The 57,671-nt window shown below is 61.1% G+C and carries 50 protein-coding genes and 1 tRNA gene (2 of these 51 only partly in view); 23 read left to right on the top strand and 28 right to left on the bottom strand.

The window, feature by feature from the left end:
* On the top strand, positions 1–1,667 hold the 3' portion of the coding sequence (gene selB / locus QMK54_RS16125; protein WP_320400863.1) for a selenocysteine-specific translation elongation factor. The gene continues 241 nt to the left of window position 1, outside the view; 1,667 of the gene's 1,908 nt are visible here — the last part of the coding sequence; its start codon lies off the left edge, out of view; it ends in the stop codon at positions 1,665–1,667.
* 19 nt (positions 1,668–1,686) lie between these two features.
* Positions 1,687–1,782 (top strand) — tRNA-Sec (locus QMK54_RS16120).
* Positions 1,783–1,962: 180 nt separating this feature from the next.
* Here QMK54_RS16120 and QMK54_RS16115 read toward each other — a convergent pair.
* Entirely contained in the window at positions 1,963–2,733 is a 771-nt protein-coding gene (locus QMK54_RS16115; RefSeq protein WP_320400862.1) for a DUF3313 domain-containing protein, read from the bottom strand.
* A 294-nt stretch (positions 2,734–3,027) separates the two neighbouring features.
* Here QMK54_RS16115 and QMK54_RS16110 point away from each other — a divergent pair, with 294 nt between their 5' ends.
* Positions 3,028–4,053: an NAD-dependent epimerase/dehydratase family protein gene (locus tag QMK54_RS16110; RefSeq protein WP_320400861.1), complete on the top strand. Its 1,026-nt coding sequence runs from the start codon at positions 3,028–3,030 to the stop codon at positions 4,051–4,053.
* A gap of 444 nt (positions 4,054–4,497) precedes the next feature.
* Positions 4,498–5,556, top strand: a complete 1,059-nt coding sequence (locus QMK54_RS16105) for an IS110 family transposase (RefSeq protein WP_320402891.1) — start codon at positions 4,498–4,500, stop codon at positions 5,554–5,556.
* A gap of 185 nt (positions 5,557–5,741) precedes the next feature.
* Here the strand turns inward: QMK54_RS16105 and QMK54_RS16100 are convergent, their stop codons facing one another.
* The 11 genes from QMK54_RS16100 to QMK54_RS16050 form a co-directional block, all read right to left on the bottom strand.
* Positions 5,742–6,353, bottom strand: a complete 612-nt coding sequence (locus QMK54_RS16100; protein WP_320400860.1) for a hypothetical protein — start codon at positions 6,351–6,353, stop codon at positions 5,742–5,744.
* Positions 6,354–6,444: 91 nt separating this feature from the next.
* Complete coding sequence (locus QMK54_RS16095; RefSeq protein ID WP_413787336.1) at positions 6,445–8,802, bottom strand: efflux RND transporter permease subunit; 2,358 nt, start codon at positions 8,800–8,802, stop codon at positions 6,445–6,447.
* Positions 8,799–9,932, bottom strand: a complete 1,134-nt coding sequence (locus tag QMK54_RS16090; RefSeq protein ID WP_320400859.1) for a WD40/YVTN/BNR-like repeat-containing protein — start codon at positions 9,930–9,932, stop codon at positions 8,799–8,801. Before QMK54_RS16090 ends, QMK54_RS16095 begins: the two co-directional genes overlap by 4 nt.
* Before the next feature lie 80 nt (positions 9,933–10,012).
* On the bottom strand, positions 10,013–11,365 hold the full coding sequence (locus QMK54_RS16085) for a DUF1329 domain-containing protein (protein WP_320400858.1): 1,353 nt from the start codon (positions 11,363–11,365) through the stop codon (positions 10,013–10,015).
* Between the two features lie 16 nt (positions 11,366–11,381).
* Complete coding sequence (locus QMK54_RS16080; RefSeq protein ID WP_223588733.1) at positions 11,382–13,253, bottom strand: DUF1302 domain-containing protein; 1,872 nt, start codon at positions 13,251–13,253, stop codon at positions 11,382–11,384.
* 247 nt (positions 13,254–13,500) lie between these two features.
* Positions 13,501–14,991 carry a DUF1254 domain-containing protein gene (locus QMK54_RS16075; protein WP_110662375.1) on the bottom strand — a complete coding sequence of 497 codons (1,491 nt, stop codon included), beginning with the start codon at positions 14,989–14,991 and terminating at the stop codon, positions 13,501–13,503.
* Between the two features lie 460 nt (positions 14,992–15,451).
* Complete coding sequence (locus QMK54_RS16070) at positions 15,452–16,519, bottom strand: alpha/beta hydrolase (protein WP_320400857.1); 1,068 nt, start codon at positions 16,517–16,519, stop codon at positions 15,452–15,454.
* A gap of 164 nt (positions 16,520–16,683) precedes the next feature.
* Positions 16,684–18,042, bottom strand: a complete 1,359-nt coding sequence (locus QMK54_RS16065; RefSeq protein ID WP_223588727.1) for an ATP-binding protein — start codon at positions 18,040–18,042, stop codon at positions 16,684–16,686.
* Complete coding sequence (locus tag QMK54_RS16060; protein WP_223588726.1) at positions 18,018–18,683, bottom strand: response regulator transcription factor; 666 nt, start codon at positions 18,681–18,683, stop codon at positions 18,018–18,020. Before QMK54_RS16060 ends, QMK54_RS16065 begins: the two co-directional genes overlap by 25 nt.
* Before the next feature lie 83 nt (positions 18,684–18,766).
* Positions 18,767–19,204: a hypothetical protein gene (locus tag QMK54_RS16055; RefSeq protein WP_223588725.1), complete on the bottom strand. Its 438-nt coding sequence runs from the start codon at positions 19,202–19,204 to the stop codon at positions 18,767–18,769.
* 28 nt (positions 19,205–19,232) lie between these two features.
* A complete protein-coding gene (locus tag QMK54_RS16050; RefSeq protein ID WP_110659732.1) occupies positions 19,233–19,997 on the bottom strand; it encodes a hypothetical protein in 765 nt (254 codons plus the stop codon).
* A gap of 164 nt (positions 19,998–20,161) precedes the next feature.
* On the opposite strand from QMK54_RS16050, the gene QMK54_RS16045 reads away from it, so the two are divergent.
* Positions 20,162–21,166, top strand: a complete 1,005-nt coding sequence (locus QMK54_RS16045; protein WP_320400856.1) for a helix-turn-helix transcriptional regulator — start codon at positions 20,162–20,164, stop codon at positions 21,164–21,166.
* Here the strand turns inward: QMK54_RS16045 and QMK54_RS16040 are convergent, their stop codons facing one another.
* Entirely contained in the window at positions 21,167–22,033 is an 867-nt protein-coding gene (locus tag QMK54_RS16040; protein WP_110659734.1) for a LysR family transcriptional regulator, read from the bottom strand. It lies immediately after the preceding gene.
* Between the two features lie 118 nt (positions 22,034–22,151).
* On the opposite strand from QMK54_RS16040, the gene QMK54_RS16035 reads away from it, so the two are divergent.
* The 7 genes from QMK54_RS16035 to QMK54_RS16005 all read left to right on the top strand — a co-directional run bounded on the left by QMK54_RS16035 (position 22,152) and on the right by QMK54_RS16005 (position 29,316).
* Positions 22,152–23,387, top strand: a complete 1,236-nt coding sequence (locus QMK54_RS16035; RefSeq protein ID WP_320400855.1) for a cyanate transporter — start codon at positions 22,152–22,154, stop codon at positions 23,385–23,387.
* 85 nt (positions 23,388–23,472) lie between these two features.
* Positions 23,473–24,243, top strand: a complete 771-nt coding sequence (locus tag QMK54_RS16030; RefSeq protein ID WP_110659735.1) for an ABC transporter substrate-binding protein — start codon at positions 23,473–23,475, stop codon at positions 24,241–24,243.
* A 134-nt stretch (positions 24,244–24,377) separates the two neighbouring features.
* Positions 24,378–25,067 (top strand): ABC transporter permease, encoded by a 690-nt coding sequence (locus tag QMK54_RS16025; protein WP_223588714.1) that lies wholly within the window; start codon positions 24,378–24,380, stop codon positions 25,065–25,067.
* Positions 25,064–25,777: an ABC transporter permease gene (locus QMK54_RS16020; RefSeq protein WP_320400854.1), complete on the top strand. Its 714-nt coding sequence runs from the start codon at positions 25,064–25,066 to the stop codon at positions 25,775–25,777. Before QMK54_RS16025 ends, QMK54_RS16020 begins: the two co-directional genes overlap by 4 nt.
* 25 nt (positions 25,778–25,802) lie before the next feature.
* Positions 25,803–26,570, top strand: a complete 768-nt coding sequence (locus QMK54_RS16015; protein WP_320400853.1) for an ABC transporter ATP-binding protein — start codon at positions 25,803–25,805, stop codon at positions 26,568–26,570.
* An 80-nt stretch (positions 26,571–26,650) separates the two neighbouring features.
* Positions 26,651–27,850 (top strand): amidohydrolase family protein, encoded by a 1,200-nt coding sequence (locus QMK54_RS16010; protein ID WP_320400852.1) that lies wholly within the window; start codon positions 26,651–26,653, stop codon positions 27,848–27,850.
* A complete protein-coding gene (locus QMK54_RS16005; RefSeq protein WP_320400851.1) occupies positions 27,847–29,316 on the top strand; it encodes an amidohydrolase family protein in 1,470 nt (489 codons plus the stop codon). The genes QMK54_RS16010 and QMK54_RS16005 overlap by 4 nt, the downstream gene beginning before the upstream one ends.
* Before the next feature lie 513 nt (positions 29,317–29,829).
* On the opposite strand, the gene QMK54_RS16000 is transcribed toward QMK54_RS16005, so the two are convergent.
* From QMK54_RS16000 to QMK54_RS15985, 4 genes are all read right to left on the bottom strand, one after another.
* Positions 29,830–31,002 (bottom strand): helix-turn-helix transcriptional regulator, encoded by a 1,173-nt coding sequence (locus QMK54_RS16000; protein ID WP_320400850.1) that lies wholly within the window; start codon positions 31,000–31,002, stop codon positions 29,830–29,832.
* A gap of 153 nt (positions 31,003–31,155) precedes the next feature.
* The gene (cysN, locus tag QMK54_RS15995) at positions 31,156–33,048 is read right to left on the bottom strand and encodes a sulfate adenylyltransferase subunit CysN (RefSeq protein ID WP_320400849.1); all 1,893 of its coding nucleotides are present in this window, start codon (positions 33,046–33,048) and stop codon (positions 31,156–31,158) included.
* The gene (gene cysD, locus QMK54_RS15990; protein ID WP_277749453.1) at positions 33,048–33,992 is read right to left on the bottom strand and encodes a sulfate adenylyltransferase subunit CysD; all 945 of its coding nucleotides are present in this window, start codon (positions 33,990–33,992) and stop codon (positions 33,048–33,050) included. The genes cysN and cysD overlap by 1 nt, the downstream gene beginning before the upstream one ends.
* 65 nt (positions 33,993–34,057) lie before the next feature.
* Positions 34,058–34,528 carry an SRPBCC domain-containing protein gene (locus tag QMK54_RS15985; protein WP_320400848.1) on the bottom strand — a complete coding sequence of 157 codons (471 nt, stop codon included), beginning with the start codon at positions 34,526–34,528 and terminating at the stop codon, positions 34,058–34,060.
* 209 nt (positions 34,529–34,737) lie between these two features.
* Between QMK54_RS15985 and QMK54_RS15980 the strand changes: the two genes are divergently transcribed.
* From QMK54_RS15980 to QMK54_RS15965, 4 genes are read left to right on the top strand one after another with little or no spacing between them, the layout of a single operon-like run.
* Positions 34,738–35,853, top strand: a complete 1,116-nt coding sequence (locus QMK54_RS15980) for a hypothetical protein (protein WP_320400847.1) — start codon at positions 34,738–34,740, stop codon at positions 35,851–35,853.
* On the top strand, positions 35,850–37,019 hold the full coding sequence (locus tag QMK54_RS15975) for a sulfotransferase (protein ID WP_320400846.1): 1,170 nt from the start codon (positions 35,850–35,852) through the stop codon (positions 37,017–37,019). Before QMK54_RS15980 ends, QMK54_RS15975 begins: the two co-directional genes overlap by 4 nt.
* A gap of 37 nt (positions 37,020–37,056) precedes the next feature.
* Positions 37,057–37,845, top strand: a complete 789-nt coding sequence (locus tag QMK54_RS15970; RefSeq protein WP_223588691.1) for an SDR family oxidoreductase — start codon at positions 37,057–37,059, stop codon at positions 37,843–37,845.
* A gap of 12 nt (positions 37,846–37,857) precedes the next feature.
* Positions 37,858–38,832, top strand: a complete 975-nt coding sequence (locus tag QMK54_RS15965) for a DHH family phosphoesterase (RefSeq protein ID WP_320400845.1) — start codon at positions 37,858–37,860, stop codon at positions 38,830–38,832.
* Positions 38,833–39,067: 235 nt separating this feature from the next.
* Here the strand turns inward: QMK54_RS15965 and QMK54_RS15960 are convergent, their stop codons facing one another.
* The 3 genes from QMK54_RS15960 to QMK54_RS15950 all read right to left on the bottom strand — a co-directional run bounded on the left by QMK54_RS15960 (position 39,068) and on the right by QMK54_RS15950 (position 41,825).
* On the bottom strand, positions 39,068–39,673 hold the full coding sequence (locus QMK54_RS15960) for a class I SAM-dependent DNA methyltransferase (protein WP_223588687.1): 606 nt from the start codon (positions 39,671–39,673) through the stop codon (positions 39,068–39,070).
* A 138-nt stretch (positions 39,674–39,811) separates the two neighbouring features.
* The gene (locus QMK54_RS15955) at positions 39,812–40,444 is read right to left on the bottom strand and encodes a dTMP kinase (protein ID WP_320400844.1); all 633 of its coding nucleotides are present in this window, start codon (positions 40,442–40,444) and stop codon (positions 39,812–39,814) included.
* Between the two features lie 163 nt (positions 40,445–40,607).
* The gene (locus QMK54_RS15950; protein ID WP_320400843.1) at positions 40,608–41,825 is read right to left on the bottom strand and encodes a Xaa-Pro peptidase family protein; all 1,218 of its coding nucleotides are present in this window, start codon (positions 41,823–41,825) and stop codon (positions 40,608–40,610) included.
* Between the two features lie 160 nt (positions 41,826–41,985).
* Here QMK54_RS15950 and QMK54_RS15945 point away from each other — a divergent pair, with 160 nt between their 5' ends.
* From QMK54_RS15945 to QMK54_RS15920, 6 genes are all read left to right on the top strand, one after another.
* Positions 41,986–42,552, top strand: a complete 567-nt coding sequence (locus QMK54_RS15945) for a helix-turn-helix domain-containing protein (RefSeq protein WP_110660713.1) — start codon at positions 41,986–41,988, stop codon at positions 42,550–42,552.
* 265 nt (positions 42,553–42,817) lie between these two features.
* Positions 42,818–44,419 carry an ABC transporter substrate-binding protein gene (locus QMK54_RS15940; RefSeq protein WP_110660714.1) on the top strand — a complete coding sequence of 534 codons (1,602 nt, stop codon included), beginning with the start codon at positions 42,818–42,820 and terminating at the stop codon, positions 44,417–44,419.
* A gap of 207 nt (positions 44,420–44,626) precedes the next feature.
* A complete protein-coding gene (locus QMK54_RS15935; RefSeq protein WP_320400842.1) occupies positions 44,627–45,637 on the top strand; it encodes an ABC transporter permease subunit in 1,011 nt (336 codons plus the stop codon).
* A 10-nt stretch (positions 45,638–45,647) separates the two neighbouring features.
* Positions 45,648–46,559, top strand: a complete 912-nt coding sequence (locus QMK54_RS15930) for an ABC transporter permease subunit (RefSeq protein WP_110659991.1) — start codon at positions 45,648–45,650, stop codon at positions 46,557–46,559.
* Positions 46,560–46,569: 10 nt separating this feature from the next.
* Complete coding sequence (locus QMK54_RS15925; RefSeq protein WP_110659992.1) at positions 46,570–47,538, top strand: ABC transporter ATP-binding protein; 969 nt, start codon at positions 46,570–46,572, stop codon at positions 47,536–47,538.
* Positions 47,538–48,518, top strand: coding sequence for a peptide ABC transporter ATP-binding protein (locus QMK54_RS15920; RefSeq protein WP_110659993.1), 981 nt, complete (start codon positions 47,538–47,540; stop codon positions 48,516–48,518). The genes QMK54_RS15925 and QMK54_RS15920 overlap by 1 nt, the downstream gene beginning before the upstream one ends.
* A gap of 105 nt (positions 48,519–48,623) precedes the next feature.
* On the opposite strand, the gene QMK54_RS15915 is transcribed toward QMK54_RS15920, so the two are convergent.
* The 4 genes from QMK54_RS15915 to QMK54_RS15900 form a co-directional block, all read right to left on the bottom strand.
* The gene (locus QMK54_RS15915; RefSeq protein ID WP_110663352.1) at positions 48,624–49,007 is read right to left on the bottom strand and encodes a VOC family protein; all 384 of its coding nucleotides are present in this window, start codon (positions 49,005–49,007) and stop codon (positions 48,624–48,626) included.
* A 24-nt stretch (positions 49,008–49,031) separates the two neighbouring features.
* Positions 49,032–50,144, bottom strand: coding sequence for an S-(hydroxymethyl)glutathione dehydrogenase/class III alcohol dehydrogenase (locus tag QMK54_RS15910; protein WP_320400841.1), 1,113 nt, complete (start codon positions 50,142–50,144; stop codon positions 49,032–49,034).
* A 110-nt stretch (positions 50,145–50,254) separates the two neighbouring features.
* Positions 50,255–51,223 (bottom strand): ABC transporter substrate-binding protein, encoded by a 969-nt coding sequence (locus QMK54_RS15905; protein ID WP_223595472.1) that lies wholly within the window; start codon positions 51,221–51,223, stop codon positions 50,255–50,257.
* A 125-nt stretch (positions 51,224–51,348) separates the two neighbouring features.
* Positions 51,349–52,188 (bottom strand): hypothetical protein, encoded by an 840-nt coding sequence (locus QMK54_RS15900; protein WP_223595470.1) that lies wholly within the window; start codon positions 52,186–52,188, stop codon positions 51,349–51,351.
* A gap of 109 nt (positions 52,189–52,297) precedes the next feature.
* On the opposite strand from QMK54_RS15900, the gene QMK54_RS15895 reads away from it, so the two are divergent.
* A complete protein-coding gene (locus QMK54_RS15895; RefSeq protein ID WP_110658372.1) occupies positions 52,298–53,209 on the top strand; it encodes a LysR family transcriptional regulator in 912 nt (303 codons plus the stop codon).
* 59 nt (positions 53,210–53,268) lie between these two features.
* On the opposite strand, the gene QMK54_RS15890 is transcribed toward QMK54_RS15895, so the two are convergent.
* The 4 genes in view from QMK54_RS15890 to QMK54_RS15875 are tightly spaced (at most 58 nt apart) and all read right to left on the bottom strand, a layout consistent with a single transcriptional unit that may run on beyond the window.
* On the bottom strand, positions 53,269–54,924 hold the full coding sequence (locus QMK54_RS15890; protein WP_320400840.1) for an arylsulfatase: 1,656 nt from the start codon (positions 54,922–54,924) through the stop codon (positions 53,269–53,271).
* A 58-nt stretch (positions 54,925–54,982) separates the two neighbouring features.
* On the bottom strand, positions 54,983–55,777 hold the full coding sequence (locus tag QMK54_RS15885) for a cyclase family protein (RefSeq protein WP_110658374.1): 795 nt from the start codon (positions 55,775–55,777) through the stop codon (positions 54,983–54,985).
* On the bottom strand, positions 55,755–56,759 hold the full coding sequence (locus QMK54_RS15880; RefSeq protein ID WP_320400839.1) for an NAD-dependent epimerase/dehydratase family protein: 1,005 nt from the start codon (positions 56,757–56,759) through the stop codon (positions 55,755–55,757). The genes QMK54_RS15885 and QMK54_RS15880 overlap by 23 nt, the downstream gene beginning before the upstream one ends.
* 10 nt (positions 56,760–56,769) lie before the next feature.
* Positions 56,770–57,671, bottom strand: partial view of a fumarylacetoacetate hydrolase family protein gene (locus QMK54_RS15875; protein WP_320400838.1) — the 3' portion only. Its footprint extends 82 nt past the window's final position; the window shows 902 of its 984 coding nt (coding positions 83–984); its start codon lies off the right edge, out of view — the gene reads right to left on this strand; its stop codon occupies positions 56,770–56,772.

Here is a 57,671-nt window from a genome sequence, read left to right as displayed (position 1 = left end):
TGGTGGTGGCCGCCGATGACGGGGTGATGCCGCAGACCCGCGAGCACTTGGCGATTGTCGAGTTGCTCGGCATTCCCCGGGCGCTGGTGGCCATCACCAAATGCGACCGGGTCGACGGCGACCGGGTGCAGGCCGTTCGTGAGCAGGTGGGCGCGTTACTGGCACCGGGGCCGTATGCCGATGCGCCGCTGCTGGCGTTGTCGAGCGTGACGGGCGAGGGCGTCGAAACCTTGCGCCAGGCGTTGCTCGACGCACAACGGCAGGTGTCGCAACGCAGCACCGAAGGTGGTTTTCGCCTGGCGATCGATCGGGCCTTCAGCGTGGCCGGGGCCGGTATCGTGGTGACCGGTACGGCGCTGTCCGGCCAGGTCGCGGTGGGCGATACCCTGCTGCTGGGCCCACAAGGCAAACCAGTGCGCATTCGCGGCCTGCATGCGCAAAACCAGGCCGCCGACCGCGCCCGTGCCGGCCAGCGCGTGGCGTTGAACCTGAGTGCCGATCGGCTGGCGCTGGAGCACATCCATCGCGGTCACTGGTTGCTGGCCGAGGGCTTGTATGCGCCCACCCAGCGCCTGGACATCGATATGCAGTTACTCCCTGGCGAATCCCGGGCCTTCGATCACTTTCAACCGGTGCACGTGCACCTCGGCACCCAGGACGTCACCGCTCGAGTGGCCTTGTTGGAGGGCGCCAGCCTGGCCCCCGGCGGGCGGATGTTTGCGCAACTGCTGCTCAATACACCCGTGCATGCGGTGAAGGGCGATCCGCTGATCCTGCGCGACCAGAGTGCCCAACGCACGCTGGGCGGCGGCCGGGTGCTCGATCCGTTTGCCCCGACACGCCAGCGCCGCAGTCCGGAACGGCTGGCGCAACTGGCCGAGCTGGCGAACAGCGCCGGCCTGGAAGAGGTACTGCCGGCCTTGCTGGCCCACAGCGACACCGGGTTCGATCCGCAGCGCCTGGAGCGGCAATTCAACCGCCCGCGCGACCGTTGGGTGTTGCCCGCTGGCGTGCGCTTGATCGACATCCGCCAAGGCGCGGTGCTGTTCAGTACGAGTCGTTGGGAAACCTTGAAGGCCGCAGTGCTGGAACACCTCGCACGCTTTCATCAGCTCGAACCGGATCAAATGGGGCCAGACCGCGATCGCCTGCGCCGATTTGCCGGCAGCACGCTGGAGCGCCCGAGGTTTATCAGCCTGCTCGATGAACTGCTGGCCAGTGGCGCTATTGCCAGCAGAGGGCCGTGGTTGCACCTGCCCGAACATCAGGTGCGCTTGAGCGAAGAAGATCAAGCCTTGTGGCAACGCTTGCAACCGTTGTTCGACCAAGCCGGTTTCGACCCGCCCTGGGTGCGCAACCTCGGGCATGAGGAGGCTACCGCCCGCGCATTGCTGCTCAAAATGGCCCGGCTGGGGCTGCTCCATCAAGTGGTCCGCGATCTGTTTTACACCGACAGCATGATCCACCAATTGGCGGCTATGCTGTTGCAACTGGCGGACGCCAACCCGGTGATCCAGGTGACGGCGTTTCGTGATGCGGTGGGCCTGGGGCGCAAGCGCAGTATTCAGATACTGGAGTACTTTGATCGTATCGGCCTGACCCGGCGTTTTGGCGATCGACGGCAGATTCGCCTGGACAGTGCGTTGGCCCGGCGCAACGAGCCCTGATTCAGGCGCAGGAATTCAAGGAAGGCAATCGCGCCCGGTGGCGCGGCCGGGCTTCAAACCCGGTTGGGGACGGCATCCGTTCCCGGGCAGGTTCGACTCCGGCTGCCTTCCGCCAATCAACCCCCAACTTTCCGAGCCCACCCAATCCCCCTGTAGGAGCGAGCTCTGCTCGCGATGGTCACCCGTTCGCCGCGTATACCCAGGGGGTACGCGTCATCGTTGACGACCATCGTGAGCAAGCTCACTCCTACAGGGATCGCGGGTTCTCAATGCGAGCGCAGTCACGTTGCAGGATTTACTCGGTGGCTACGACGCAATTGGTTGCGCCACGCCGCTCGCAGAGCCGATTACGCAAGCGTTCGGCCCAGTAGCGGCCAGCCTCGTTGACATCGCTCCAGGAGTCGTAGGTGCTGCTCTCGAACAGGCCGATGATCGGTTTGCGGGCACCCACGCGCCGGTCGATCTCGGCGGCGATGACTTCACCGGTTTGTGCATCCGCCAGTTTGCCTTCGATGGTCACTTGCCCGCTGAACGGCGGTTTGCCGGTGGTGTGGGTCATCGTTTGCATGGCCGCGGCCTTGGCACCTGGCAGACCGAGGGGGATGGGAATGTAGGACGCCGCTTTCATCGACGAGTCAGCCGCTTCCGCATCGACAATCGCCACCGAAATTCGCAGGGTGTCCGGCCCCGGTTGATCGACGATCTTGTAGTCCTTGCCCAGTTGGTCGGCCACCAGTTTATGGAAGTTCTGCGATATCGCGGCGGTGTCGCCCGCCGGCGCGTCCTTGAGTTTGGACTTGGGCCCGCCGTACAACTTGATCGGGTCCAGAATCACTTTGTTGTACTGGGCAAAAGCCGTCTTGTCGGCGTATTTCGGGTTGCGATACAGACGCAGCGCTTCGTCCCCCTGGCCATCTTTCATTTTCGGGTAGACGTCCTCCATGAAGCCGGAACCGGTCAGGTTTTCCCCCAGGGTGGTGCTTCTGCCTGGCTGCGAGGTTGACGAACAACCGGCCAATACGATCAGTGCGACACCGAGTGTCAATGTATTCAAGCGTGGTTTCATGCAGTTCTTCCTTAGTCGCATCATGGATTGCCGGGTTGGTTGACACACCAGGTTCAAGGGTAGCCCAGCGGATCGATCAGGCAATGCGTGTGCCGTGGATCTTTGGATGCGAAGCCCAACCTTTGCATAGTCTCGGGCGGTCTTTACTACGCTGGCATGAACTAATGGGAAATTGGCGCGAAATGGACAATCCGCATGGCCAAGGTGCATCAAGCTAGGCATGGATCTGCGTGATCCCTCACTCTAAAAACAGCACTCAGCGCGACGGCCCTGGGCACGTCGCAAGGATCTCGTATGACGAAAGCAAGCATGCCCGTTGGCGCGGGCGGGCAAACACCGGCGGTTCCCCGTTCGGTATTCATCACCGGGGCCAACGGTTTTATCGGCAAGGCACTGCTCAAACGCTACAAGGATCTGGGTGCGCACGTGCGCGGCATGGACCTGTTTGCCGACCCGGCGAACGATGTGGTGGCCGGTGACCTGACCCAACCACAGGCCTGGGCCGAGCACGCCAGGGGGTGCGACCTGTTCATCAACACGGCAGCGGTGGTGTCGCTGGCGGCGCCCTGGAAACTCTACCGCGAGGTCTCGGTGCAGGGAGTGCGCAATTGTCTCAACGTCGCGATTGCCGGCGGTGCCAAGCGTTTCGTGCACATCTCTTCGATTGCGGCGCTGGGCTGGACCTATCCGGACATGGCCGACGAGTCTTGCGATGTGGTGATCGGCGAGCAGTATCGCTATGGCGTGGCCAAGGGCGCGAGCGAGCATGTGGTGCTGGCCAGCCATGCCGCCGGGGAAATCGATTGCACCGTGGTGCGTCCGGGGGATGTGTACGGGCCGGGGTCGCGGGCCTGGCTGATCGAGCCCCTGAAAATGGCCAAGGCCGGCGCACTGATTTTGCCCAATGGCGGCAAGGGTGTCTTCACCCCGGTGTATGTCGATGACCTGCTTGACGGCATCATGCTCGCGGCGGGCCTTGACCAGGGGCGGGGACATATTTTCCACCTCAGCAGCGCCAGCCCGACCACCTGCAAGGCGTTCTTCGCCAATCACTGGCGCTGGGCAGGACGCAGCGGTGCACCGCGCACGCTGCCCCTGCACCTCGCGGCAGCGTTGACCCGCCTGATCTGGCGGGTCAACGGCTTGCTCAAGATCAAGAGCGAAGTCACCCCGGACACGATGTACATGCTCGCCCGCACCGGCGATATCTCCATTGCCAAGGCCCGGCGCTTGCTCGGTTATGAACCGAAGGTGTCCCTGGCAGATGGCTTGCGCCGCTCTGAAGACTGGTTGCGGCTGAGCGGCCAGATCACCCCCTGAAAGGCACCACACCTCCCACAGAGGGGTGTGGTGATCAAGAAAAAAAGGTTCTTCACGCAATCCCGGGAAACACGCACAACCTGTAGGAGCCGGCTTGCCGGCGATGGATTCAAGTGCGCCGCGTTTATCCGGTTTACCTGCGTTATCGTTAGCGTCCATCGCGAGCAGGCTCGCTCCTACAAGGGACCGCGCAGTACCTGTAGGAGTCGGCTTGCCGGCGATGGATTCAAGTGCGCCGCGTTTATCCGGTTTACCCGCGTTATCGTTAGCGTCCATCGCGAGCAGGCTCGCTCCTACAAGGGACCGCGCAGTACCTGTAATTGGATGGACTCGCCCAAGCCGAGGCGTCAATGCGCCACGGTGGCAGTCTAAACAGCCAACGACAGCGAGGGCGAGTCCATGAAAAATCATAGTTCGTTTGATCAATCCGTGTCTTCTTCCGATTTGTCGGCCTGCACAACCTTGGCGGTCGACTTGGCCAAACAGGTCTTTCAGGTCGCCGGTGAAGATATCCTCGGCCAGGTGCGCTACGAGCAGCGGATCAAGTCGCGCGAGGCGTTTTATGATTTTCTCCGACAGTTGCCGGCGCATGTCGTGGTTTTGATGGAGACCGGTCCGGGTGCCCAGGCCTGGGCCCGGCAGCTGCAAGAGCAAGGTAATCCGGTGCGGATTCTTCCAGCCGGTTTGGTGGCCACACATCGCAGCGGGCCTAAAAATGATCGCAACGATGCGCTGGCGATTCTGCGGGCCAATCGCGATGAAAAAATCTGCGCAGTACCGGTCAAAAGTGTTGCGGCGCTGGCAATGCAGGCGTTGCATCGTGCCCGCCAGGGCTATGTGCGTCGACGCACGGCCCTCAGTAATCAGATGCGCGGCCTGCTGCTTGAGCACGGCGTAGCCTTGGCACAGGGCGATGTTGCGATCAGCCAGAAAATCCCGCGGGTGCTGGAAGATGCCACCCAGCCGGTGCCGGGCCTGCTGCGTGAGCTGATCGACGAACTGTTGGCCGAGTGGCGCCATTTGGGCGAGCGCATCAGCGTACTGACGGGACGCCTGGAAGTGGCCGCCAACGCTGACATGACGGCGAAGCGGCTAATGACTGTGCGCGGCATCGGCCCGGTCACTGCCACGGCACTGGTGGCCAAGGAAACCAAGCCTGAGCGATTTCCCAATGCCCGCAAGTTTGCCGCGTACTTTGGCATGGTGCCTGACCAGCACAGCAGCGGGGAGACGGTCCGGTTGGGGGGCATGACCAAGCGAGGTGATGCTTATTTACGCAGCCTGATGATCCAGGGGGCCCATGCGGTGCTGCAACAACTACGACCTGATTCCCAGCAACCCGATGACCGCCGCTTGTTGCACTGGATGAGCCGGTTGGGCCGCAAGGAGGCTGCGATCAGGCTAGCCAACCGCAACCTGCGAATCGTCTGGGTGCTTCTACAGAATGACCAGACTTATCGTCGCCACGCGGGTGATGGCCAGCCAGCGACGATGGGCCACTGAGCGACAGAGTTCTGCCACCGAGGTACTAACCGTCTGACCCTCTGCTGAAAAAAAATTGACCCCAGGTAAGACCGGCGTGGATTGATGCCTAAGCTCCTACTGGCCTTCGAGGCCTGACTGTAATCGGCATACCACGAGCTTTTCCAATTTTGGCCAGAAGCCGAAGACGGCTTCCACGAATAGGCCTAATACATAGATGCAACGGGGCAGCGGTTTTTCAAAAGCGGGTAGACAGTGGGGGCGAGTCCATACATAGGAGCCGGCTTGCCGGCGATGGATTCAAGTGCGCCGCGTTTATCCGGTTTACCCGCGTTATCGTTAGCGTCCATCGCGAGCAGGCTCGCTCCTACAAGGGACCGCGCAAAACCTGTAGGAGCCGGCTTGCCGGCGATGGATTCAAGTGCGCCGCGTTTATCCGGTTTACCTGCGTTATCGTTAGCGTCCATCGCGAGCAGGCTCGCTCCTACAAGGGACCGCGCAGTACCTGTAGGAGCCGGCTTGCCGGCGATGGATTCAAGTGCGCCGCGTTTATCCGGTTTACCTGCGTTATCGTTAACGACCATCGCGAGCAGGCTCGCTCCTACAAGGGACCGCGCAGTACCTGTAGGAGCCGGCTTGCCGGCGATGGATTCAAGTGCGCCGCGTTTATCCGGTTTACCTGCGTTATCGTTAACGACCATCGCGAGCAGGCTCGCTCCTACAAGGGACCGCGCAGTACCTGTAGGAGCCGGCTTGCCGGCGATGGATTCAAGTGCGCCGCGTTTATCCGGTTTACCCGCGTTATCGTTAACGACCATCGCGAGCAGGCTCGCTCCTACAAGGGGCCTCCAAACCAGTGAAGCCAAAAAAATGGGCAACCAATGGCTGCCCTTTTTGCCTTTGCCTAACCTACCGCGTGTGTTTGTTGAACATCAGCATCGACGCCAGTGCCGGCATCAACAGCAGTGCACCGAGCATGTTCCACAGGAACAACAGCACCAGCAGCAGTCCCATGTCGGCCTGGAATTTCAGGACCGAGAACGACCAGGTCGCCACGCCCAGCGCCAGGGTGATGCCGGTGAACGCCACCGAAGTACCGGTGGTCTTCAGCGCTTCAAAGAACGCGGCCTGGAACTTCAACCCCTGATGCAGGAAGCCTTCGATGCGGCTGTACAGGTAGATCCCGTAGTCCACACCGATCCCCACGCCGAGGGCAATCACTGGCAGCGTGGCGATTTTCACCCCCAGGCCCATTTTCGCCATGACCGCTTCGCACAACACCGTGGACAGGTACAACGGCGCCATGAGAGCGAAGGTGACCTTGAGCGAGCGGAACTCCCACAACACCACCAGGCTGATGATCACGAACACCAGGATCAGCATGGTTTTTTCCGATTGCTGGATCGTCATGTTGGTCGCCGCTTCGATCCCCGCGTTGCCGGCGGCTTGCAGTATCTCGAAATCGCCAGTGTCGTAGCGCGCGGTGAAGGCGTTCACGGCGTCGACCACCCGGGACAGGGTTTCAGCCTTATGGTCGGCCAGGTACAGGCTGATCGGCGCGACGCTGCAGTTGGGGTCGACGAACTCGCCCGAGACACTGGAGCGGGCGTTGTTCATCACGAACTGGTCACGGGAAAACTCGGCCCATTTCGGATTGCCCTCGTTGCGCGCCAGGATGTTGAAGCGCATCGCGTTGTACAGCGATTGCACCGACTCCACGCCCGGCACTTCACGCATCTGCTGCTCGAACTGGTTGGCCAGGTCGGCGGCGGCATACCGCGAGCACTGCTCTGCCGGGGTCTTGAACATCACCACGAACACATCCGTGCTGGTGGTGTAGTGGTCGAGCAGGTAGGCGTTGTCCTGGTTGTAGCGCGATTCCGGGCGGAACTCCGGGGCGCCTTTATCCAGGTCGCCGATCTTCAGGTCCTGGCGCGCGTAATAGCCGACCCCGAGTAGCATCAGGCTGACCACGATCAACGCCGTCGCACGCCGTGGCTGGACGATGCCCGCCACCCGGCGAAACACCGGCCATGAGGAGCGGCTGCGCTTGAGTTGCTGGCGCATGCCCCGAGGGCTGACGCCGACATAGGACATCAACACCGGGAGCAGGAACATCTTGGTGAAGATCGCTACGAACACGCCGATGCTCGCAGTGATCGCCAATTGCTGGATAACGCCGATGTCGATCACCAGCAAGGTGATGAAACCCACGGCATCGGCCAGCAAGGCGGTGGTGCCGGGAATGAACAGGGCGCGGAAGGTACGCCGCGATGCTTGCACGGGCGTAGCGCCCTGGCTGATTTCGCTCATCATCAGGTTGATGTTCTGTACCGCGTGGCTGATGCCGATGGCAAAGATCAGGAACGGCACCAGGATCGAATACGGATCCAGGCCAAAGCCCAACAGGCTGAGCAGGCCCAATTGGCAGGCCACCGTCAGCAGGCAGGTCAGCACCGTGACCGCCGTGCTGCGCCAGCACCGGCAATAGCCGTACAACAGCGCGCTGATCAGGCCGACGGTGAGGGCGAAGAACAACAGGATGTCCCTGGCGGCGGCGAGCAGATCGCCGATGATCTGCGCAAAACCGATTACCCGGATCGTCACGCCTTGCCCGGCGAAGTGCTCGCGCACCTGGGTTTCCAGGGCCTGGGTGAGGGCGCCGTAGTCCAGGGGCTTGCCGGTTTGCGGGTCGCGTTCGAGCAACGGCACACGGATGATCGCCGACTGAAAGTCATTGGCGACGAAGCTGCCGATCATGTTGGCGCGCTGGATGTTGCGCCGCACCTGCTCCAGCGAAGCGGCACTGCCGTCGTAGGTGTCGGGGATCACCCGGCCGGCACGCAGGCCTTCGGTGGTCACTTCCGACCACAGGGCGTTGGGCGTCCACAAGGACTTGAGGTTGCTGCGGTCCACGCCAGGAATGTAGAAAACCTTGTCATTGACCTCTCGCAAGGTCTCCAGGAACTCCTTGCTGATGATGTCGCCCCCGGGGTTCTGCACCAGCACTCGCAGCACGTTGCTCTGGGGGCGCAGCACGTCTTCGAACTTCAGGTAATTGGCAATGAACGGATGCCCGGTGGGAATCATCCGGGTGAAGCTGGCATCCGGTCGCAACGACAGCGCTGCAATGGCCAGTACCACCGAGGCGATTGCGAAAAAAGCCAGGACCAACAGGCGATGACCGAACAACAACCGCTCGGTGAAGCCAACGGCGCGTTGCATGGCCCCGATCCTGGTCGGTTCCTGATGGAGTGGGGCGTTCATTGAGCGTGTTCCTTGAAGGGGATCATGGGCAGTACTTGCAGGCCGGCATTGCCGACCAGCAACAGTTGGCCGGCCCGGGTTTCACTGACGTTGAGCAGTGCAGCCTTGTCCGGCGCGCGCCACTCTTCGAAGGTTTTTCCGTCGGCGCTGTACAGCAGCACCCCCGCCTGGCCGGCGAGGACCACGGCGCCCGAAGACAACTGCTTGATGCCATACAGGCTGGCTTTGACCGGCAATCGGCGGGCTGTCCAGCTGGCGCCATGGTCATTGCTGACCAGCAATGTGCCGCCGAAACCGCTGGCCATGATCTGCCCGCCGGACAGTTCAGCCAGGGCGTACAACGAGGCGTCGGTCGGCTGTTGCGTGGGCTGCCAGTGCTCGCCACCGTCGGCGCTGCGATAGAGGCGGCCGCCTTCGCCCGCCACCAGCAGGCTGCCATCGGCCAGGCCTAGGACACTGTTGAGGTGCAGGCGATCCGGGTTATCCAGGCCATTGACGGCCCGCCAGGAGGCGCCGCCGTCGTCGGTCTTGAGGAAGATGCCATAGGCACCCACCACCCAGCCTTCGCGGGCGTTGCGAAACCACAGGCCCAGCAACGGCCGCGATGGCCCCGAGGCGCTGGCGGCCTGCGCGTCGTCGAGGGCAAAGCGTGCATTGTCCAGGGCAGTTGCCAGTTGCTCGTCATCCGGGGCGGCGCTCGCGGCCTGCTCCGCGTGGTCGACTTGCGCTTGCGCCGCCTTGAGCAGCAACGGATTGACGGCCCGGCCATCGAGCTGCTTGCTCCAGGATTGGCCGCCGTCGGCACTGTGCAGGACCACGCCGTCGTGACCAACCGCCCAGCCGTTGTGGGCATCGACGAACTGCACGGCGGTCAGCAGCAGGTCGACCGGCACCTTGGCCTGTTGCACCCGTCCGCTGTTGTCGCGCAGCAATATATGGCCGGCAGCGCCGACCATGACCTGTCGATCACCGACCGCCTGGACATCGCTAAGCAGTGCATCAGTCGCCAGCGCCGTGGGTTGCGACGCACGCTCCAACCGGTCGTTGAGCATCGCGGCCTGTGCGGTGAGTGCCCCGCCCAGACCAAGCAGTAGGGCGAAAGCGGGGCGTAGGGGGAATTTGAGTGTCATGGAGCACCCTGTTTTTCTGGGGGGAATACGTCGAAACGGGCGATCAACCGGTACTGACCGCCCGACAGGCTGTGAAAGACTTAGCGGCCGCTGCGGCGCAGGGCGGCGGTGCTGAAGTCCTTGAGCTCGGCCTTGATGCCGAACTGGGCGCGTTTTTCTTCGTTTTCCAGACCCGAGACGATGTAGCGACGGGCCTGCAAGTCATAGGAAACGTCGCTGATGTGGATCGCCGAGAGCACGTCATAACGCTGCAGGCTGTGGGCTTCCTGCACGCGCCAGAGTTCGCCGCGACCGTCATACAGGTCGGCGGCGAGGATTCCCCAGGTGTCTTCGTCGATGTAGAACACGCGCTTGCCGTAGATATGGCGCTGGCCAGGCTTGAGCGTGGCTTCCACCACCCAGACACGGTGCGGTTCATAGCGGATCAGATCCTGATTGAGGTGATCCGGCTGGATGATGTCGCCGTACTTGAGGGTGTGGGAGGCCAGTTTGTAGGTGTTGTAGGGCACCAACATGTCTTTCTTGCCGACCAGCTTCCAGTCATAACGATCGGGCGCGCCGTTGAACATGTCGATCATGTCGTTGGTGCGCAGGCCTTCGGAGGTCGCCACCGGCGAGTCATAGGAGATCTCCGGCGCGCGCAGCACACGGCGCTGGCCCGGGTTGTAGGTCCAGGCGAGGCGAGTTTCAGTGGTCTGGTCGATGGGCTCGTGCACCAGGTTCTGGCTGCCCGCCACGCTTTCCGGCGAGGTGACCTTGCCCAGGTAGTAATACAGGCGGTTCGGTTCCGGGTTGCCCATGGCCGACGCCATCATCACCGAGACGTCACGGCGCACCGGGGTGAACTTGCCGTTGGCCTGCACCACCATTTCGGTCGGGTAGTAGTGATAACCACCGGCCCGATAGCGAACCATGTGGTTGTAGATGGCTTCCAGACCGGTTTTCGGGATCGGGAACGGCACCGAGGTGCTCTGGTAATTGAGCATGCCGTTGCCATTGTCGGCCAGGGACACCGTGGCCGCTTCCTTGCGGATTTCGGCGTATTCGCCTTGCGGCAGGGCCGCGCTGCGATGGCTTGGATACACCTGCATCTTGAAGGTCGGGTACTTCGCCAGCATGGCCTGATAGCCGGGTGTCAGCTCGGCCTTGTACTGCGCCATGTCGGGGGCGGTCACGGTGTACAGCGGCTTTTCACCGGCGTACGGATCGACATAGTCCTGGGCCGGGTTGTAGCCGGCCGGCGCGGCGCTCAGGCCGCCGGTCCAGGCCGGGATGGTGCCACTGGCGTTTCCGGCTTTTTCTGCGCCCACGGGCGTCAGGTCGGTGCCCAGGCGGGCGATGTCCTTGGCATCGAGGGCGGCCAGCGCCGGGGCACTGGCAACACTGATCAAGGCGCCGAGGAGGGTGAGGCGAAACAGTTTTTTAGGGTTCATGCTGAAATCTCGTGTACTAGAAGCCCATGCGCAGGCTGAGGGAGATGAAATCCTTATCGGTGGGCGCGAAAGGGGTGTTGCCAGTGCCCGACCAGGACACCTCGGCGGAGTAGTCCTGCAGGTAGTCAGCACGCAGGCCGACCGAACCCAGCAGACGGTCTTCGACGAAGTTGCCGTCGTAGGACCAGCCCTGGACGTCCTGGCCAAACGCCATGAACGGCGACAGGTTGACCCCGGCGAATACGCCCGGGTAGTTCAACTGGGCACGCAGGCGATAGCCCCAGGAGAACTGCGTGGTGTAACCGTCCTTGGAGCAGGCGTACTGCTTGTATTGCTGCACCGTGACTCCGCCGGCACAGCCGGTTGCGCTGCCGGAAGCCAGGTCGCTGCCGTAGATTTCGGTCTTGTTGTAGCGACGATCCGCCTGGTCCGGCAGGTCGTGCATGTACTTCATGGCCGCTTCGCCCATCAGGTTCAGGCTGTCGGCGCCCAGCACCTGCGGGATCGACTTGATGAAACCCAGGGAAAACTGGGAAATCTTCAGGCGGTCGTAACCGTTGTAGACCGAACCCGGTGCGGCATTGATGGCGTCGTTGCCCAGGGTCAACGGCTGGCCAATGAGCGCGGCAGTGCCAGCGGCATTGCCGGCGAAGGCCGGGATCAGGTCACCGGTCGCCAGTTGCACCGGCTGGTTGGGGCGATAGCTGTACTCGCCGAACACCGAGGTGCCCCAGACGTTGGTGGAGAAACTCAAGCCGAAAATCCGGATGTCTTCAGGGAAGTCGGCAAAGTAGCTGGCGTTTTTCGCCGCGTTGCCGGGGGCCAGGTTGGGATCGCGCCAACCAGCACCCGTCGGGCCGTAAAGATCGGTGTTGATGCTGGCGTAGGGCGTGCGTGAATGAATGTTCATGGCGTAGGCGCCGAACTCGGTGTCGATGGTGTCGGCGAAGTAGCGCAGCGACACACCGTACTGGCCGCTGTCGCGGGGATCGTTGTCCGGCCCGCGGGTGATGTACTGGCTGGCTGCGTAGGAGGCCGGGTCATTGGCACCGGCGCGCGGCACGCCGTAGCAACCGTCGGTGATGTAGTCGTTGCTGGAGAAGAACGTGCCGCAACCTTCCAGGGTCGAGGCCTTCCATTGCAGTTGGTAGAAGGTTTCCAGGCTCAGGTTGTCGGTCAGGCCGAGGTTGCCATAGAGCATCGGCACCGGCACCAGCGCTTCCTTGAGCTGTGCACCGGGGCGACGCAGGGCGGCGGTATCGACCGGGTTGATCGCATTGATGCCGTTCTGGAAGAACAGGCCTTCGCCCCAGTTGACCACCTGATTACCCGCCCGGGCATTGAGCGGGTGATCGGCAATCTCGAAGTCGCCAAACACGTAGGCATCGAGCAGCGCCACACCCTGGAACCGGGCGAGGGTATCGAAGTGGCTGTCATCGAGCGTGCTGTTGGCCTGGTAACCATTGGAGGAATGGCCAAAGTCGACGTTGTGATGGTTCAGCGTGTAGTCGTACCAGGACTTGCCGCGAATGAACGCGCCGTAGTTTTTCCAGTTCAGCTCCATCTCACCGAGTACGGTGATGGGCGAGGACACCAGGTCGCCCTTGCGCCAGTTCAGTCGGCCGTCGTCGACGTTCCGCGCGCTGTTGGGGTTGAACTGTCCGGCATGGCCGCGCCCGATGCTGTCGGCGTTGGCCTGGTTGATGAAATTGCCGTTGGGGTTTTCCGCGCTCCAGATGGCGCCCACGCTGATGCTGCCGTTGGCGCGGCCAGTGACTTCTCCCCATTCAAACTCACCGGCGTGTGCCGACTGCATGACAGCCAGAGCCAGTGGCGAGAGGGCTAAAACAGTACAGGCCAGCAAGGTGCGACCACGGATTGGGGTCATAAAGATGCCCTCCTGATTTTTATTGTTGGGGGCTTGAGACAGGTGCGGTTTACCTGGTGCCTCAACGCCGGCGCTTCACGCGGTGGCGGCAAGGAGGACAAGCTGGAGGAGATGATGGATAGCGAGGCGGGGGATTTCAGCGCATATCACGCCAGGGACTTACCAAATGCTGACAGGGGGGGAGCGAGGTGTGCATCAGTGGGAGCGAGCCTGCTCGCTCCCACGGTTTTTTATTTTCCGGTCCGGTTCAATTGGCTTTCACTACGGCCGGTGGCGTCCAGTCGCCGTCGAGGGCATCGGCTTGCGGCCAGTAGGCGCGAATGTACAGTGAGAATTCGGCGCCTTTGGGCGATGGCAACCAGTTGCTTTCCTTGTCCTTGCCCGGCGATTCACTTTGCACGTAAAGGGTCAGCGAGCCGTCAGGGTTGGTTTGCAGGGATTTGTTCTTGGTGCCGATGGAATAGCGCTTGAGGTCATTCGGAGCGAAGAAGTGTTGTTCGTTGTACAGCGTCAGCGACCAGAAGCCCTTGACCGGCGGCAGCTTGCCCTTGGCGAAGGTGACGCTGTAGCCGTACTGGCCGTTGAGGCGCAGGCCGTTCTCATCCAGGTCCTGGTAGAAGTACTTGGTCTCTTTCTGCTGATTGACGAATATGTTCGAGCGCGCCACGGCGGTACGGGTGAAATAGTCGGTGCCGAACGCTGCGCCGTTGCTGACCGTGCTCCAGTAATTAGGCAATTGCAGGCCGTAGTTGCGGAACTGCAACAGCGGGTCGATGACTTCGCTGTCGGCCTTTTTCGCCTCGTCGATCATCGCGGCGCGCAGTTGCGGGTCGGCCTTGGCGATGGCACCCAGGGCGGCCATTTGCGCATAACGGGCTTCTTCGCCCGGCAATGGCTTGGCGTCCTTGAGCAGGGCCGGCAGTTCGTCGAAGAACTTCTCCGGGTCCACCCATTTGGTTTCGGCATTGCCTTCAGCAGCCTGGGCCGGGAATTTCGGTAGTTTGTTCCAGTCGCGCCGCTTGGCCTTGCCGTCGTATTGCGACAGTGGGTACATGTCGATGCCTGCCAGTGCCGGCTGCACGGCCTGGCGGTCGGCGGCGGTGTCGTCCTGGAACACCCGCGGGATCACGAACCCGGTGTTCGTGCGCGCCCGGTACACCCGCCGGATGCCAGGCGGCACCTTGCCGTTCCAGTCCGGGCCGACCAGCAGGTAGAAACCTGGCTGGGTGTTATACATTTTGCCCAGTTCGGCGAAGCTGTCCGAACGCAGGTCAACTACCTGGTACACCCAGAAGCGGCCGTTGAAGTCCGGCACTTGCAGCACCACTGGCTCAATGTCCAGGGCGATACTGCCGGCGCCATACACCACGTCCTGGTTCGGGCAGGCCACCAACCGCTCGGCCGGGTCGATGTAGTCACTGAGCATCGACAAGCGATTGATCGGCGCCACGGGCACAATGCCCCCCATCAAGCCAGGCTCGGGCAGGTTCTTGAAGGTCTGGCGGCGGTTGTAAATGTTGGCCATCGGCCAGGCCCAGAAATACGCCTCGCGCGCCATCATGCGTACGTACGGTTCGGTTACCTTGGTGCCGGCGACAGGACCGGAGACAGGGCCTGAAACAGGGCTGGCGACGGTGGCTTCGACTGCTTTGCTCTGGGCCGCCAGCAGGGGAGTGGCGGTGAGCACACTGACGAAGGTCAGGGCAAAGAGGGCATGGTGCCGGGTCAAACGAATCATAGAGCGTCCTTACTTGATAGCAGCCACCAGATGCAGGTGAGTTGCTGAAAAGATAGCTCATGTTTGCCGCCGCAATACCTGTAGGAGCCGGCTTGCCGGCGATGGACCCACGTGCACCGCGTTCATCCGGATCACACGCGATTTCGTTAACGACCATCACCTGTAGGAGCCGGCTTGCTGGCGATGGACGCAAGTGCACCGCGTTCATCCGGATCACACGCGTTATCGTTGACGACCATCACCTGTAGGAGCCGGCTTGCTGGCGATGGACCCACGTGCACCGCGTTCATCCGGATCACACGCGTTATCGTTGACGAGCATCGCTGGCAAGCCAGCTCCTACAAGGGACCGCGCAATACCTGTAGGAGCCGGCTTGCTGGCGATGGACTCCAGTACACCGCGTTTATCCGGATCACACGCGATTTCGTTAACGACCATCCGCGATGGTGGTTATCAGCTCTCAAAGATGGTCCGCATCGATCACCGCCTTGGCGAACGCCTGCGGATCTTCCTGCGGCAGGTTGTGGCCGATGCCGCCGTTGATCAGGCGGAACTGGTACTTGCCGGTGAAACGCTTGGCGTAATCCTCGGGGGCCGGGTGCGGTGCGCCGTTGGCGTCCCCTTCAAGGGTAATGGTTGGCACGCTGATGGACGGCGCCGTGGCCAGTTTCTGCTCCAGCGCTTCATACTGGCTCTCGCCCTCGACCAGGCCCAGGCGCCAGCGGTAGTTGAACACGGTGATGTCGACATGATCGGGATTATCCAGTGCCTTGGCACTGCGGTCGAAGGTGGCGTCATCGAACGCCCATTTCGGCGAAGCCAATTGCCAGATCAACTTGGCGAAGTCGTGGGTGTTTCTTTCGTAACCGGCGCGACCGCGGTCAGTGGCGAAGTAGAACTGATACCACCACTGCAGTTCCACCTTGGGTGGCAGCGGATTCTTGCCGGCCGCCTGGTTGCCGATCAGGTAACCGCTGACCGAGACCAGCGCCTTGACCCGCTCTGGCCACAATGCCGAGACAATGTCCGCCGAACGCGCACCCCAGTCATAACCACCGAGCACCGCTTGCTTGATCTTCAGGGCATCCATGAAGTCGATGACATCACTGGCCAGCGCCGCCGGCTGGCCATTGCGCAGGGTTTTCTCGGAGAGGAAACGCGTATCGCCATAGCCGCGCGCATAGGGCATCAGCACCCGATAGCCCTTGGCGGCGAGCAATGGCGCCACTTCGTCATAGCTGTGAATGTCGTACGGCCAGCCGTGCAGCAGGATCACCACCGGCCCGTTGGCCGGGCCTGTCTCGGCGTACGCCACGTCCAGCAACCCGGCGTTGACATGCTTGAGCGGGCCGAACGGCAAGGACGCGGGCTGGGTGGTGCCGGCAGGCGTCGCCGCTGGCTGCGCGGTGGCGGCCGTTTGCGCGTGGGCCGCGCCGAGCACGCCGAACAGGGTGAGCGCGAGAATCGAGGGGCCGACCAGGTGGCGGCGAGTCTTGCCGGTGTTGCTGTTGCGCAGTGCCATCTTCATGGGATGTCTCCATTACCAGCCATGGGTCAGGGGTGCGGTCTGTGCCCCTGCAAACCTTGCTTGCATTGAAACGCGGCAACGTATCCGGCCTGTGTCCAATCCGCCGGCTGGATGAAAGTCTGTGTATCGAGTTGTCGCTCCGACACACTGTGATACATAGAGATTCAGCCAGAGGCGCTTCTCAACTCGATCGTCACACATAACCCGCGCCGCGTGGTCTCGTCCGAGAAACTCAAGTGCACGCGTGCGCCCGTGCGCTCGGCGATGGCCTTGACGATGGACAAGCCTAGCCCGGAGCCTGCTTCCTCGGTGCCCACAGTGCGGTAGAACGGGTCGAACACGCGCATTTGTTCATCGCTGGCAATTCCCGGACCGCAATCCTTGACCTGCAGGATCACCGTGTCCTGCACCCGCTCCACCGACAGGTCGACACGCCCGCCGCAAGGCGTATAGCGAATCGCGTTGTCCGCCAGATTCTTCACCAGGATCAGCAGGTCCATTTCGTTGATGACGAGCTGTACGTCCGCGCTGCTTTCAACACCAATGTCGATGTTCTTGCGCTCCGCCAGGGGCAACAGGTCTTCCAGCACCCGTCGGTATACCTCAAGCACCGAGACCGTGGTCTGCGACCGCTCGGCGGTCGATTGCGCGGCGGCCAGGGCCAACAACTGATCGATCAGCTGTCTGCTGCGCTCTATGCCTCTGGACAGCGGCAGCAGGCGCTCGACGGCTTGCGTCGGCATGGGCGAGGCTTTCAGTCGCTCGGCTTGCAGCGACAGGGCGGTCATGGGGGAGCGCAGTTCGTGGGCGGCGTCGGCGATGAAGCGGCGCTGGGTTTCCATGGACTGCGCAACCCGCGCCAGCAAGCGATTGATGGCCACGACGAACGGGCGGATCTCGGTGGGCAAATGGAGTTCATCGATCGGATGCAGGGCCTGTTTGTCCCGTCGATCCATTTCATCGGAGAGGGTGGCGATGGGACGAAACAGCTTACGCACCAGATCGCCCACCACCAGCAACAGCACCGGGAACAGAATGAGAAACGGCAACAGGCTGCGCAAGGCGCTTTCGCGTGCCTCCTTGTCGCGGATGCCGGTTTCCTGGGCGACTACGATGCGTTCGCCGCGAGCGGTGGTGCGCACCAGCGCGCGAAAGTCTTCGCCAGCAATCTTCAGGGTCGACAAGCCATCTGCCAGCGTCGTGGGGAAGGGCAGTGGCATGACGTTGTCGTCGTTGTTGCCGACGGCTTTGCTGCTGTCGGCCAGATATTGCACGATGACCCTGGATTCTTCGTCGTCACCGGCGATTCTTTCAGCCGCGGGGTAGTGCAGGGTCATCTGCTGCCGATCGAACAGGATAGCCACTTGATGCAAGGTTTCATCCTGCATTTCGTGGGCCTCGTCGAGGGCCGAGGCGAACGCAAACAGGCCGGCCAGTATCGCCACGATCAGGATGGCCAGCGACAGTGCGACCGACAGCCGTAACTGGACCGAGTCGCTCAAGCGCTTTTTGAAACCATCCATCCCATACCCCTGACGTTCTTGATGACCTGGTTGCCCAGCTTGCGCCGCAGTGAATGAATCAGAAACTCCACGGCGTTGCTCTCCACTTCATTGCCCCAGCCATAGAGGCGGTCTTCGAGTTCGCTGCGCGACAGGATCGCCCCCGGACGAATCAACAGCGCCTGCAACAGGGCGAACTCGCGGCTGGACAACGGCATGTCGGGGTTGTCGGCGGTGCTGGCCAGTTTCGACACCAGGTCCAGCGTCACCACGCCGTTGTCCAGCAATGACTGGGCACTCCCGCCTTTACGGCGCAGCACGGCGCGCATACGGGCTAGCAGTTCGGCCATGTCGAAGGGTTTGAGCAAGTAGTCGTCGGCGCCACCGTCAAGGCCGCGAAGGCGGTCATCGAGACTGTCCCGTGCGGTGATGATCAGCAACGGCACCGGGTTGTTGCTGGCGCGAATGCTGTCGAGCACATCGAGCCCGTCCTTGCCCGGCAACCCGAGGTCCAGCAGTACCAGGTCGTAGGGCTGGGTCTGCAGTGCCGAGAGCGCGGTCAGGCCGTTTTTCACCCAATCGGTCGCGTAGCTCGCATCAATCAGCACGCCCTGGATGGCGTCTCCAATCATCGGGTCATCTTCGACCAGCAATATGCGCATGTCCCGCTCCGGAAAAAAAAGGCGCGGCGGTCGTGACCGTCGCGCCTGTATTGAAGCACCTGTACCGGCGTTTGTCCGCCCGGTTATTGCGTGCCTTTCATTGAATCGAAGGCTTTCATCAGTTCGTCCATGCGGGCCTTGCACTCGCTCTGTTGCGGGCTGCCGGCACGCAAGGCGTCGAGCGCACGGTCAATGGCTTTATCCAGGACATGCCAGTCGCTGGCGGCGCGAGGCTTGATCCCGGCTTCGGCCGAGTCCCAGGCGCTCTCCAGGTCCTTGATGCGGGCTTTCGCGCCGGGCAGGTCGTTTTTATCGACGAGCGCGGCAACGTCGGCGGCGATGGTGCGGAATTCGGAGAGATCGCCCAGTTTCGAACCGGACTGGGTTTGAGCGCTCATCGCTGCGGAGGACGAACCTGCAGCGGGCTTGTCGGCCGGTTTCGAGCAGCCGGCAGCGATGCTGAGCAGAAAGATCGACGAGACAATGGCGACGTGGCGAATGATGTTTTGAAAAAGGCGCATGACGATTCCTTGATGGACTATTGAAAGGTTATTCAGTGACGGATTTGCGGTTGCCGACGCTGATCTGCGCGACCGCCACCAGCAGGACGATGACGCACAGGAAGATCGCGCTGGTCCAGGTGGCGCCCATGCCGAGGCCACCGTAAGTCTTGGATTGGGTCAGCAAATCGCCGAGCGAGGCCCCGAACGGCCGGGTCAGGATGTAGGCGATCCAGAAGGACAGCACCACGTTGGCTCCCAGGCGCCAGGCCACCAGGGTCGCGGCGAGCAGTGCGGCGAAAATCACGGCACCGAGGGTGAAGCCCAGACCCAGTGCTTCGGTGGCCAGGTCACCGGCGGCCGTACCGAGGGCAAAGGTGCAGAGCACGGTCGTCCAGTAGAACCATTCCCGTCGTGGCGTGACGATCTCGCGGATCGACAGGTTGTGTTCCATCCGGTACCAGAGCAGAAAATTGAGTGCCAGCAGGACAGAAAACACGGCGGTGCTGGTGTACAGGCTGACGTCGAGAACGTCGGTCAGGATATCGGTGAGCTGGGTCCCGACGATGCTCACCAGCACTACGGTCAGCCAGTAGATCCAGGGCGAACAGGCGGTCTTGCGCATCTGTATGAACAGTGCGATGGCCAGCAATGTCGCCATGCCGAGGCTGGTCCAGCCCAGGCCGAGGCCGGCATCGACAGCGAGGAAGTCCGCGCCGGTTTCACCCACCGTCGTGGACAAGATCTTGATCACCCAGAATGACAGCGTCACCTCGGGTACTTTGTTGAGCCATCCGGCTGTAATGGGTTTCATGGGCGGGTTGCCTCTCCTGTGCAGCGCCAAATTTTGCGCAAGGGAGACGATACGGCTCGAAACTTAGCTGAGACTGAGCAGGCGTTGATGTCTTTCACGACGTCTTGACTTCAGGGGCGCAAAACTTGCTTTATTGCGAACCTTGACGTGGATGACTATGGACGATGTTTCTACTACGCAGTGGCGCAATCGAGGGCTACAGCACCCTGGTGTCCCAACTCGGGCAGAACCCGATGAACCTGCTGCGTGACGCCGGGATGGTCGTGGCCCAATTGCGCCAACCCAACAGCTACCTGTCCTACGAGAAGACCGCCGACTTGCTTGATGAGACCGCGCGTCAATGCCAGGAGCCGCTGTTCGCGCTGCGCCTGGCGTCGCGCCAGAACCTGTTGGCGATTGGCGACGTTGCGCTATCTGGCAGCCGGCAGCCGACGGTGGGGGACGCGTTGAGCTTTGCCCGGCAATACCTGTATTTGCACGCCAGCGGGTTGCACCTGGAGATAGGCCAGCGGGGAGAGCGCGCCGAGATCCGCTTGAGTTTCGACTTCAGCAATGACAGCGGTCTGCTGCAGCTGAGCCAGCTCAGCGCGGCGCAACTGTTCAACGCGGTGAAAATCCTCGCCGGGGCCGATAGCCCGCAGATCCGCCTGCATCTGCAACAAGGCGCGGCGAAAAGCGCCCTGTGGCAGGCGACAGGGGTCTACGGCAGGCTGCGTTTCGACAGCACCTTCGACGGCATCAGTTTTCCACTTGAATTCCTCAAGCGCTCACCGCAGGCCAATGAAGAGCTGATGCGCGAACACCTGCTGCATCGCATGCAACTGCTCAAGAACCAGTACCCGGACAACCTCAAGGCGCAAGTCTGCCATCTGATCGGCGGTCTCCTGCACACGGGCGAGTGCAGTATCGAGGCGGTCAGCAACTCACTGGGCTTGCAACCACGGGTCCTGCAAAAACGCCTGCAGGCCGAAGGCAGCCGTTTCAGTCAGTTGCTGCAGGAGACCCGTCTGGAAATCGCCAAGCAGAACCTGTTGCGGGACAAAACCAGCATCACCGATCTGGCGTTGAACCTGGGTTACGCCGATGTCTCGGTGTTCAGTCGACATTTCAAGCAGTGGACCGGGTTTTCTCCGAGAAACTGGCGGGACCAACATACGTCCGAAGACTGATCATTGGGCGGTCACCTGGGCGCAGAGTTTTTTCAGCTGTTCGGCCAGGTCGATCACCCGGCGTGGGGCGTCGGGGCGCAGGTGCAGGGCGATTTCCAGTGGCGCCAGTTCGGGGAAGGATTGGGCTGTACCCAAGCGTCGGTGGCCGGGCAGGGCCAGTCGCGCCGGGAGCACGCTGACGCCGAGACCATCGGCGACCGCCGAGCGTACGCTCGCCAGGCTCGCGCTGCTGTAGCCGATGCTCCAGCGTCGGCCGGCGCTCTCGAGCGCGTGGATCATTTCATCGCGATACAAGCCGCCGACCGGAAACACCACCAATGGCAGCGGGTCGCGTTCGTAGGTCGGCTCGTTAAGGCTGTCGAACCAGGCGAGCGGTTCGGGCCAGGCGGCGTGCCCCACGACCTGTCCCGGGCGCTGCTTGACCAGCACCAGGTCGTAGTCGCCGGCACTGAATTGCTGCCAGAGCGTGTTGCTCAGCCCGCTGCTGATTTCCAGCCTTATCGACGGATTCGCGCGTGCGAAGGCGCCCAGCGTCGGCGTCAGCAAGTCTGAGGCAAAGTCTTCCGGCACGCCGATGTGCAATTCGCCCTGTGCGTGGCCTTTGCGAAATTCTTCGACGACTTCTTCCATCAGCCCCAGGAGCCGGCGCGCATAACCGAGCAGGCGTTCGCCGTCCTCGGTGGTGCCGACGTAGCGCCCGTTGCGGTTGACCAGCTCGCAGCCGAGTTGCTCCTCGAGCCGCTTCAACTGTTGACTGATGGTCGACTGGCTGAGGTGCACGCGCTCGCCGGCGCGGGTGAAGCTGCCGCTCTCGACCACCGCGACGAAACTCTTGAGCAGCAACGGATCGATCAGTGCCGAAGTCATTACATTCCCCACTAATAGTCATTCGATCATTTCATTTCCGAATAATAGCACCTGCTCTTAATCTTTAAGAACAGCCGCTGATGCGGACTTCTTGACCAGAATGACCAGGGTAAATGTGATGACCACTGACGTGACTGACCGCGGATCGGCTTGCATCGCTACGCACGTGCCGCGCGCTGGTGAGGTGTCCCTGGTCGCACTGGTGCTGCTGGTGTTGCTGGGCTTGAACCTGCGGCCATTTCTGACTTCGGTAGGGCCGGTGCTCGACCTGGTGCGCGCCGACATTGGCCTCGATTTTCGCGCCGCCGCGATGCTGACCACCTTGCCCTTCGTGCTGATGGGCCTGATTGCCTTTATTGGCATCGGTGTCGCACGGCGCTTCGGCGAGAAGCGCGCGCTGGCCGGCGCATTGTTGCTGTTGATGCTCGGTTGCGCGTCGCGCGCCGTGGTCAAGGACGGGGCGCAGTTGATCATCGGCGCCGGTATCGCCGGCACCGGCGTGGCGGTGATCCAGGCCTTGATACCGGGTGTCGCCAAGCGCTGGTTTCCTGAACGGATTGCGATGGTGATGGGGCTCTACTCGGCGGCATTGGTCGGCGGCGGGGCGCTAGGCTCGCTGGCCAGCACCTGGCTGCATGCGTATGGCGGCTGGAGGCTGGGGCTTTCCGTCTGGGCGTTGCCAGCGCTTGCGGTGTTTTTGCTTTGGCTGGTGTGTGCACCACGCAATGCGCCGATTGCCGCTGGCGGACCGGCACCGATCAAGACCTTCAGCTTCTTCAAGAATCGCCGCGCGTGGCAGTTGGCCGCCTACTTCGGACTCACCAACAGCGGCTACTCAAGCCTGGTGGCCTGGCTGCCGTCCTTCTACCAGCAGCAGAACATGAGCCTGCAAGCCTCGGGCAACCTGCTCGCGTGGCTGGCGATGTTCCAGGCGACGGCGGCGTTCGCCATGCCGATGCTCGCCCGCCGCAGCATTGACCGGCGCGCTGCCCTGTGGCTGACGATAGCGCTGCAGGCCGTGGGTTTCGCCGGCTTCGCGCTGGCCCCCAACGCCGCACCGTGGTTGTGGGTCGCATCGGCCGGTTTCGGCCTTGGCGGGTTCTTTTCGCTCAGCCTGATTGTCAGCCTCGACCACTTGCCCGGCGCGCAGGCGGCCGGGACCTTGGCGGCTTTCGTCCAAGGCATCGGGTTTGTGCTCGCCTCGACTGCTCCCTGGTTGATCGGCTGGCTGCGCGACTCCGGTGCCAGCTTCACCACCGGATGGTGGCTGCACATCGGGGTGCTCGCCGTGATGGCGGTGCTGACCTTCACGTTCTCCCCGGCGAGCTACCGACCCAGCATGCAAACGTTGTGACCTAGGTTAAACAATACAAATACAAAAAACCAAACAGAACTGGCCACCCTTAAACGCCAGTACCACTGTGCCTACGGAGATTGATATGAAGAAGTTAGCCGTTTCAGTTGTTCTCGCCTTGGCCGCCAGCGGCGTCTATGCGAAAGACTTGCAAGTCATTCGCTTTGGCGTTGACCCCACTTACGCCCCGTTCGAGTCGAAAGCGCCCGATGGCTCGCTTGTGGGTTTCGATATCGACCTGGGCAATGCGATCTGCGAGAAGCTCAAGGTCAAATGTGTATGGGTCGAGAACGCCTTCGACGGCATCATCCCGGCGCTGAAAGCCAAGAAGTTCGACGGCATCCTTTCCTCCATGAGCGTGACCGAGAAGCGCCAGGCGCAAATCGCCTTCTCCGACAAGATCAGTAATGTCCTGCCGCGTCTGCTGGCGAAAAAAGGCTCGGATCTGCTGCCAACGCCCGAATCCCTTCAAGGCAAGCGGGTAGGGATCGAGCAGGGCTCGACGTCGGAAACCTATGCCCGGGCTTATTGGGCGCCCAAGGGCGTCACCGTCATGACCTACCAGAACCAGGACATGGTTTACCAGGACTTGATGGCCGGCCGCCTGGATGCAGCGCTGCAATCTTCCGTGCAGGCCGACCTGGGCTTCCTGAAAACCCAGAACGGTCGTGATTTCGCCTTTGCCGGCCCGGAGATACGCGACCCGAAAACCCTCGGCGTGGGTGCGGGAATCGGTTTGCGCAAGGATGACAATGAACTTCGCGAACAGATCAACGGGGCGCTGGCCGAGATCATCAAGGACGGCACTTACCAGACCATCTCCGACAAATACTTCTCCTTTGATGTGTACAACTGATTGATTTCAAGTTGCAGGCAGTGAGCCTTCGAACACGTTGCGAATCCAGGCTTTTGCGGCATTCAAAAACAAGAACAACACAATTGAAAAAGATAACCGGCACAAGCTGGGCTATCGAACTCAAGGAGAATGCAATGTCCTTGGTAGACTATGGGCCGCTGATCGCAAGCGGCACCTGGATGACACTGAAGCTGGCCATGTTATCGCTGCTGACCGCAGTAGTGATCGGTCTGGCAGGCGCCAGCTCCAAGTTGTCAGGCAATCGGTGGCTGCGCAATGTCGCCACCCTCTATACCACGCTGATACGCAGTGTTCCGGACCTTGTGACCATGCTGTTGCTGTTCTACAGCATCCAGATTGTCCTCAATCAGGTCACCGAAGGGCTTGGAATGGATCAGATCGATATCGATCCCTTTCTTGCCGGTGTAGCGACGCTGGGGTTTATCTACGGCGCCTACTTCACCGAAACCTTTCGCGGTGCTTTCCAGGCGGTCCCGCGTGGCCAGACAGAGGCCGCCATGGCCTATGGCCTGAGCCCATGGCAGGCGTTCTACCGGATTCTGTTCCCGCAAATGATGCGTTTTGCCTTGCCCGGCATTGCCAACAACTGGCAGGTGATGATCAAGGCGACCGCGCTGGTGTCCATCATCGGTCTGTCCGATATCGTCAGGGCCACCCAGGACGCCGGGAAAAGCTCCATGCAGCTGTTCTATTTCACCGTGATCGGTGCGCTGATCTACCTGTTCATTACCACTGTCTCGAACGGCGTCTTGATCTGGCTCAAGCACCATTACTCCGTCGGTGTTCGGGAGGCTGAACTGTGATTGAGATTATCCAGGAATACTGGCAAGCGTATTTGTGGTCGGACGGCGCCAACTTTTCCGGCCTGGCAATAACCCTGTGGCTGCTGGTGCTGTCGATCGCGATCGGGTTCGTGCTGTCGGTGCCGCTGGCCGTGGCCCGCGTATCAAAAAACCGCTTTGTCCGGCTTCCGGTCTGGTTCTACACCTATGTGTTTCGTGGCACGCCGCTCTATATACAGCTGTTGATCATCTACACCGGTGTCTACAGCCTGAGCGTGGTGCGCGAGCACGAATTCCTCGACATGTTCTTTCGCGAAGGCTTCAACTGCACGGTGCTGGCGTTCGCGCTCAATACCTGCGCCTACACCACGGAGGTCTTCGCTGGCGCGATCAGGTCGGTGCCGTACGGCGAAGTAGAGGCGGCCCGGGCCTTCGGCCTGTCGAGGTTCAACCTGTACCAGCGCATCATCCTGCCCTCGGCGCTGCGTCGCGCACTGCCGTACTACAGCAACGAGGTGATCATGATGCTGCATTCAACCTCGGTGGCATTCACCGCCACGGTTCCCGACCTGCTGAAGGTCGCCCGCGACGTCAACTCGGCGACCTATGCGTCGTTCGAGGCTTTCTTCATCGCTGCACTGTTGTACGCGGCGATTGCGCTCTCGCTTGTCTGGCTATTTCGTCGCGGTGAAACCCGCTGGCTGGCCTTCCTGAAACCACAGGCCGCCTGAAGGCCGCATACGCAAGGTCAAAACCATGTACAAACTGACCGTAGACGATCTGTACAAGAACTATGGCAACCACGAAGTGCTCAAGGGCGTGTCGATCAAGGCCAAGGCCGGCGATGTGATCAGCATTATCGGCTCCTCGGGTTCGGGCAAGAGTACGTTCTTGCGTTGCATCAACTTCCTCGAACAGCCGTGTGCCGGGCGAATTACCGTGAACGCCAAGGAAATCCGCACCGAGAAGGACAGGAACGGCGGGCTGCGGGTGGCCAACCAGAAGCAGCTGCAAAGCATGCGCACCAAGCTGTCCATGGTGTTCCAGCACTTCAACCTGTGGGCGCACATGACCGTGCTGGAAAACGTCATCGAGGCGCCGATGCATGCGCTGGGCCTTAGCCGCGAAGTGGCGGTGGCCCGCGCCCGTAAGTACCTGGCCAAAGTCGGCCTGCCGGCCAGCATGGAGGATAAGTATCCGTCGCACCTGTCCGGTGGCCAGCAGCAGCGCGTGGCCATCGCCCGGGCCCTGGCGATGGAGCCGGAAGTGATGCTGTTCGACGAGCCGACCTCGGCGCTCGACCCCGAGCTGGTCGGCGAGGTGTTGAAGGTGATGCAGGCCCTGGCCGAAGAGGGCCGGACCATGGTGGTGGTGACGCACGAAATGGCCTTTGCCCGCGAAGTGTCCAACCACGTGATCTTCCTGCACCAAGGCAAGATCGAGGAAGAGGGCAACCCGGAGCAACTGTTCAAGCACACCAGGAGTGAGCGCCTCAAGCAGTTCCTGGCCGGCAACTTGAAATAGCCCTTGCGGTGATTCCGTAAACAGAGCCCCTGTCGGTTATCGTGCGACAGGGGCTTGCTCGAAAGTTTGATGAGGTTCCAATGATCCAATCGTTCTGGTTGCGTAATGTCCGCCCCTATGGCGGCGAAATGGAAGACCTGCAGATTGTCGACGGTCGTATCGGCGACCGTCAGCCAGCCAGTGGCAATCCGGTTGCCGGGCCTGACCTTGACGGGCAAGGTCAACTGCTCGTGCCGTCGCTGGTGGAAAGCCACATCCATCTGGACAAGACCCTGTGGGGCCAACCGTGGCGGCCCCACAGTGCCGGTCCGAACCTCAAGGCGCGTATCGCCAATGAGCGCCAGATCCTGCGCGAACTCAAATCACCCATCGCCGAACGGGCGGGGGCCCTACTGGAGCAATGCATCGCGCGCGGCTCGCTGACGTTCCGTTGTCATGTAGACGCCGATCCCGAGCTGGGTATCGAGCATGTGCAAGCCATGCTGGAGCTGCGCGAGCGCTACGCCGACCTGGTCGATATCGAGTTCGTCACCTTCCCTCAGGTTGGCCTGGTCAACCGCCCCGGGGTTGAAGCATTGATGCGCGAAGCCCTGGAGCTTGGGGTCGAGGTGGTAGGGGGGCTGGACCCCTGCGGCATAGACAACGATCCGATTGCGCACCTGTCGATCCTCTTCGAGCTGGCGGACAGGTTCGATCGCGGTATCGATATCCACCTGCATGACGGTGGGGAGCTGGGGCTCTGGCAGATTGCCCGGATCATTGACTTCACCGAGCGCTATCAGCGTCAGGGGCGGGTGATGATCAGCCATGCCTTTTGCCTGGGCATGAAAGACTGGGCCCAGGTACTGCCGTTGGCTGAGCGCCTGGCTGCCAACCGGATTTCAATCATGACCACGGCGCCTTCCGATATTGCCATACCGCCCTTTGCAGAACTGCTCTCGGCGGGGGTAAACGTCTGCCTCGGTTCCGATGGCATTCGCGACGCCTGGACCCCAATGGGCAACGGCGACATGCTCGAGCGCGCGATGCTGCTCGCATTGCGTTGCGGCATGCGCACCGACCCTGAAATCGGCACGGCGTTCGAAGCCGCCGCCAGCAACGGCGCCCGGGCACTTGGGCGCAGCGATTACGGATTGGCAACGGGGCAATCCGCCAACCTGTTGTTGCTGCCTGCAGAGACGCTGGCTGAAGCCGTCGTGGCGCGTCCACTGGCGCGCACGGTGATCAGCCGCGGAGTTGTCGTGGCGAAAAATGGCCATCTGCTGCGGAGCCGCTTGTGACTCAACCTACGCTCACCAAAGTAGACCTGTTGATCGAGCACGGCGTGGTCATCACCGTGGACGAACAACGCCGGGTCATCAACGACGGCGCAGTAGCCGTGCTCGGCAACCGCATCGTCGCGGTGGGGCGCACGGATGAACTGCGGGCGCGCTTCACTGCTGACAAAGTCATCGATGCACGCAACAAGGCGGTGCTCCCGGGCTTGATCGACAGCCACGCCCATGCCGGCCATGCCATGCTGAAAACCATCGGCGGCGGGCAGGGCGATGCCTGGATGGACGCTTGCCAGGCCATCTACACCTCGGCCTCTGGCGTCGAATTCTGGGAGGCCGATGCCAGGTTGTCGGCGCTGGAACGGCTCAAATGCGGCACCACCACTGGCGTATCGCTGCTGGGCGGAGGCGATTCGATCATGCGCGTCGACGACCCGGTCTACGCGCAACGCCATGCCCGGGCCATCGCCGAAATCGGTACCCGCTCGGTGGTCGCGGTCGGGCCGTCGCGGGCGCCAGGGCCGCATACTTACCTGGACTGGTCGAGCGAACCGCCGACTCGGCGCGACGTCAGTTTCGAGACCATGTTCGAGACCTGCGAAGAAATCGCCAGGAGCTGCGACGGCATGGGTGACGGCCGGGTGCGCATTGCCATCACCTTGCCGGTGTACGCGCCACAATACGAGCCCGGCCATCTTCAGTTGGCTCCGCTGTTTCGCCAGCAAGCACAGGACTACCTGGCGCTGGCCCAGCGCCATGGCCTCACGTTCACCCAGGATGGCCACCGCGCCGGTACCCTGGCGCTGGCGCATCGTGAACTGGGGCTGCTCGGCCCGACATCCTTCATGTCGCACTGCATTGACCTGACCGAGGAAGACATCGCCCTGTGCCGAGAGACACAGACCAAGATCGTGCACAACCCGAGCGCCATCATGTCGATCCTGGGTCGCTGCCCGGTACCGGAACTGATCGAGGCCAATGTAACCGTCGCCATCGGGTCAGACGGCGCGGCCCCGGACCGTGGTTATGACATGTTCCGCCACATGTTCCAGTGCATGCACTACCACCGCCGGCATTTCCGCGACCCGGACATCCTGCCCCAGGGCAAGGTGCTGGAAATGGTCACTATCGACGCCGCCAAGGCACTGTCGATGGACCATGAGATCGGCTCGCTGGAAGTCGGCAAGAAAGCCGATATCATTCTGATCGACCTGTACAAGCCACACCTGATGCCGATGAACATGCCGGTCCACCGTGTCACTTGCTTCGCCAACGGCGCGGACGTGTGTACCACCATCGTCGATGGCAAGGTCCTGATGGAGGACTACACCGTACACGCCGTCGACGAAGCGGCGGTACTGGCGGCGGTGCAGGAGGAGTCGGAACGCATGCTCGACCGCAGCGGCCTGCGCCACCTGACCGAAGAATCGCAAAACCTCTGGCGCACGGCCCGCTATCACCCGGCCCTGTAGGCGCGAGCCTGCTCGCGATGGTCGTTAACGATGACGCGTCTAACCTGGATAAACGCGGCGCTCTGGAATCCATCGCCAGCAAGCCGGCTCCTACAGTTTGGCGTTCACATCATTTCGACCAGGACATGGTTCCTTGTAGGAGCGAGCCTGCTTGCGATGGTCGTTAACGATGACGCGTGTAACCTGGATAAACGCGGCGCTCTGGAATCCATCGCCAGCAAGCCGGCTCCTACAGAGGGTCGCGTTGAACCTGTAGGAGCTGGCTTGCCAGCGATGGTCGTTAACGATAACGCGTGTAACCTGGATAAACTCAGCGCTCTGGAATCCATCGCCAGCAAGCCGGCTCCTACAGGGGATCGCGTTGAACCTGTAGGAGCTGGCTTGCCAGCGATGGTCGTTAACGATGACGCGTGTAACCTGGATAAACGCGGCGCTCTGGAATCCATCGCCAGCAAGCCGGCTCCTACAGAGGGTCGCGTTGAACCTGTAGGAGCTGGCTTGCTGGCGAATCGATTACCCGAGCGACGCCACGCTGTTGAGCAGTGTCTTGACCAATTGCGCCTGGCGGGTGGCGCCGGTCTTGGCGAACACGCCGCGCAGATGGGCGCGCACCGTGTTGCGAGAAACCCCGAGTGCATGGGCTGTTTCATCGAGGGTTTGCCCGTCCATGACGAGCATGGCCACTTCCGTTTCTGTCGGCGTCAGCTGGAACAGGCTACGCAGCAGGTTACGCGATGCCTGGGGTGAGTCCGCCGGGTCGCGGATGAACACCACTACGGCCGGCCGTCGCGCGCCGTTGCGGGCTTGATAGCTCATGGGGATGGGGCGCAGCAGTAGATTGAGTGGCATCTCGCCGCTTGGCCGGGTCAGGGCCAACACCTCGATGTCATCGAGACCACGCTGGCGTTGTTTCAACACTGCCTGGATGGCTTGCTGCACACTGCGGTTCTGCTGGCTGGTGAAGGCACAAAGCTTGTCGTGCCGGCATTCCAGGCCGTCACGGCTGTCGAACAGTCGCTGGGCGGCGCGGTTGCAGCGCATCATTCGACCGTCTTCGTCGAGGATCGCCGTGCCCACCATCAGACGGTCAATGGTCGCGGCATAGAGTTGGCGTTCGGAGTCCAGTTGCTCTACCGCCGAATGCAGGTCCACCGCTTGTTGCAGGTGCGGCAAAAGCAGACGAATCAGGGCAATTTCTGCTGTATCGAAGTCTCGGCTGGCGTGGTTGCGGCAAGCGAACAAGGCGCAGTGCATGCCCGTGGGCGTGTGCATGTTGGCGACCAGAACATGGCGCAGATCCAGTGGTTGCAGATAGTTACGGTAGAAGTCGTGGGCGAGCCAGGCATCGCTGCCAAGTACCTGATCGGCACTGGCCACCTGGTCCACAGGCCAGTCGATGAAGGGGCAGATTGCGTAGTACTGCTCGCTGTAGAACGGCTCACCAGGCAGCTGGGGCCCATGAATCGAAGCATTGACGATCAGCCCTGGCCGTTCATGGTCGGGGTTGCGCAGCACCAGGGTGAAGAAGCTGACCTCGAAACGCTGGCGCAGGTTTTCCAGCAGGCCGGACCAGGGTGTGGACTCCAGGGGGCCTTGATAGACCAGGGCGAGCAGGCTGCTGAGCTCTGAAGAGGGAATGTCGGTATTTGGAGGAAGGTCCTTGCAGACCGGAAAAGGGAGGGTCATGTATGCGCCTCACTACTGCTTGTTTTTGTCATTCGAGTATTGATCGCGTCCCTGGCGGGAAAATCGTCCGTTTGGCTTAGGCAGCTTGCCGGGCTATGTGATAGAGGCAGCGCTACACCGTTACATGCCGGTATAGCGCTGTGCTCATTGGCTTTACAGTGCCAGCAGCGCCTCGACGATACGTTCGGCGGCAACCTCGGCCGACTCATTCTGGGTATCGATATGGATGTCCGGCGCTACGGGCGGCTCATAGGGCGAGTCGATCCCGGTGAAGTTTTTCAACTCACCGCGCCGGGCTTTCTGGTACAGGCCCTTGGGATCGCGCTGTTCGGCCAAGGCCAGCGGCGCATCGACGAAAATTTCAAGGAAATTACCGTCTCCCGCCAGGCGCCGTGCCATCTCGCGCTCGGCACGGAAAGGCGAGATGAACGACACCAGGGTGATCAGACCGGCATCGAGCATCAGCTTCGCCACTTCCGAGACCCGGCGGATGTTCTCCACCCGGTCGGCTTCAGTGAAACCCAGGTCGCGATTCAAGCCATGGCGAACATTGTCGCCATCGAGCAGGTAAGTGTGCCGGCCGAGGGTATGCAGCTTGCGTTCCACCAGGTTGGCGATGGTCGACTTGCCTGCGCCGGATAATCCGGTGAACCACAGGATTCGCGGTGACTGCCCCTTGAGCGTCGCATGGGCTTCGCGGTTCACGTCGATGGCCTGCCAGTGCACGTTCTGCGCGCGACGCAAGGCAAAGTGCAGCATGCCGGCGCCGACCGTGCGGTTGCTCAAGCGATCGATAATGATGAAGCCACCCGTATCGCGGTTGTCGGCGTAAGCATCGAAGGCGATCGGCCGGTCCAGGTGCAGGTTGCACACGCCGATACCGTTCAGCTCCAGGGTTTTCGCAGCCAGGTGTTCCAGACTGTTCACGTCAACCCGGTGCTTGAGGTTGGCGCAGCTCATGCTGACGGTCCGGCAGCCGATCTTCATCAGGTAAGGCCGCCCGGGCAGCATCGGCTCTTCGTCCATCCACACCAGCGTCGCTTCAAACTGGTCGGCAACGGCCGGCGGAGCATCGGCCAGCGCAATCAAGTCGCCGCGGCTGATATCGATTTCGTCCTTGAGGGTCAGGGTGACGGCCTGGCCGCAAACGGCTTGCTGCTGTTGCCCGGCGCTGCCGAGGATTGCAGTGACTTCACTCTGCTGTCCTGACGGAAGCACGCGGATACGATCACCGACGCTGACGCTGCCGGCCGCGACATTGCCGCAATAACCACGAAAATCGAGGTTCGGCCGATTCACCCATTGTACGGGCAGGCGGAACGCGGCCGAGACTTGTCGAGCCTGCTCAAGGGGGACGTTTTCCAGATGCTGGAGCAAGGTCGGCCCCTGGTACCAGGGTGTGTTCGGGCTGGCTTCAAGCATGTTGTCGCCACGTAGCGCAGAGAGCGGGATGCACTGGATGTCATGCAAGCCAATCTGCGTGGCGAACGCGCGATAATCCGCTTCGATGCGTTCGAACACCGCCTGGGAATAGTCCACCAGGTCCAGCTTGTTGATGGCGACCACGACCTTGCGGATGCCCAGCAGGGACACCAGGTAACTGTGTCGACGGGTCTGGGTGAGTGTGCCCTGGCGGGCATCGATGAGGATCACCGCGAGGTCGGCAGTCGAGGCGCCAGTGACCATGTTACGCGTGTATTGCTCGTGGCCGGGGGTGTCGGCGACGATGAACTTGCGCTTGTCGGTGGCGAAGAAACGGTAGGCCACATCGATGGTGATGCCTTGCTCGCGCTCAGCGCTCAAGCCATCGACCAACAGGGCGAAATCCAGTTCGTCACCCTGGGTGCCGAGTTTTTTCGAGTCGGCTTCCAGTTGGCCCAACTGGTCCTCGAACAGCACCTTGGACTCATAGAGCAGGCGGCCAATCAGGGTGCTTTTGCCATCGTCGACGCTGCCACAGGTGATGAAACGCAGCAGCTGCTTGTTCTGTTGCTGTTGCAGATAGGGCGTCAGTTCGTCATTGAAGGTTTCGTTCAGCGCGCTCATCAGAAATACCCCTCTTGCTTCTTTTTCTCCATGGAACCGGCCGAATCGCTGTCGATCAGTCGACCCTGGCGTTCAGAGGTACGGCTGACCAGCATCTCGCCAATGATCGCCGGCAGGTTGTCGGCGTCGCTGTCGATGGCGCCGGTCAGCGGGTAACAGCCGAGCGTGCGGAAACGCACCTTGCGCATTTGCGGTGTTTCGCCTGGCTTGAGTGGCAGTCGCTCGTCGTCGACCATGATCAGCGTGCCGTCGCGCTGCACGACAGGCCGCTCCTTGGCGAAATACAGCGGCACGATGGGGATCTGTTCGAGGTAGATGTACTGCCAGATATCCAGCTCGGTCCAGTTCGACAAGGGGAATACCCGCAGGCTTTCGCCCTTGCGCTTGCGTGTGTTGTACAAGCGCCAAAGCTCGGGGCGCTGTTGCTTGGGGTCCCAGCGATGCTGTTCGGAGCGCAGGGAGAACATGCGTTCCTTGGCCCGCGACTTCTCTTCGTCACGGCGGGCACCGCCGAAAGCCGCGTCGAAACCATAGTGGTCCAGGGCCTGCTTCAGACCTTGGGTCTTCCACACGTCGGTGTGCAGGGACGAGCCGTGGGTAAAGGGATCGATGGCCTTTTCCACGCCCTCGGGATTGATATGCACCAGCAATTCCAGGCCCAGGCGTGCAGCGGTCTGGTCGCGGAAGGCGATCATTTCGCGGAACTTCCAGGTGGTGTCCACGTGCAGCAAGGGGAAGGGCGGTTTGCCTGGAGCGAAGGCTTTCATCGCCAGGTGCAGCATGACGGCGCTGTCCTTGCCGATGGAGTAAAGCATCACCGGGTTTTCACATTCGGCGACCACTTCGCGGATGATCTGGATGCTTTCCGCTTCCAGCCATTGCAGATGAGTCAACATCGGATACCTCCTCGAGTTCTGCCGGGTTGGGCTCCGGCTGGACGTCACGGTAGGTAAAGCGCCACTGGCGCTTCTTCGTCTGCTCGGACGAAGAGGGCGACAGCGGCTGAAGGTCACGCGACGGACGCGTAAAGCGACTCGGCACGGACCTTGAGGGCCAGGGCAACGGCGTCGAAGCCCTGTTGCACCCAGGGGCCATGGTTGGCCATGACCTGGTCAGCGGTCGCGCCAAGGAACTGGTCGGTGGTGTGGTAGCGGCAACTGTTCGCGCCGGTGCGTTCGATCAACTGCTCGCGACGGGCAGCGTCGGGATTGTCGGCGTTGGCGTACATCTCCCAGGCGAGTAACCGGTGGGGCTCGAAGTCCGCCAGGTACTCGATCACGTGCAGCAGCTCACCTGGCCGGCGAGGATCGGGCAGGAACAGATTGACCGCTTCGCCCAATTGCAGGCTCGACTCGACCTTGACGGTGTAAGGGTTCCACTGCGGATAACGGGCAAGGTCGATCAGTACCGACCAGACAAGTTCGGCCGGGGCGGCGATGTCCACGGTCACTGAACGGACCAGGTTTTTCTCTGCGGTCATGGGTAACTCCTCTGAGGATGACTGCGCGCCGCGAACAGCGGCGCGAACAAGCCTTGGGCTCAGGCGCGATCCTCGCCGCTCAGGGTGAAACGGTTCCTCGTCCGAGCGGACTAGGCGGGCGCTTAGTCCGCTCGGACGAAGAACCGGCAAGCGGGTACTCCCTAAGGTCACTGGCAGCGGCGGGATGTCCGCCGACAGAGGAGAGCGACATGGTTACAGACAGGATCGATCAGGAGGTTCTCAGCGGTGAGAGCTGGAACCTCTTTTGCGAGCAATTGCGCCGCAGTGGCGAGCAGATACTGCGCCGCGAAGCGCCGGCCGATGCGCAGACCCGTGCCGAAGGCTTTCGCTATCTCACCCGGTTACTGCGGATTGCCCTGGAAATGCACCTGGAATTTGCCGATCCGGACTTCCCGGGCTTCATCACCCCGTCCCATGAAACCGCGAAAATTGGCGCTGACAACCCCGACAATTTGTATAGCTATGCACGCCTGAACGGCGAGCATGAGTACCGGGTCAGCGGTCACCGTGGCAGCGTTGCCTACCTCAGTTTCGGCTCCCAGAAAGGGGGTTACGAGACGGATGGCAAGATGATCCAGACCGGTTTCCTCGATGCCGGGCTACTGGCGCTGGATGCCGAGGGCAACTTCGAAATCATCCTCAGCCAGCGCCCGCCGGCCCAAGGCAACTGGCTGCGACTGGAGCCGCAGAGCAATGCCCTGATCGTGCGCCAGACGTTTCTCGACCGCAGCACCGAGCAACCGGCACAACTGCGAATAGAGCGCCTGAATGCCGGCCTGGCACCCGAGCCGCTGACCGCGCCGCGCTTGCAGCAAAGCCTGCAAAGGGTGGGCAGTTTCGTCGAGAACACCGCCCGATTGTTTGCCGATTGGGCCCAGGGTTACCAGGCGCACCCCAATCAACTCCCGGCCGCCGACCAGGCGCTGTGCCAGTCGGTGGGGGGCGACCCGAACATCTTCTATTACCACTCCTACTGGGCCCTGGCCGCAGACGAGGCATTGCTGATCGAGGTTGATCAGGTGCCCGACTGCGACTTCTGGAATGTGCAGATCAACAACTACTGGATGGAGTCGCTCGACTACCGCTACCACCGCATCTGCCTGAACAAGCACTCGGCGCGCCTGGACGCCGATGGCCGCTTGCGCATGGTGCTCTGCGGCTTTGATCCCGGCCTGGAAAATTGGCTGGAAACCGCCAGCCATCCCCATGGCACCCTCTGCCTGCGCTGGGTGGGGGCAAAGCATCCCGTGCACCCGACCACTCGCGTAGTCAAACGCAATGAGTTGAAGGAGCTTGTGCGATGAGCGCCAATGATTTCGCCCTTGATGCCTTGCTGGCCGAAGCCAGCGCCCGTGCTGGGGGAATCGACGATTTCGGTCCCGGCGATTTTCGCCAGGGTCTGCTGGTACTGGCTGACGCCCTGAACAATGAAGCGAGCCTGTCGGCCCCCGGACGGGGCCTGTTGCGCGAAAAACTGCTGGGGCAACTGGTCAACCGCCTGGTCATGGAGGATCACCTTCGGCGTCACCCGGAAATCCTCGATCAACCCATTGATGACCCGTTGGTGATCGTCGGCCTGCCGCGCACCGGCACCACGCTGCTGCAGCGCACGCTGGCGGTGGACCCGCAGTTCAGCAAGGCACAGTGGTGGGAAACCCGTTACCCCGCACCCTTGCCCGGTGAAACACTGGAGCAGCCACTCAAGCGCATCGCCCGGGCACGCGACGAAGTCGCGGGAATGATCGAGTTCCTCCCGCAGCTGCTGGCCATCCACCCGTTGGACGCCGAGCAGCCCGATGAGGAGTTCATGCTCATGGAACACTCGTTCCTGTGCGCCATGGATTCCTACGTCAATGTGCCGAGCTATACCGCCTGGCTTGACGCCCAGGATCAGACCCAGGTGTATCAGTACCTCAAGCGAACCCTGCAGTTCCTGCAATGGCAGCAGGCTCGTCGTGGCATCGAGCCTGGCCGTCGCTGGTTGCTCAAAAGCCCGCAGCATCTGCATACCCTGGAGCTGCTGTTCGAGGTTTTCCCCAAGGCGCAGGTCATCCTCACCCACCGCGAACCGGCGAAAACCATTCCTTCGCTGGCCAGCTTTATCCATACCCTCTGGTTGCTCTACAGCGACAAGGCCGATGCCGAGGCCGTAGGCGAGCAGTGGAACCGCCGTATGGCCCGTGCATTGCGCCATGCGATGGCGGTCCGCGAGCGTATGCCCAAGGAGCGCTTCCTTGATGTGCACTTCGAAGACACCGTGGCCGAGCCACAGGCTGTGGTCGACAGGATCTATCAATTTGCCGGCCTCGAATTGACGCCGCAGACCCGATCGGCCATGGGGCAATGGTTGCAGGCAAACGGCCGTGAAAAACGTGCGGTTCATCACTACAGCCCCGGCCAGTTCGGCCTCAGTGAAGCGATATTGCAACGCGACTATGCCGAGTATCGAGCCCGGCATATCCAGGCCTGAAACCTTCGCAGTTCATAACAATAAGAGGAGTTTCCCCATGCTGTTGAAAGACAAGGTCGTGATGGTCTCGGGTGTCGGCCCCGGGCTGGGTATCAAGTTGGCATTGGAAGCGGCGCGCGAAGGTGCGCGTGCCGTTGCCATCGGGGCGCGTGACAAGGGGCGCCTGCTGGAGGCACAACAACGTATCCTGGCGCTGACCGACACCTGCGAGGTGTTGTGCGTCCCCACGGACATTACCGATGTCGATGCCTGCAACCACTTCGCCGCAACCACCCTCGAACAATTCGGACGCATCGATGCGCTGATCAACAGCGCCTTCTCCCATGGTGGCTTCCAGGCCGTGGAGGAGGGCGACAACGCCCCCTTGCGCGAGGCCCTGGAAGTCAATCTGCTGGGCTCGTTGAACATGAGCCGCGCCGTGCTGGGGCCAATGCGCACCCAGGGCGCCGGCGCCATTGTCATGATCAATACCTTGGGCGTGCGCAAGCCTTATCAGGGCGGTGCCGCCTATGCCGCATCAAAAAGCGCGCTGGCCGCGACGGTGCGCTACCTGGCGAGCGAGCAAGCAGTGCATGGCTTGCGGGTCAACGGCCTGGCGTGTGGCTGGATGTGGGGCGAACCGGTCCAGGCGCTGGTACGCCAGACCGCCGCCGCACGGGGCGTCAGTGAAAAACAGGTGCGTGCCGAATTCAGTGCCGGGATTCCGGGCGGGCGCATGCGCACCGATGACGAGTGCGCGCGGGCGGCGCTGTTTCTTGCATCGGACTACGCCAGTGCAATCAACGGTGCGCAACTGGATGCCAACGGCGGCGAAGTGATGCACTGAGGAACCTGACAGATGATTGATCACTGCGCTTTTAACGGCGATGCGGATGGCCTCTGTGCCCTGCAACAATTGCGTCTGGCCGGCGAACTGGAGCGCGAGGTGCGCTTGATCAGTGGGGTCAAGCGCGACATCGAACTGCTCAGCCGGGTCACGGCCGCTCATGGAGAGCGAGTCACTGTGCTGGACGTGGCCCACGAACAGAACCGCGAGCAGACGCAGCGTTTGCTCGACGCCGGTGCCAGGGTGCGTTACTTCGATCACCACTATGCCGGTGAACTGCCGCGACATCCGGCCTTCGAGTCATTTATCGACACCGCGGCCCACGTCTGCACCAGCATCCTGGTCGACAACTACCTCGCCGGACGCGAGCACCGCTGGGCGGTGGTCGCCGCGTTTGGCGATGGCCTGGCCGGTCCGGCGCGTACGTTGGCCGAACGGCACGGGTTGAACGCTGATGAAGTGGTGGCGCTGGAAGAGCTGGGCCAGTTGTTGAACTACAACGCCTACGGCGACAGCCTCGAGGACCTGCATTTCGATCCGTTGGCACTCGCCGGCGAACTGTTGCCTTACCGCAATCCAATGGATTTCATCCGCGACAGCACCAGCTTCACCACCTTGAGAGAAGGGCATGCCGCGGACATGGCGGCCGCCGCAGACCTGACGCCATGGTGCGAGGGCCACGGCGCGCGGCTCTATCGCTTGCCGGCGCAACCATGGGCGCGCCGGGTCAGCGGGGTGCTGGCCAATCAACTGGCCGCTCAGGCTCCGCGACAGGCCATTGGCCTGCTCAGTGCCAGGGGCGATGGTGATTGGACGTTCAGCTTGCGTGTACCTGAAGGCGCAGAGCTGACGGCAGATGCGTTCTGCCGTCAGTTCGCGACGGGGGGAGGACGCAAGCGTGCGGCCGGGATCAACCGGTTGGCCGAGGCGGATCTGGCTGGGTTTGCAGATCGCTTGCTCGTGAGTTATCCGTGCAGAACTTGCTGAGAGCATCTTCTGGAGGGTTTTTACACCTGTTTCACGCAAACGCCCGATGCACCGCATTGGGCGTTTTGCATTTTAGCGATAGAAAAGAAATCGGGCGAACAGGGCACAGAGAGCGCTATTCAGATGTACGGAGTATTAGCCGGTGCCAGAGTACTTAAAGTTAAATCAACTAAATAGACGTTTAGTTGAGTTGTAACTAGAACGCAGATGTAATGTGTAGGGCAGCGAGGCACTTTCAGCTGAAAACAGCCAACCAAATCGTGTGCCCACCACAGGCCGGGTCTTCTGTAATTTGCTCAATGACGGTGAAACCATGGGTATTGAGCAATGCAGTGTACTCATCGTGATCCAGGCTGGCGTGATACAGCGTCTCACCCTCGAAAGTCCCCAACGCAATGCCGTGTGCGGGTCCGCTGGTAAACATCAGTGCCGCGCCAGGTTGGGCATGGGCCTGGAATATCGGAAACATTCGACGCTGATCCTCAGGCGTCAGATGAAAGAAACTGTCCCACGCCAGAATGCCTGCGTAACGTTGATCGAGCGCCAACTGACGCATATCGGCAATGCGCCAATCGTGCTGCGGGAAACGTTGCCGACACAAGCTGATCATTGCGCTGGATGAATCGATGCCGCATACAGCGTGTCCCACGCTGATCAGGTAACGCGCCATCGGTTCGGCGCAACCACAGCCAATGTCGAGAACCTGGCCATCGTCGGCAGGCATGGCCTGGCGAAAACGATCCAGCCATGATTGCTCGACGAGATGACGGGAACGAACTCGATCCCATGTGTGAGAGTGACGCTGGTAGAGATCGATGACCTGATGGGCTGCTTCATGCATGGAGAGAATCCTGGGGGGTGCGTTCCAGAGAGAACGCCTGGGTTTGAAATGTACGCGGGAGACGGCCTGAATGGAATATATGATACTACGCATAATGTATATTATGTTAAATCATGCATTCGCTCTGATAGGCTCAGCTCAAGGATTTGTAGTTTCCGCGCTATCGAGCACTTTGTAGATCTCGGCAACGACCTGCATCGTTGCGTCTTCGATCGTTCCTTCGTTACGGCACAAAACCCAGTCGTGATCTGCCATCGCTCGCTCGAACGCCTGGGTACACGCGATCTGTTCTTCCAGGTTATGGATCACGGTACTGCCCAACCCACGGGATCGTGCCGCTGCCCTTGCCCATGAAATATCAGGGTCGGTGACAACTCCCACATGCAGATCCGGCACTTGCACGCCTCGATCAATGTTCAACCGTAGAATCTCTGCAAACGGGATCATCCGGCGAAACGCAGCATCTGATGGGTACCAACGATCCATCAGGATAATGCTGCCCGGTGGCTGTTCCGGCAGCACGTGCCGGGAAATCCACCTACGGCTATCAGCAAAGCGCTCACAAACCTCCAACTCCAGATCCCTGTCGGGATTTCTGGCGAGTTCGTTAACGAGAGCCATTGTTTTCCCCCTGTAGGGATCGCTATTTCTCTCGCAAAGCCGGATTACTTTCTTGTTGTCTGCCCTCAGTGCCTTCGTGACGGCTTCCAGCAGTGTGGTTTTTCCGGTGCCCTTGGGCCCATCCAGAGAAACAAACCAAGGACGGCTCATTCTTCAAATGACGATTGATGGACGGTTTTTCCATGACTCAAATCGTGCAGTGGCATCTTTTTTCCGGAGCTTGTGAACAGGCATTGATGAGCATTCTAACCTGCGCTCCGGCTAACGAGCCGCAAAATCCAGGGTTACGGCAACCTCGGACAATCGCCTGCCCTCAGGCGTCCAAACCGAACGGGTCGTCTACGGAATGGCTCGGCTGGGTAAACCAGCGCGGGCCAGTGGCGGTCATGTAGAAATGATCTTCCAGGCGAATGCCGAACTCGCCCGGCACACAAATCATCGGCTCATTGGAGAAGCACATGCCCTCGGCCAGCGGCGTCTGGTCACCACGCACCAGGTAGGGCCCTTCGTGAATGTCCAGGCCTATGCCATGCCCGGTGCGGTGCGGCAGTCCGGGTAACTGGTAGTCCGGGCCGAGACCGGCGGCTTCCAGGCCTAGCCGTGCGGCGGCATCCACCACCTGGCAGGGTTCGCCCAGGCGGGCGGCGTCGAAGGCGGCCAGTTGGGCGGCCTTTTCCAGGTTCCACATGACGCGCTGGCGGTCGCTCGGGGTGCCGAACACGTAACTGCGAGTGATATCCGACTGGTAGCCGTGGAGCAGGCAGCCCGTGTCGATCAGCACCATGTCGCCGTCCTTGAGCACCTGCGCGTGCTTCACCCCATGGGGGAAGGCGCTGGCTTCGCCGAACAGCACAATGCAGAAGGTCGAACCTGGCGCGCCGACCTTGCGGTGCGCCTCGCGGATGAACTCGGCAACCTCGGTGGTGCTGATGCCTGCGCGCAGGATGCTGGCGGCAGCCTTGTGCACTTGCAGGGTCATGTCTTTGACGCGCTGCATCAGCGCCAATTCTGTAGCGGACTTGTGATAGCGACACAGGTTTGTCACGCAAGAAGCGTCTACGAACTCGTAGCCCGATCCGAGGCGGCGGATGGCGTCGAACATGAAGAACGCCAGGGACGGGCACAGCCCCACTACTGCGTCGGCGGCGATGTCCATTCCAGCGAGCATGTCGAGCAGCAGGCGGTAGGGACTCTCGTGCTCATGCCAACCATGGATGACCCCATCCACCTCGCGCAAGTCGCGGATGGTGCCCTCTTCGAAGGCCGGGGCGATATAGGCCAGCGGGCCGTTGGCGGGAAGTACGGCGCCGACCATGCGTTCGCTCGGGCTCCACTTCACCCCGGTGAAGTAGTACAGGTTGCTGCCAGCGTTCAGGTAGAGGGCGGCGATGCCCTGCTCTCGCATCAGGCCCTGGGCCTTGGCAATGCGTGACTGGTATTCGTCGAGGCCGATGGGCTGCATGCCCGCGGTCATCTTCGTCAGGCCGGCCAGCGCCTGTTCCGGAGTTTTGCCACCTACACCCACAGTCATCTCGTTCTCCCGAATTATGTTTCAGTGCTTGAAATTTAAGTCAGGCTTAAATCATCGTCAACGCATATTTTCAGTGACACTTAATTTCAGTGAGGCGAAAAGCCTTTTCTGCAGTGCGCCGCCCGCTATACTGGCGCCTTTCAGAATACGAGCCACGCCAATGACCGTAGAACAGATCGGGGAACGGTTGCGCCGCCACCGCCGCGCCGCCAACAAGACCCTGAACCAAGTCGCCACTGAAACAGGTCTCACAGCCAGCTTCCTGTCCCAGGCGGAGCGTAACCTCACTGGCGTGTCCATCTCTTCGCTGGCGAGAATCGCAAGTGCCTTGGGCGTTCCGCTCAACACCCTGTTCGACCAGCCCGCCCAGCCGCAGCCCGACTCCCATCAGGGCCAGCGCGTGCGGTACTCCATCGGCAGCCAGCCGCTGGTCTACGAGCGCCTGTCCAGCAACTTCCCCGGCAACCTGATCAACGCGATGAAGATGACCATGGCGGTGGGCTACCAGTCCGAGCTCATCTCCCACGAAGGCGCAGAGTTTACCTATGTGCTCTCCGGGCAAATCGTCTACACCATCGAAGGCCATACCTACCCGCTCGGCCCGGGAGGATCGGTGCATTTCGATTCCACCAAACAGCATTCCATCGCCAACTCTGGCGACGATGTTGCCGAAGTGCTGGTCGTCACCACCATGGGCGGCCTGCTCGACGACCATCCCACGGCCTGACCGCTCGCGCTCAAAAAGTAAGTACCACTGAATTTAAGTTGTATTTAATTTTAGAATCACTTAAGTTTTGCCTCGGCCGGTGGCGGCGCGAGCATCCCTCTCCCCCCCCTTCAGCGCTAGCGCCCGAGCCAGGATGTCGGCCTTCGGCTCCCCGTTCGCAAATGACGGGCAGCCTGCATTCCGTAAAGCCGCAGGATCAGGTGCATCCCCCCAGGAATGGACTACCTGATCTGCCGCCCTCAAAAATAACAACAATGAGGTTCGCATGCGCAAAACAACCACGCTCAAGACCATGATTGCCGCCGGCCTGATCTTCGGTTCCGGCTTCACCCACGCCGCCAGCAACCTGGTGTTCTGCTCCGAAGGCAGCCCGGCGGGTTTCGACCCAGGCCAATACACCACGGGAACCGACTTCGACGCCTCAGCCGAAACCGTGTTCAACCGTCTCTCGCAGTTCGAACGTGGCGGCACCAAGGTCATCCCGGGCCTGGCAACCCGCTGGGACGTTGCTCCCGATGGCCTGACCTACACCTTCCACCTGCGGGACGGGGTCAAGTTCCACACCACCGACTACTTCAAGCCGACCCGCGACTTCAACGCCGACGACGTGCTGTTCACCTTCGACCGCATGCTCGACAAGGACATGCCGTTCCGCAAGGCCTACCCCACCGAATTCCCCTACTTCACCGACATGGGGATGAACGAAAACATCACCAAGGTCGAAAAAGTCGACGACCATACCGTCAAGTTCACCCTCAAGGGTGTCGACGCAGCCTTCATCCAGAACCTGGCCATGAGCTTCGCCTCGATCCAGTCAGCCGAATACGCCGACCAGTTGCTCAAGGAAGGCAAGGCCCAGGACATCAACCAAAAGCCGATCGGCACTGGCCCGTTCGTGTTCAGCAAGTACCAGAAAGACGCCCAGATTCGCTACAAGGGCAACAAGGATTACTGGAAGCCTGAAGACGTGAAGATCGACAACCTGATCTTCGCCATCACCACCGACGCCTCGGTGCGCATGCAAAAGCTGAAAAAGAACGAATGCCAGATCACCTCCTTCCCGCGCCCGGCCGATATCAAGCCGCTGCAGGAAGACAAGCAGCTCAAGATGCCTAGTCAACCAGGCTTCAACCTTGGCTATATCGCCTACAACTTCACCCACAAACCGTTCGACAAGCTCGAAGTACGCCAGGCGCTGGACATGGCGGTAAACAAGAAAGCCATCATCGAAGCCGTTTACCAGGGCGCCGGCCAGTTGGCCGTCAACGGCCTGCCGCCGACCCAGTGGTCCTACGACGAGACCATCAAGGACGCCGCCTACAACCCGGAGAAGGCCAAGGAGTTGCTGAAGGCTGCAGGCGTGAAAGAAGGCACGCAAATCACCCTCTGGGCCATGCCGGTGCAGCGCCCCTACAATCCCAACGCCAGGCTGATGGCTGAAATGCTCCAGGCCGACTGGGCCAAAATCGGCATCAAGGCCAACATCGTCAGCTACGAATGGGGCGAGTACATCAAGCGCGCCCACGCCGGCGAGCACGACGCCATGCTGATCGGCTTCACTGGCGACAACGGTGACCCGGACAACTGGCTGGGCACCCTCTACAGCTGCAACGCCGTCAACGGCAACAACTTCTCCAAGTGGTGCGATGCTGGCTACGACAAACTGGTGAACGCCGCCGAGGCCACGGCCGATGTGGAACAGCGCACCGCGCTGTACAAAGAAGCGCAACATGTCCTCAAAGCGCAGGTGCCGATGACCCCGATCGCCCACTCCACGGTGTACCAGCCGATGCGCGCCAGTGTGAAGGACTTCCAGATCAGCCCCTTCGGACTCAGCAGCTTCTACGGCGTCTCCAACGAACAGTGAGCGACAGGGGCCGGCCAAGCCGGCCCCCTTCGCCTTCCTCGAGCCGGCGCCAGACCGGCGAGGACTGTCTCACCCGCCACAACGAAAAAAACCAGGTACCACACCGGGAAACGTCGAGCCGGAGCCTTTACCTGCGCGGCGTGAACTGCTGTGAACGGTCAGCACGCTGACCGCCATTACAAAAACAATAAGGAGTGATAAGCCCAAATGCTGAGTTTTATTGCCCGCCGACTGGGGTTACTGATCCCCACGTTTTTCGGCATCACCTTGCTGACATTCGCGTTGATTCGCATGATCCCTGGCGACCCCGTGGAAGTCATGATGGGCGAACGCAGAGTCGACCCGCAAATGCACGCTCAGGCAATGGAACGCCTAGGTCTGAACAAACCCCTGTATGCCCAGTACCTGGATTACATCGGCAAACTGGCCCACGGCGATCTCGGTGAGTCCCTGCGCACCCGTGAAAGCGTCTGGACCGAATTCACTTCCCTGTTCCCCGCGACCCTGGAACTGTCCATGGCCGCCCTGCTGTTCGCCGGCGTCCTCGGCCTTCTGGCCGGGGTGATCGCGGCACTCAAGCGAGGGTCCCTGTTCGACCATGGGGTGATGGGCATCTCCCTGGCGGGATACTCGATGCCGATCTTCTGGTGGGGCCTGATCCTGATCATGTTCTTCTCGGTGAGCCTGGGCTGGACCCCGGTGTCCGGGCGGATCGACCTGCTCTACGACATCGAGCCGCGCACCGGCTTCATGCTGATCGATACGCTGCTGGCCGATGACGTCAGTGCGTTCTTCGATGCCCTGCATCACCTGATCCTGCCGGCCATCGTGCTGGGCACCATCCCGCTGGCGGTCATCGCGCGGATGACCCGCTCCTCGATGCTCGAAGTGCTGCGCGAAGACTACATTCGCACCGCCAAGGCCAAGGGCCTGTCGCCGTCGCGCGTGGTGTTCGTGCACGGTCTGCGTAACGCCTTGATTCCGGTACTGACGGTGGTCGGCCTGCAAGTCGGCACCCTGCTGGCCGGTGCGGTCCTGACCGAAACCATCTTCTCGTGGCCCGGCATCGGCAAATGGCTGATCGAAGCCATTGGCGCCCGAGACTATCCCGTCGTGCAAAACGGCATCCTGTTAATCGCCTGCCTGGTGATTGTGGTCAACTTCGTAGTGGACATCCTCTACGGCTTTGCCAACCCACGCATCCGTCATCAGCGCTGAGATCATGACCATGACCACTCCAATTCCATCGGTAGCAGTCGATCAAAGCCTGCTGTACCCGTCTCCGTACAAAGAATTCTGGCAAGCGTTCGCCAAGAACAAAGGTGCCGTCGCCGGCCTGATGTTCATGTTGCTGGTGATTTTCTGCGCCATCTTCGCCCCGTGGGTCGCCCCTCACGACCCGAGCGAGCAGTACCGCGACTTCCTGCTGACCCCACCGGCCTGGCTGGAAGGTGGACAGTTGCAGTTCCTGCTCGGCACCGATGAACTGGGCCGCGACCTGCTGTCGCGCCTGATCAATGGTTCGCGCCTGTCGTTGCTGATCGGTTTGTCGTCGGTGGTGATGTCGCTGATCCCGGGGATTCTCCTGGGCCTGTTCGCCGGGTTCTACCCGCGGGTGCTCGGCCCGACCATCATGCGTCTGATGGACATCATGCTGGCCCTGCCGTCGCTGCTGCTGGCCGTGGCGATTGTCGCCATCCTCGGCCCTGGCCTGATCAACACCATCATTGCCATCGCCGTGGTTTCGTTGCCGTCCTATGTTCGTCTGACCCGCGCCGCGGTGATGGGCGAACTGAACCGCGACTACGTGACCGCCGCGCGCCTGGCCGGTGCCGGCCTGCCACGCCTGATGTTCGTCACCGTGCTGCCCAACTGCATGGCGCCGCTGATCGTTCAGGCCACCCTGAGCTTCTCCTCGGCGATCCTCGATGCCGCCGCACTGGGCTTCCTCGGCCTTGGCGTACAACCGCCAACCCCTGAGTGGGGCACCATGCTGGCCTCGGCCCGCGACTACATCGAACGCGCCTGGTGGGTGGTGAGCCTGCCGGGCTTGACCATTTTGCTCAGCGTGCTGGCAATCAACTTGATGGGTGACGGCCTGCGCGACGCGCTGGACCCGAAACTCAAGAACGCCGCCTGAGGAGATTCCCATGTCATTGTTAGAAATCAAGAATCTCAACGTTCGCTTCGGCGACAAGAACGCCACGCCAGTAGTCGACGGCCTCGACCTGAAAGTCGACAAAGGCGAAGTACTGGCCATCGTTGGCGAGTCGGGTTCGGGCAAGTCCGTGACCATGATGGCGCTGATGGGGCTGATCGAGCATCCCGGCATCGTCACCGCCGACTCGCTCAGCTTCGACGGCAAGGACATGCTCAAGTTGAGCAATCGTCAGCGTCGGCAGATCGTCGGCAAAGACCTGTCGATGGTCTTCCAGGACCCGATGACCGCACTCAATCCGAGCTACACCGTCGGTTTCCAGATCGAAGAAGTGCTGCGCCTGCACCTGAAAATGTCCGGCAAACAAGCGCGCAAGCGCGCCATCGAACTGCTGGAGAAAGTCGAGATCCCGGGCGCCGCCAGCCGCATGGACGCCTACCCGCATCAACTGTCCGGCGGCATGAGCCAGCGTGTCGCGATCGCCATGGCGATCGCCGGCGAACCGAAACTGCTGATCGCCGACGAACCGACCACGGCACTCGACGTAACCATCCAGGCACAGATCATGGACCTGCTGCTGGCGTTGCAGAAAGAACAGAACATGGGCCTGGTGCTGATCACCCACGACCTCGCCGTCGTCGCCGAAACCGCCCAGCGCGTGTGCGTGATGTACGCCGGCCAAGCGGTCGAAGTCGGTCAGGTGCCACAGTTGTTCGACATTCCGGCGCACCCGTACAGCGAAGCATTGCTCAAGGCGATTCCGGAACACAGCCAGGGTGCCGCGCGCCTGTCGACCCTGCCGGGTATCGTGCCCGGTCGCTACGACCGTCCGCAGGGTTGCCTGCTATCGCCGCGCTGCCCGTATGTGAAAGACAACTGCCGTCAACAACGTCCGACCCTTGACCCGAAAAGCAACAGCCTCGCTCGCTGCTTCTACCCGCTGAACCAGGAGGTGGCGTAATGGCCGTCGTTCTTACCGCCCGCGACCTGACCCGTCACTACGAAGTGTCCCGTGGCATGTTCAAGGGGCACGCCACCGTACGCGCGCTCAACGGTGTGTCGTTCGAACTGGAAGCCGGCAAGACCCTCGCCGTCGTGGGTGAATCGGGCTGCGGCAAATCCACCCTGGCCCGGGCCCTGACGCTGATCGAAGAACCGTCCTCCGGCTCCTTGAAAATCGCCGGCCAGGAAGTCGCCGGTGCCGACAAGGCCCAGCGCAAGCAACTGCGCAAAGACGTGCAGATGGTGTTCCAGAGCCCCTACGCGTCGTTGAACCCACGGCAAAAAGTCGGCGACCAGTTGGCTGAGCCGCTGCTGATCAACACCAACCTGAGCGCCGCGCAACGTCGCGAGAAAGTCCAGGCGATGATGAAGCAGGTGGGCTTGCGGCCCGAGCACTACCAGCGTTATCCGCACATGTTCTCTGGCGGTCAACGCCAGCGGATTGCCCTGGCCCGAGCGATGATGCTGCAGCCTAAAGTACTGGTGGCGGATGAGCCGACCTCGGCGCTGGACGTATCGATCCAGGCACAGGTGCTGAACCTGTTCATGGACCTGCAGCAGGAGTTCAACACCGCCTACGTGTTCATCTCCCACAACCTGGCGGTGGTGCAACACGTTGCCGATGACGTGATGGTGATGTACCTCGGTCGCCCGGTGGAAATGGGCCCGAAGAACGCCATCTACGAACGCCCTCTGCACCCTTACACCCAGGCGCTGTTGTCGGCCACGCCGACCATTCACCCGGACCCGAACAAACCGAAAATCAAGATCGTCGGCGAGTTGCCCAACCCGCTGAACCCGCCACCCGGCTGCGCCTTCCACAAGCGCTGCCCATACGCCACCGAGCGTTGCAGCACTGAAGAACCGGCCCTGCGCCTGCTCGACAGCCGCCAGGTGGCATGCCACCACGCCGAGCAATTCCTCGACGGCGCGGCGTAAGAATGTGGGAGCGGGCTTGCTCGCTCCCTCAGTAACTGGCCGCAAAATACGTCGTGCTGGAGGTTGCTGGCCAGCTGAACCAACGCTGGCCTCTTCCCAAACGGCTTAAGCTGCTTTGAAGCAATACGCGGCCAGTTTGTTACCGTCCAGATCACGGGCATAAGCAGCATAGGCATTCGGTGCCCAGTCACGTGGCCCTGGCAAGCCTGCACATGTACCGCCAGCGGCCAATGCCGCGGCATGGAAGGCATCGATTGCGGCACGGGTTGGTGCCTCAAAACTGACGGTGACACCATTGCCAACGCTGGCAGGTGCGCCGTTTGCCGGTTTCAAAACGAAGAAAGACGGCGCGTTTTCGCCCCAGATCGAGCCATTGTTCTCCAGATCGGCGATGCGTTTCTGGCCGAGTGCGCCGAGTACGTTGTCGTAAAAACCACGGGCTTTTTGCAGGTCGTTGGTACCGACGGTGACATGGGTGAAGATGCTCATTTTGATGCTCTCTTGGTTAGTGGTTCAGAAATGGATAACTGTGCGAATGCTCTTGCCTTCCTGCATCAATTCGAAGGCCTTGTTGATGTCTTCAAGCCCCATGGTGTGGGTGATGAAGGTATTCAGCGGGATGTCGCCGGCCTGAGCCTTCTCGACATAGCTCGGCAACTCCGAGCGACCTTTGACGCCGCCGAAGGCGGAGCCGCGCCAGACGCGACCGGTCACCAACTGGAACGGTCGGGTACTGATTTCCTGGCCCGCGCCGGCGACACCGATGATTACCGACTCGCCCCAGCCTTTGTGGCAGCATTCCAGAGCCTCGCGCATGAGTTGGACGTTGCCAATGCATTCAAAGGAGTAGTCGACACCGCCTTCTGTCATCTCGACGATCACGTCCTGGACGGGTCGGTCGTAATCCCTGGGGTTGACGAAGTCGGTAGCGCCCAGTTGCCTGGCGATGTCGAACTTGGCCGGGTTGATATCGATCGCGATGATCCGGCCAGCCTTGGCCATGGTGGCGCCGATAATAGCTGCCAGGCCGATGCCACCCAGACCGAAGACCGCCACGCTGGCGCCCTCTTCCACTTTGGCCGTGTTGAGCACCGCGCCAATCCCGGTGGTCACTCCACAACCGAGCAGGCAAACCTGTTCCAGTGGAGCGTCCCGGGGAATCCTGGCCAGGGCGATTTCCGGCAGCACGGTGTATTCCGAGAACGTGGAGGTGCCCATGTAGTGAAAGATCGGCTGCCCCTCATAAGAGAACCGGCTGGTGCCATCCGGCATCAGGCCTTTGCCTTGAGTGGCACGGATCTTCTGGCAAAGATTGGTTTTGCCGGATCTGCAGAATTTGCATTCGCCACATTCCGGGGTGTAAAGCGGGATCACATGATCGCCCACCACCAGTGAAGTCACGCCCTCGCCTACCGCTTCGACGATACCGCCGCCTTCGTGGCCAAGGATGACGGGGAAGATCCCTTCGGGATCAGCGCCAGACAAGGTAAATGCATCGGTATGACAGACACCGGTCGCGATGATGCGCACCAGCACTTCACCGGCTTGCGGCGGCGCCACATCGATTTCGACGATTTGCAGAGGCTGGTTCGCCGCGAAGGCGACAGCCGCTCGTGATTTGATCATGTTCATGATTCCCGGACGCAAAGAGGCGCCACTTCTTGTGTAGAAGCAGTCAAGAGATTGAGTTCAGAGGGGCGTTGCAGAGTGCGGGCATCCTTGCCCTGGAGGCCCGGTTAAAGCGCTGCCTCGATTTTTTTGGCGGCGGTTTCGTCGACCCAGGCATGCCAGACTTCCGGGTGTTCCTTGAGGAACATCCTGGCCAGCTTCGGTGACTCGATGCGTTCGCGGGTCATCCTCGCCAGGTTCTGATTCAGCAGATCGATGGGAATATTGACCTTTTCCAGCACCGCGACCAGTTCGGGCGCCTGTTCATGAAAGGCCTTGGAGAGCCCGACCATGGTGACGACGTCTTTGTTGGCTCCGGTTTTTTCTTCCAGTCTTATCGCATCGATCTGCCCCATCAGCGGGGTCGGTGACCAGTAGTAGAACAGTACCGGCTCACCGCGCTTGTAGCTGGACAGGACCGCCGCATCCAATGCAGCACCGGTGCCCGGGCGGAAGTTGGTGAAGGTATTTTCCAGACCGTACTCCTTGAGCATCTCGGTATTGTCCTGCTCACAAATCCAGCCCGCGGGACAGTTATAGAACCGGCCCTTGGACGGCTCTTCTGCATCGTGAAAAACACTGGCGTACCTGCTCAGGTCGGCGACTGTCTTGAGGTCGGGTGCTTGCGCCGGTCGATTGCGTTTGGCGTCCCCCTCGACGACGTAACGCGGGACGTACCAGCCCTGGGTCGCACCGATGATCGGAGCGCCAACGCCGATGACCTTGCCGGCTGCCGCCGCCTTTTTCCAGACTTCGCTGCGCTCCATCCATTCTTCGCCAAACACCTGGATGTCGTTGGCGGCCAGGGCGGTCTCGAGAATGATGGTGTTACCCACCAATTGATCGGTCGCACAGCCATAACCATCCTTGAGCACGATCATCATGATGTCGGAGAGGAGCATCCCGCTCTCCCAGTTCAGGCCGGCAAACTTCACCGGCTTGCCCGACTCACACCAGCCTGCCGCCTGGCTTGACGCGCTACCGGCGAGCAGGCCAAGGGTGAGCAACGAGGCCAGCAACTTCTTCCTGCTTTTCATGATCAGACGCTCCGAATCATTATTATTGGGGGCAGCGAACTGTTGTGTGCGACACAGGAATAAACCAGCCGCAAACACGTGAAGCAAAGGCGTGAATCAATTGCATTTATTGTTATGGGTGACACTCAGACCAGTGGCTCGACCGTGGTGCGCCCGTAAAACAGTTGGCGGGCATAATCGCTGAATTCGACATTGGGTTGATCCACATAGGCGAACACTGCGTTGAGCCGCAACCGGTCCCCTTCCACCGGCGTTACCCGATGCAGTGAATAGCGACCTCGGAACAATGTCAGGGTGCCCGGCACTTGCGGCAGCACTTCCACCTGCTGTGTTTTCGGGTCATCGAGGAACTGCCTGACCGCGTCATGGCAATCGTCGTTTTCGTTGCGCAGCATGCGCACGTACTCGAAATCCCCACCGGCGCTCGCCGCCTGGAGGGACAGCGTGACACTGAAGTCGGATCGATCGAAATGCCATCCCAGCTGCTGTCCTGTGGTGAATCCCTGCAGGTTGAGGGCGGCCAACGGATCGGCATGCCGATAGAGCGCGTCGAGGTTGAGCACATCCTTGATGAAACACAGTACATCGTCCGACTCATAGATCTGCCGGATCGAGTGGTCGCCAGGAATGTCGGCATAAGCCACGGTGTCTTTCTCGGTGTCCATCAACCGTCGCAACGGATGCTGCGCATCGACGCCCTCCTCCTGGGGCTTGAAATAAACCGTGTGTTTTTCCCGAAAATGGAACATGCGCGGGTGCAGTGCGAGGGTTTGGTCCGCCATGGCGACAACCGATTGATCGCGAACGAACCCCGGGAAGATTGCAACGCCCTCCTGCCCCAGCAACGACTGGCTGTGAGCGACCAGTTCGAGGTAAGCGGGATGGCTGCGATCGGTAATGGGGTAACGCTCCAGGTCGACGATATCGCCCAGGGTCAATACAGGTGTGAAAGGCAGGGTAGTCATTGTTGTTGGTCTCCGGTGGGCTCTGCTGGATTCAGATTGCAACGGCACCAAAAACAAGTCACGCTCATAATTTTACGCAATTTTGTGAATTATTTTCAGGTCGCCTGCCATGAGACTGACGCTCGATCACCTTGTGATGTTGAAAACCCTGTCGGAAGTCGATTCGGTCACAGCCGTGGCCGAGCGTCTATGGCTGACGCCTTCGGCTGTCAGTCATCGTATTCGCGAAGCCGAGCGGCGGCTTGGGGTGAATCTGACGGAACGATCGGGCGGAAAACTGCGGCTCAGCCCTGCCGGTGTGCGCCTGGAGCGAGCCGCCAAGGACATCATCGCGATACTCAATGAGGCCGAGTCCGAGGCCCGGTCCATGGCCGGTGGCGTCACCGCTTTTGTACGCATGGGCGTCACCTCCTACGGTCCGTTTCGCTGGATTCCAAAATTCATCAAGCACTACTCCAGCCTTCGGCCCGACATCGAAATCACCCTGGTGACCGTGCCCCGCGATGACGTTTACGCGAGCCTGATGCAAGGCCGGCTCGACGTGTCCATCATCGATGACGGCATGGTGCCGAGTGGCGTGGCAAAACTGCCGCTGTTTCGCGATGACCTGATTGCGATCATGGCAACCGACCATCCCCTGGCGGGCAGGACGAATATCTACGCCGAAGACTTCAAGACCTACAACCTGGTGACCTACTCGACCGATCGCGCCAGCGGTTGGGAATACGACCGGTTCTTCGCCCCCGCCAGCATCTTGCCGCGCCGCATGATCACCGTGGAGTTGATCGAAGCCATCGTCGAACTGGTGCGTTCAGGCTACGGAATCAGCATCTTGCAACGCGACCTGGTGACCCCCAGTCTCGAGCGCGGGGAACTGGCGTGGGCCGCCCTGAATGACGGCCTGGATATCGCCTGGAACGCCATCGTCCGCCCTTCGGAGCGGGACGACAGTGAGGTCAATCAAATGGTCAGAGCGCTTGATGCCTGGATAAAGAATGCTGAAACACTTGGGCACCGCTAATAAAGTCGGGCGCTCAAACGTTCAATTCCCAACGTTCCGGAACACGCAAGGACTGAGGGTTAATGCGTCGCCAACACCACACCCACCTGCTCTGCATAGTTCAACCAGGCCTTCTTGAGTCGTTGCACCGTCTCAGGCTGGGAGGCAGCCAGGTCTGTGGTTTCGCCGCGGTCCTGTGCCAAATCAAACAATTGCCATTGCAATGGTTGCGCACTTGCGCCAAAGCCTGCCTGGGGTCGCAGGCCTAACAGCTTGAGATTGCCCTCTCGATAATAAGCATTGCCGAACAGCTCTCCGGCCAGGCTGTCGGTGCCGTGCGGGCTGCCATTACCGGCAAGCATTGACAGCATTGATTTACCGGTGATCGGGTGTTTACTCGTGTCCGTTGGCGCTTCGTTTGGCAATGCGATACCCGCCAGTTCCAAAAAGGTCGGTGCCAGGTCATCTACCCGCGCAACACCGCGCTCCATGCCTTGGCGACGCAGTGTCTTGGGCAGTTGGATAATCGCCGGCACGCTGATGCCGCCCTCGGCGGTGGTGCCTTTGAACAAGTGGAACGGCGCTGCGCTGACCTCGGCCCAGCGCAGGCCATAGTCGATCTGAGAACCCTTCTGCCCGAGGTTGGCAAAGCTATTGTCAGTGTGCGCGCCCGGCGGATAGAACTGGGTGTGGTTCTCCCCGGCCGCACCGTTATCCGACATGAACACGATCAACGTGTTGTCGTACTGCCCACTCTTGCGCAGATAATCGATCACCCGACCAATGTTATGGTCAAGGTTGTCGACCATGGCGGCGTAGATTTCCATCTTCCTCGCCTCGACACGCTGCTGTTCAGGACTCAACTGGTCCCATCCCGGCAACGTTGGATTGACCGGTAGCGGATTCGCAGGCTGGGCATCCCTGGCTATAAGGCCGAGGCTTTTCATCCGTTCGATCCGGGCCAGACGTACGCTGTCATACCCCTGGTCAAATTGTCCCTGGTACTTGTCCAGGTATTCCCTGGGTGCTTGTAGCGGCCAGTGCGGCGAGGTGTAGGCGGCGTAGGCGAAAAACGGCTTGCCGTCCTTTTTGCTGTCTTGCAGGTAGCTGATCAGCTTGTCGGTGTAGAAATCCGTGGAGTAAAAGTTGTCCGGCAACGTCACGGCCTTTCCGTTTTCGCGATAGTGCACTTGCTCGATTTTAGTCGGATCGACACTCGAGGGTTTGAAGTGTGCAGCACCGCCCTCAAGCAAAGTGAAAGACTGCTCGAATCCCCGTTGATCCGGACCTTGATCCGCCTCCAGTCCCAAGTGCCACTTACCCACCATCAGCGTGCTGTAGCCGCCTTTTTTCAGTAGATCGGCAATTGAATAGGATCGCTGGTTCAAATACCCCTCGTAACCTGGCTTGCCGCGTTGAAAGGGTTGCAGCGCTTCAGCCATGGTGCCGAGCCCGGCGAGGTGATTGTCGGTGCCGGACATCAGCATCGAACGCGTGATCGAACAGGTTGGCGCCGCGTACATGTTGGTGAACTGCACACCATCGTGGGCCAACTGATCCAGGGTTGGCGTACTGATGTCACCGCCATAGCTGCCCAGGTCGGAGTAACCCAGGTCATCGGCCACAATCAGCAGGATATTGGGCTGTGCAGATTCAGCGCTGGCCGCCATGACCAGACTGCTGCCCAACGCCAGCATGGCCGTCAATAAAGTTTGAGGCAGACGAAAAAGAGGCATGTTGTTTCTCTTATTGTGTTTTTGATCGAGGACTTTTCCTGCTGTTCCCCCAGGCGCCCTACTCTTCGAATATCGCTACCGCTCGCACAAACCCGGCCGACGCGTGCTTGATCTTGTAGGGGAAGCATGACACCACGAATCCACTGGCCGGCAGGGATTCCAGGTTGGCGAGCTTTTCCATTTGCCCATAACCGATATCGCGTCCGGCCTTGTGCCCTTCCCAGATGATCGAGGCATCGCCATCGGCTGCAAAGCGCTCGCGGGTGTACTTGAACGGCGCGTCCCAGCTCCAGGCATCGGTGCCCACGACCCGCACGCCACGTTCCAGCAGATACATCGTGGCTTCACGACCGATGCCGACGCCGGCATCGAGATAACCCGGTTGCCCGAACAACGCGCCGGCACGGGTGTTGATCAGCACGATGTCCAGCGGCTGCAATTGATGGCCAATTCGCGCCAGCTCGGTTTCAATCTCATCGGCGGTCACCACATGACCGTCCGCCAGGTGCCGAAAGTCCAGCTTCACGCCCGGTTGCAGGCACCAATCGAGCGGTAACTCGTCGATGCCAAATGCCGGCTGACCGCCGTCGGTGGTCGAGGCGTAATGCCAGGGCGCATCCATGTGCGTTCCGCTGTGGGTGGTGATGTGCAGACGCTCGGCCGCCCAGGATTCGTTGCCCGGCATCTGCTCGAGTTGCAAACCCGGGAACATCGCCGCCATCTCCGGCCAGCCTTGCTGGTGATCCATGTAATCGATTTTCGGCAACAACGGTGGCGGATCGGTGTAGGGATTATTGTCCAGGGTGACCGAGAGGTCGACGAGACGACGTTTAGGCTTGGTTGGCAATGACATCAAAGTTCTCTCCGGTGAGCGGCAAGCGTCGGGGGGCCGCGGGATTCAGGGAATTGCGCACCAGCGCGGCAGCGTTGCGGTCATGGCTGAAACCGGCAGCGCGCGCCTGCGGTGTTTTCAATGGCGGCATACGTCCGAACAATGCTTCCAGCTGAACGTCGGGCGCATGGCTGATCAATGCGCGGCGCTCCTGCCCGTAACGCTCAGCCAATGCATCGATGACCTGGGCAATCGACAAATGCAGCACCGGCAACTGCCACACCCGTTGAATTCCAGGCACGTCGCCATCGAGCTCCGCAGCGTGGATCAGGTTGTTCACGCAACAGCGGGCGGACATCCACCACGCCGTTGCCTCTGGCGAGACCGGGCATTGATAGGGTTCACCTTCGGCAAAGGCCCGCATCAGGTCGCTCATGAATGCAGAACGCAACCCGTTGGGTTCGCGAGGCCGGGCGACGATGCCTGGCAGGCGCAACACACGACCGTCCACATCGCCCCGCCGGGCAAGATCACTGATGGCGCTTTCCACCATGGCCTTGTGGGTGCCATAGGACAGTTCGGGGCGCAGCTCGGCAGACTCGCTCATGCGCGCCGGAAGATCCCCGCCGTACACCGCCACGCTGCTGGCGTACACCAAAACCGGCGGATGGCTTTTGTTGCGCAACTGGTTGAGCAATTCCAGGCTGGCCAGCAGATTGACCTGGTAGCCGAGTTCGTACTGTTCTTCTGCCGCGCCACCTGGAATGCTGACCAGATGGAACACCACGTCAATGCCGTCGGCCAATACCCGACGCATCAAGGCCGGGTCGGTCACACTGCCGAAATGACGGCGAAGACGGGTGTCGTCCGGCAAGTCCTGCAAGTCTCTATCCAGCACCAGTAACGTGCCAATGGCTTGCCCTCGCAAGTTGCCCTGCGCCAGCAGGCAACGCACCAGCTCTCGTCCGACAAAACCATTGGCACCGGTAATCAACACACGCATAAGCCGCTCCTCAGCCTTGGGCCTGAACGATGCATTGATCGATTGCGCCAAACAGCGACTGTCCATCGCTGCCCGTGACATCCATGTGCACGCGGTCGCCAAAGCGCATGAAGCCGGTTTGGGCGGCGCCATGCTCGATCATCTCGATGGCACGGCGCTCGGCGATGCACGCCGAGCCCGCGCTTCTTTCGGCGTTGGAGACTGTACCGGAACCCATCAGCGTACCAGCGCGCAGCCTGCGGGTGAGCGCGGCGTGAGCAATCAACTGACCGAAACTGAAGTTCATTTGCCCGCCGTGCGGATGACCAAACCACTGGCCATTCCAGTGCACCTGCAACGGCAAATGCACACGACCGTCGCGCCAGGCATCGCCCAGTTCGTCCGGTGTAATGGCCAGCGGCGCGAAGCTGGAGGACGGCTTGGCCTGCAAGAATCCAAAGCCTGTGCGCATTTCCCGAGGGGCCAGGGCGCGCAAACTGACGTCGTTGATCTGCAGGATCAGCTTGATATGTTGCTGCGCCTGCTCGGCGTCGCAGCCCATGGGCACATCATCCACCAGCACCACAAACTCGCCTTCGAAGTCGATGCCCTGACTCTCGCTCGGCAACGCGATATCGTCGCGTGCGCCAATGAAATCGTCACCGGCACCCTGGTACATCAGCGGCGTGTGTTCGACGCCGTCGATGGGGTCAAGATTGAATGCCTTCTGCATCAGCGCACCGTGGCTGAGAAAGGCCGAGCCATCGCACCATTGATAAGCGCGAGGCAGTGGCGCCATCGCCTCGACAGGGTCGAAGGCAAAGGCACCCGCCGCCTCGCCCGCATTCAACTGATTCGACAGCAGCTGCAAGCGCGGCTCGGCGCTACTCCAGTTCTCGATGGCTTCCTGCAAGGTGAGCGCCACGGAACGGG

The organism is Pseudomonas sp. P5_109, assembly GCF_034009455.1.
GTDB lineage: Bacteria > Pseudomonadota > Gammaproteobacteria > Pseudomonadales > Pseudomonadaceae > Aquipseudomonas.
The sequence above is the reverse complement of the archived record's forward strand: the minus strand, read 5'-3'. Positions and strand labels throughout refer to the sequence as shown.

Excerpts from the sequence above, each read along its gene's own strand:
- QMK54_RS16115 (WP_320400862.1), bottom strand. The coding sequence starts at position 2,733 with ATGAAACCACGCTTGAATACATTGACACTCGGTGTCGCACTGATCGTA.
- QMK54_RS16110 (WP_320400861.1), top strand. The coding sequence starts at position 3,028 with ATGACGAAAGCAAGCATGCCCGTTGGCGCGGGCGGGCAAACACCGGCG.
- QMK54_RS16100 (WP_320400860.1), bottom strand. The coding sequence starts at position 6,353 with ATGGTCGTTAACGATAACGCGGGTAAACCGGATAAACGCGGCGCACTT.
- QMK54_RS16095 (WP_413787336.1), bottom strand. The coding sequence starts at position 8,802 with ATGAACGCCCCACTCCATCAGGAACCGACCAGGATCGGGGCCATGCAA.
- QMK54_RS16090 (WP_320400859.1), bottom strand. The coding sequence starts at position 9,932 with ATGACACTCAAATTCCCCCTACGCCCCGCTTTCGCCCTACTGCTTGGT.
- QMK54_RS16085 (WP_320400858.1), bottom strand. The coding sequence starts at position 11,365 with ATGAACCCTAAAAAACTGTTTCGCCTCACCCTCCTCGGCGCCTTGATC.
- QMK54_RS16080 (WP_223588733.1), bottom strand. The coding sequence starts at position 13,253 with ATGACCCCAATCCGTGGTCGCACCTTGCTGGCCTGTACTGTTTTAGCC.
- QMK54_RS16075 (WP_110662375.1), bottom strand. The coding sequence starts at position 14,991 with ATGATTCGTTTGACCCGGCACCATGCCCTCTTTGCCCTGACCTTCGTC.
- QMK54_RS16070 (WP_320400857.1), bottom strand. The coding sequence starts at position 16,519 with ATGAAGATGGCACTGCGCAACAGCAACACCGGCAAGACTCGCCGCCAC.
- QMK54_RS16065 (WP_223588727.1), bottom strand. The coding sequence starts at position 18,042 with ATGGATGGTTTCAAAAAGCGCTTGAGCGACTCGGTCCAGTTACGGCTG.
- QMK54_RS16060 (WP_223588726.1), bottom strand. The coding sequence starts at position 18,683 with ATGCGCATATTGCTGGTCGAAGATGACCCGATGATTGGAGACGCCATC.
- QMK54_RS16055 (WP_223588725.1), bottom strand. The coding sequence starts at position 19,204 with ATGCGCCTTTTTCAAAACATCATTCGCCACGTCGCCATTGTCTCGTCG.
- QMK54_RS16050 (WP_110659732.1), bottom strand. The coding sequence starts at position 19,997 with ATGAAACCCATTACAGCCGGATGGCTCAACAAAGTACCCGAGGTGACG.
- QMK54_RS16045 (WP_320400856.1), top strand. The coding sequence starts at position 20,162 with ATGTTTCTACTACGCAGTGGCGCAATCGAGGGCTACAGCACCCTGGTG.
- QMK54_RS16040 (WP_110659734.1), bottom strand. The coding sequence starts at position 22,033 with ATGACTTCGGCACTGATCGATCCGTTGCTGCTCAAGAGTTTCGTCGCG.
- QMK54_RS16035 (WP_320400855.1), top strand. The coding sequence starts at position 22,152 with ATGACCACTGACGTGACTGACCGCGGATCGGCTTGCATCGCTACGCAC.
- QMK54_RS16030 (WP_110659735.1), top strand. The coding sequence starts at position 23,473 with ATGAAGAAGTTAGCCGTTTCAGTTGTTCTCGCCTTGGCCGCCAGCGGC.
- QMK54_RS16025 (WP_223588714.1), top strand. The coding sequence starts at position 24,378 with ATGTCCTTGGTAGACTATGGGCCGCTGATCGCAAGCGGCACCTGGATG.
- QMK54_RS16015 (WP_320400853.1), top strand. The coding sequence starts at position 25,803 with ATGTACAAACTGACCGTAGACGATCTGTACAAGAACTATGGCAACCAC.
- QMK54_RS16010 (WP_320400852.1), top strand. The coding sequence starts at position 26,651 with ATGATCCAATCGTTCTGGTTGCGTAATGTCCGCCCCTATGGCGGCGAA.
- QMK54_RS16000 (WP_320400850.1), bottom strand. The coding sequence starts at position 31,002 with ATGACCCTCCCTTTTCCGGTCTGCAAGGACCTTCCTCCAAATACCGAC.
- cysN (WP_320400849.1), bottom strand. The coding sequence starts at position 33,048 with ATGAGCGCGCTGAACGAAACCTTCAATGACGAACTGACGCCCTATCTG.
- QMK54_RS15985 (WP_320400848.1), bottom strand. The coding sequence starts at position 34,528 with ATGACCGCAGAGAAAAACCTGGTCCGTTCAGTGACCGTGGACATCGCC.
- QMK54_RS15980 (WP_320400847.1), top strand. The coding sequence starts at position 34,738 with ATGGTTACAGACAGGATCGATCAGGAGGTTCTCAGCGGTGAGAGCTGG.
- QMK54_RS15975 (WP_320400846.1), top strand. The coding sequence starts at position 35,850 with ATGAGCGCCAATGATTTCGCCCTTGATGCCTTGCTGGCCGAAGCCAGC.
- QMK54_RS15970 (WP_223588691.1), top strand. The coding sequence starts at position 37,057 with ATGCTGTTGAAAGACAAGGTCGTGATGGTCTCGGGTGTCGGCCCCGGG.
- QMK54_RS15965 (WP_320400845.1), top strand. The coding sequence starts at position 37,858 with ATGATTGATCACTGCGCTTTTAACGGCGATGCGGATGGCCTCTGTGCC.
- QMK54_RS15960 (WP_223588687.1), bottom strand. The coding sequence starts at position 39,673 with ATGCATGAAGCAGCCCATCAGGTCATCGATCTCTACCAGCGTCACTCT.
- QMK54_RS15955 (WP_320400844.1), bottom strand. The coding sequence starts at position 40,444 with ATGAGCCGTCCTTGGTTTGTTTCTCTGGATGGGCCCAAGGGCACCGGA.
- QMK54_RS15950 (WP_320400843.1), bottom strand. The coding sequence starts at position 41,825 with ATGACTGTGGGTGTAGGTGGCAAAACTCCGGAACAGGCGCTGGCCGGC.
- QMK54_RS15945 (WP_110660713.1), top strand. The coding sequence starts at position 41,986 with ATGACCGTAGAACAGATCGGGGAACGGTTGCGCCGCCACCGCCGCGCC.
- QMK54_RS15940 (WP_110660714.1), top strand. The coding sequence starts at position 42,818 with ATGCGCAAAACAACCACGCTCAAGACCATGATTGCCGCCGGCCTGATC.
- QMK54_RS15935 (WP_320400842.1), top strand. The coding sequence starts at position 44,627 with ATGCTGAGTTTTATTGCCCGCCGACTGGGGTTACTGATCCCCACGTTT.
- QMK54_RS15930 (WP_110659991.1), top strand. The coding sequence starts at position 45,648 with ATGACCACTCCAATTCCATCGGTAGCAGTCGATCAAAGCCTGCTGTAC.
- QMK54_RS15925 (WP_110659992.1), top strand. The coding sequence starts at position 46,570 with ATGTCATTGTTAGAAATCAAGAATCTCAACGTTCGCTTCGGCGACAAG.
- QMK54_RS15920 (WP_110659993.1), top strand. The coding sequence starts at position 47,538 with ATGGCCGTCGTTCTTACCGCCCGCGACCTGACCCGTCACTACGAAGTG.
- QMK54_RS15915 (WP_110663352.1), bottom strand. The coding sequence starts at position 49,007 with ATGAGCATCTTCACCCATGTCACCGTCGGTACCAACGACCTGCAAAAA.
- QMK54_RS15910 (WP_320400841.1), bottom strand. The coding sequence starts at position 50,144 with ATGATCAAATCACGAGCGGCTGTCGCCTTCGCGGCGAACCAGCCTCTG.
- QMK54_RS15905 (WP_223595472.1), bottom strand. The coding sequence starts at position 51,223 with ATGAAAAGCAGGAAGAAGTTGCTGGCCTCGTTGCTCACCCTTGGCCTG.
- QMK54_RS15900 (WP_223595470.1), bottom strand. The coding sequence starts at position 52,188 with ATGACTACCCTGCCTTTCACACCTGTATTGACCCTGGGCGATATCGTC.
- QMK54_RS15895 (WP_110658372.1), top strand. The coding sequence starts at position 52,298 with ATGAGACTGACGCTCGATCACCTTGTGATGTTGAAAACCCTGTCGGAA.
- QMK54_RS15890 (WP_320400840.1), bottom strand. The coding sequence starts at position 54,924 with ATGCCTCTTTTTCGTCTGCCTCAAACTTTATTGACGGCCATGCTGGCG.
- QMK54_RS15885 (WP_110658374.1), bottom strand. The coding sequence starts at position 55,777 with ATGTCATTGCCAACCAAGCCTAAACGTCGTCTCGTCGACCTCTCGGTC.
- QMK54_RS15880 (WP_320400839.1), bottom strand. The coding sequence starts at position 56,759 with ATGCGTGTGTTGATTACCGGTGCCAATGGTTTTGTCGGACGAGAGCTG.